At 70.6% G+C, this 57,671-nt stretch carries 48 protein-coding genes (2 of these 48 cut by a window edge); 33 read left to right on the top strand and 15 right to left on the bottom strand.

What is annotated here, in order from left to right:
- Positions 1–530, top strand: the 3' end of a protein-coding gene (mnmA, locus tag OG828_RS16220; protein WP_328356498.1) for a tRNA 2-thiouridine(34) synthase MnmA. Its footprint begins 601 nt before the window's first position; only the last 530 of its 1,131 coding nucleotides appear in the window; the start codon falls outside the window, past its left edge; it ends in the stop codon at positions 528–530.
- Between the two features lie 55 nt (positions 531–585).
- Here mnmA and OG828_RS16215 read toward each other — a convergent pair whose 3' ends face one another.
- Both OG828_RS16215 and OG828_RS16210 read right to left on the bottom strand, forming a co-directional pair.
- On the bottom strand, positions 586–1,365 hold the full coding sequence (locus OG828_RS16215) for an alpha/beta fold hydrolase (protein WP_328501542.1): 780 nt from the start codon (positions 1,363–1,365) through the stop codon (positions 586–588).
- 51 nt (positions 1,366–1,416) lie between these two features.
- A complete protein-coding gene (locus OG828_RS16210; protein WP_328438433.1) occupies positions 1,417–1,740 on the bottom strand; it encodes a DUF427 domain-containing protein in 324 nt (107 codons plus the stop codon).
- A 51-nt stretch (positions 1,741–1,791) separates the two neighbouring features.
- Between OG828_RS16210 and OG828_RS16205 the strand changes: the two genes are divergently transcribed.
- From OG828_RS16205 to gatB, 9 genes are all read left to right on the top strand, one after another.
- A complete protein-coding gene (locus tag OG828_RS16205; protein WP_328501541.1) occupies positions 1,792–2,331 on the top strand; it encodes a TIGR00730 family Rossman fold protein in 540 nt (179 codons plus the stop codon).
- Between the two features lie 7 nt (positions 2,332–2,338).
- The gene (locus OG828_RS16200) at positions 2,339–3,037 is read left to right on the top strand and encodes an SDR family oxidoreductase (protein ID WP_328501540.1); all 699 of its coding nucleotides are present in this window, start codon (positions 2,339–2,341) and stop codon (positions 3,035–3,037) included.
- 31 nt (positions 3,038–3,068) lie between these two features.
- Positions 3,069–4,076 (top strand): methionine synthase, encoded by a 1,008-nt coding sequence (locus OG828_RS16195; protein ID WP_328356483.1) that lies wholly within the window; start codon positions 3,069–3,071, stop codon positions 4,074–4,076.
- Positions 4,077–4,091: 15 nt separating this feature from the next.
- Complete coding sequence (gene ligA / locus OG828_RS16190; RefSeq protein WP_328501539.1) at positions 4,092–6,284, top strand: NAD-dependent DNA ligase LigA; 2,193 nt, start codon at positions 4,092–4,094, stop codon at positions 6,282–6,284.
- A gap of 269 nt (positions 6,285–6,553) precedes the next feature.
- Positions 6,554–8,797, top strand: a complete 2,244-nt coding sequence (locus tag OG828_RS16185; protein ID WP_328501538.1) for a putative bifunctional diguanylate cyclase/phosphodiesterase — start codon at positions 6,554–6,556, stop codon at positions 8,795–8,797.
- 171 nt (positions 8,798–8,968) lie between these two features.
- Positions 8,969–9,265, top strand: a complete 297-nt coding sequence (gene gatC / locus OG828_RS16180) for an Asp-tRNA(Asn)/Glu-tRNA(Gln) amidotransferase subunit GatC (protein ID WP_007384860.1) — start codon at positions 8,969–8,971, stop codon at positions 9,263–9,265.
- Positions 9,266–9,272: 7 nt separating this feature from the next.
- Positions 9,273–10,772, top strand: coding sequence for an Asp-tRNA(Asn)/Glu-tRNA(Gln) amidotransferase subunit GatA (gatA, locus tag OG828_RS16175; RefSeq protein ID WP_328438427.1), 1,500 nt, complete (start codon positions 9,273–9,275; stop codon positions 10,770–10,772).
- A complete protein-coding gene (locus OG828_RS16170; protein WP_210577297.1) occupies positions 10,769–11,008 on the top strand; it encodes a hypothetical protein in 240 nt (79 codons plus the stop codon). The genes gatA and OG828_RS16170 overlap by 4 nt, the downstream gene beginning before the upstream one ends.
- A gap of 15 nt (positions 11,009–11,023) precedes the next feature.
- On the top strand, positions 11,024–12,538 hold the full coding sequence (gatB, locus tag OG828_RS16165; RefSeq protein WP_328356471.1) for an Asp-tRNA(Asn)/Glu-tRNA(Gln) amidotransferase subunit GatB: 1,515 nt from the start codon (positions 11,024–11,026) through the stop codon (positions 12,536–12,538).
- 46 nt (positions 12,539–12,584) lie between these two features.
- On the opposite strand, the gene OG828_RS16160 is transcribed toward gatB, so the two are convergent.
- Together OG828_RS16160 and OG828_RS16155 are read right to left on the bottom strand one after the other, a co-directional pair.
- The gene (locus OG828_RS16160) at positions 12,585–14,279 is read right to left on the bottom strand and encodes an IS1182 family transposase (protein ID WP_328501537.1); all 1,695 of its coding nucleotides are present in this window, start codon (positions 14,277–14,279) and stop codon (positions 12,585–12,587) included.
- Between the two features lie 135 nt (positions 14,280–14,414).
- Complete coding sequence (locus OG828_RS16155; RefSeq protein ID WP_328501536.1) at positions 14,415–15,227, bottom strand: SAM-dependent methyltransferase; 813 nt, start codon at positions 15,225–15,227, stop codon at positions 14,415–14,417.
- Positions 15,228–15,418: 191 nt separating this feature from the next.
- On the opposite strand from OG828_RS16155, the gene OG828_RS16150 reads away from it, so the two are divergent.
- From OG828_RS16150 to OG828_RS16120, 7 genes are all read left to right on the top strand, one after another.
- The gene (locus tag OG828_RS16150; RefSeq protein WP_210577300.1) at positions 15,419–15,706 is read left to right on the top strand and encodes a hypothetical protein; all 288 of its coding nucleotides are present in this window, start codon (positions 15,419–15,421) and stop codon (positions 15,704–15,706) included.
- 195 nt (positions 15,707–15,901) lie between these two features.
- Positions 15,902–18,136, top strand: coding sequence for an MMPL family transporter (locus tag OG828_RS16145; protein WP_328501535.1), 2,235 nt, complete (start codon positions 15,902–15,904; stop codon positions 18,134–18,136).
- Positions 18,114–18,686, top strand: a complete 573-nt coding sequence (locus OG828_RS16140) for a GNAT family N-acetyltransferase (protein WP_328356460.1) — start codon at positions 18,114–18,116, stop codon at positions 18,684–18,686. Before OG828_RS16145 ends, OG828_RS16140 begins: the two co-directional genes overlap by 23 nt.
- 35 nt (positions 18,687–18,721) lie before the next feature.
- Positions 18,722–19,315, top strand: coding sequence for a hypothetical protein (locus tag OG828_RS16135; RefSeq protein WP_328501534.1), 594 nt, complete (start codon positions 18,722–18,724; stop codon positions 19,313–19,315).
- Between the two features lie 197 nt (positions 19,316–19,512).
- Positions 19,513–19,698, top strand: coding sequence for a hypothetical protein (locus tag OG828_RS16130; protein ID WP_328501533.1), 186 nt, complete (start codon positions 19,513–19,515; stop codon positions 19,696–19,698).
- A 131-nt stretch (positions 19,699–19,829) separates the two neighbouring features.
- Entirely contained in the window at positions 19,830–22,892 is a 3,063-nt protein-coding gene (locus tag OG828_RS16125; RefSeq protein WP_328504879.1) for a helix-turn-helix transcriptional regulator, read from the top strand.
- Positions 22,893–22,990: 98 nt separating this feature from the next.
- Entirely contained in the window at positions 22,991–23,188 is a 198-nt protein-coding gene (locus OG828_RS16120) for a DUF6191 domain-containing protein (RefSeq protein WP_328501532.1), read from the top strand.
- Positions 23,189–23,197: 9 nt separating this feature from the next.
- On the opposite strand, the gene OG828_RS16115 is transcribed toward OG828_RS16120, so the two are convergent.
- Both OG828_RS16115 and OG828_RS16110 read right to left on the bottom strand, forming a co-directional pair.
- Positions 23,198–24,406: a PQQ-dependent sugar dehydrogenase gene (locus OG828_RS16115; protein ID WP_328501531.1), complete on the bottom strand. Its 1,209-nt coding sequence runs from the start codon at positions 24,404–24,406 to the stop codon at positions 23,198–23,200.
- A 140-nt stretch (positions 24,407–24,546) separates the two neighbouring features.
- Positions 24,547–25,545, bottom strand: coding sequence for an aldo/keto reductase (locus OG828_RS16110; RefSeq protein ID WP_328438418.1), 999 nt, complete (start codon positions 25,543–25,545; stop codon positions 24,547–24,549).
- 251 nt (positions 25,546–25,796) lie between these two features.
- Between OG828_RS16110 and OG828_RS16105 the strand changes: the two genes are divergently transcribed.
- From OG828_RS16105 to serA, 6 genes are all read left to right on the top strand, one after another.
- Positions 25,797–26,795, top strand: coding sequence for a 2-hydroxyacid dehydrogenase (locus OG828_RS16105; RefSeq protein WP_328501530.1), 999 nt, complete (start codon positions 25,797–25,799; stop codon positions 26,793–26,795).
- A 384-nt stretch (positions 26,796–27,179) separates the two neighbouring features.
- Entirely contained in the window at positions 27,180–30,197 is a 3,018-nt protein-coding gene (locus tag OG828_RS16100) for a putative bifunctional diguanylate cyclase/phosphodiesterase (protein ID WP_328501529.1), read from the top strand.
- A gap of 336 nt (positions 30,198–30,533) precedes the next feature.
- Positions 30,534–32,390, top strand: coding sequence for an acetolactate synthase large subunit (locus OG828_RS16095; protein WP_328501528.1), 1,857 nt, complete (start codon positions 30,534–30,536; stop codon positions 32,388–32,390).
- 22 nt (positions 32,391–32,412) lie between these two features.
- Positions 32,413–32,937, top strand: coding sequence for an acetolactate synthase small subunit (gene ilvN, locus OG828_RS16090; RefSeq protein WP_062708926.1), 525 nt, complete (start codon positions 32,413–32,415; stop codon positions 32,935–32,937).
- A 118-nt stretch (positions 32,938–33,055) separates the two neighbouring features.
- Complete coding sequence (gene ilvC / locus OG828_RS16085; protein ID WP_328356431.1) at positions 33,056–34,057, top strand: ketol-acid reductoisomerase; 1,002 nt, start codon at positions 33,056–33,058, stop codon at positions 34,055–34,057.
- A gap of 290 nt (positions 34,058–34,347) precedes the next feature.
- Positions 34,348–35,937 carry a phosphoglycerate dehydrogenase gene (gene serA, locus OG828_RS16080; protein WP_328501527.1) on the top strand — a complete coding sequence of 530 codons (1,590 nt, stop codon included), beginning with the start codon at positions 34,348–34,350 and terminating at the stop codon, positions 35,935–35,937.
- 8 nt (positions 35,938–35,945) lie between these two features.
- Here serA and OG828_RS16075 read toward each other — a convergent pair whose 3' ends face one another.
- A complete protein-coding gene (locus OG828_RS16075; protein WP_328438414.1) occupies positions 35,946–37,475 on the bottom strand; it encodes an MFS transporter in 1,530 nt (509 codons plus the stop codon).
- Positions 37,476–37,558: 83 nt separating this feature from the next.
- On the opposite strand from OG828_RS16075, the gene OG828_RS16070 reads away from it, so the two are divergent.
- Complete coding sequence (locus OG828_RS16070) at positions 37,559–38,143, top strand: TetR/AcrR family transcriptional regulator (RefSeq protein ID WP_328356422.1); 585 nt, start codon at positions 37,559–37,561, stop codon at positions 38,141–38,143.
- Here the strand turns inward: OG828_RS16070 and OG828_RS16065 are convergent.
- The 5 genes from OG828_RS16065 to OG828_RS16045 all read right to left on the bottom strand — a co-directional run bounded on the left by OG828_RS16065 (position 38,097) and on the right by OG828_RS16045 (position 44,454).
- Positions 38,097–38,834: a dipeptide/oligopeptide/nickel ABC transporter ATP-binding protein gene (locus OG828_RS16065; RefSeq protein WP_328501526.1), complete on the bottom strand. Its 738-nt coding sequence runs from the start codon at positions 38,832–38,834 to the stop codon at positions 38,097–38,099. The genes OG828_RS16070 and OG828_RS16065 overlap by 47 nt on opposite strands.
- Positions 38,791–39,750, bottom strand: a complete 960-nt coding sequence (locus tag OG828_RS16060; protein ID WP_328501525.1) for an ABC transporter ATP-binding protein — start codon at positions 39,748–39,750, stop codon at positions 38,791–38,793. The genes OG828_RS16065 and OG828_RS16060 overlap by 44 nt, the downstream gene beginning before the upstream one ends.
- Entirely contained in the window at positions 39,719–41,503 is a 1,785-nt protein-coding gene (locus OG828_RS16055) for an ABC transporter permease subunit (protein ID WP_443062505.1), read from the bottom strand. Before OG828_RS16055 ends, OG828_RS16060 begins: the two co-directional genes overlap by 32 nt.
- 172 nt (positions 41,504–41,675) lie before the next feature.
- The gene (locus OG828_RS16050) at positions 41,676–43,163 is read right to left on the bottom strand and encodes an ABC transporter substrate-binding protein (protein WP_328501523.1); all 1,488 of its coding nucleotides are present in this window, start codon (positions 43,161–43,163) and stop codon (positions 41,676–41,678) included.
- 88 nt (positions 43,164–43,251) lie between these two features.
- Positions 43,252–44,454, bottom strand: a complete 1,203-nt coding sequence (locus OG828_RS16045) for a PucR family transcriptional regulator (RefSeq protein WP_328501522.1) — start codon at positions 44,452–44,454, stop codon at positions 43,252–43,254.
- Between the two features lie 106 nt (positions 44,455–44,560).
- Between OG828_RS16045 and OG828_RS16040 the strand changes: the two genes are divergently transcribed.
- The 3 genes from OG828_RS16040 (at position 44,561) to OG828_RS16030 (ending at position 48,156) form a co-directional block, all read left to right on the top strand.
- Entirely contained in the window at positions 44,561–45,487 is a 927-nt protein-coding gene (locus OG828_RS16040) for a proline dehydrogenase family protein (protein WP_328501521.1), read from the top strand.
- Between the two features lie 122 nt (positions 45,488–45,609).
- Entirely contained in the window at positions 45,610–47,241 is a 1,632-nt protein-coding gene (pruA, locus tag OG828_RS16035; RefSeq protein WP_328356401.1) for an L-glutamate gamma-semialdehyde dehydrogenase, read from the top strand.
- An 87-nt stretch (positions 47,242–47,328) separates the two neighbouring features.
- On the top strand, positions 47,329–48,156 hold the full coding sequence (locus OG828_RS16030) for an alpha/beta fold hydrolase (RefSeq protein WP_328501520.1): 828 nt from the start codon (positions 47,329–47,331) through the stop codon (positions 48,154–48,156).
- Position 48,157: 1 nt separating this feature from the next.
- On the opposite strand, the gene OG828_RS16025 is transcribed toward OG828_RS16030, so the two are convergent.
- The gene (locus OG828_RS16025) at positions 48,158–48,364 is read right to left on the bottom strand and encodes a DUF5988 family protein (protein WP_328356395.1); all 207 of its coding nucleotides are present in this window, start codon (positions 48,362–48,364) and stop codon (positions 48,158–48,160) included.
- A gap of 287 nt (positions 48,365–48,651) precedes the next feature.
- Between OG828_RS16025 and OG828_RS16020 the strand changes: the two genes are divergently transcribed.
- Positions 48,652–48,783: a hypothetical protein gene (locus tag OG828_RS16020; RefSeq protein WP_301984497.1), complete on the top strand. Its 132-nt coding sequence runs from the start codon at positions 48,652–48,654 to the stop codon at positions 48,781–48,783.
- 71 nt (positions 48,784–48,854) lie between these two features.
- On the opposite strand, the gene OG828_RS16015 is transcribed toward OG828_RS16020, so the two are convergent.
- Positions 48,855–50,423, bottom strand: coding sequence for a purple acid phosphatase family protein (locus OG828_RS16015; protein WP_328501519.1), 1,569 nt, complete (start codon positions 50,421–50,423; stop codon positions 48,855–48,857).
- A gap of 142 nt (positions 50,424–50,565) precedes the next feature.
- Here OG828_RS16015 and OG828_RS16010 point away from each other — a divergent pair, with 142 nt between their 5' ends.
- Together OG828_RS16010 and OG828_RS16005 are read left to right on the top strand one after the other, a co-directional pair.
- A complete protein-coding gene (locus OG828_RS16010; protein ID WP_328356387.1) occupies positions 50,566–51,609 on the top strand; it encodes a 3-isopropylmalate dehydrogenase in 1,044 nt (347 codons plus the stop codon).
- A 239-nt stretch (positions 51,610–51,848) separates the two neighbouring features.
- Entirely contained in the window at positions 51,849–52,937 is a 1,089-nt protein-coding gene (locus OG828_RS16005; protein ID WP_328356384.1) for a branched-chain amino acid aminotransferase, read from the top strand.
- Between the two features lie 62 nt (positions 52,938–52,999).
- Here the strand turns inward: OG828_RS16005 and OG828_RS16000 are convergent, their stop codons facing one another.
- Entirely contained in the window at positions 53,000–54,133 is a 1,134-nt protein-coding gene (locus OG828_RS16000) for a serine hydrolase domain-containing protein (protein ID WP_328501518.1), read from the bottom strand.
- 122 nt (positions 54,134–54,255) lie between these two features.
- On the opposite strand from OG828_RS16000, the gene OG828_RS15995 reads away from it, so the two are divergent.
- The 3 genes from OG828_RS15995 to OG828_RS15985 form a co-directional block, all read left to right on the top strand.
- Entirely contained in the window at positions 54,256–54,816 is a 561-nt protein-coding gene (locus OG828_RS15995; RefSeq protein WP_328501517.1) for a hypothetical protein, read from the top strand.
- A gap of 324 nt (positions 54,817–55,140) precedes the next feature.
- Positions 55,141–56,745 (top strand): citramalate synthase, encoded by a 1,605-nt coding sequence (gene cimA / locus OG828_RS15990; protein ID WP_328501516.1) that lies wholly within the window; start codon positions 55,141–55,143, stop codon positions 56,743–56,745.
- 92 nt (positions 56,746–56,837) lie between these two features.
- Positions 56,838–57,671, top strand: partial view of an AAA family ATPase gene (locus OG828_RS15985; RefSeq protein ID WP_328438402.1) — the 5' portion only. It continues 654 nt past the right edge of the window; the window shows 834 of its 1,488 coding nt (coding positions 1–834); the start codon lies at positions 56,838–56,840; its stop codon lies off the right edge, out of view.

The raw sequence follows: 57,671 nt of genomic DNA, 5'->3' as shown, positions 1-57,671 counted from the left end.
CCAAGAAGCCCGACTCGCACGACATCTGCTTCATCGCCGACGGCGACACCCAGGGCTTCCTGGCCGACCGGCTGGGCAAGGCGGAGGGCGACATCGTCGACGAGTCCGGCGCCAAGCTCGGCACGCACGAGGGCGCGTACGGCTTCACCATCGGCCAGCGCAAGGGCCTGCGGATCGGCCACCCGGCACCCGACGGCAAGCCGCGCTACGTCCTCGACATCTCCCCGGTGGACAACACGGTGACTGTGGGCCCCGCCTCCGCCCTCGACGTCACCGCACTGACCGCGATCAAGCCCCGCTGGTGCGGCGCGGCCCCCTCGGGCCCCGGCACCTACACGGCCCAGCTCCGCGCCCACGGCGGCGAGACCGAGGTGACCGCCGAACTGATCGACGGCTCCCTGGAGGTGTCGTTCACCGCCCCGGTCCGCGGAGTCGCCCCCGGCCAGGCGATCGTCCTGTACGACGGCACACGCGTGGTGGGCTCGGCGACGATCGCGTCGACGACGCGGGCGAGGGCCGTACCGGCGTGACCCGCGCGGGACGTACCGCGTAACCGCCCTCCACGCGCGCGTGCCGCGTGCCCGCCTACTGTGCGTAGAACTCGGCGAGCACCGGCGCCAGAACCTGCGGATCCACCAGGTGCGTCTGCCCCTCCAGGCTCCGGTAGGTCCCGTCGGGCACTGCCTCCGCGACCGCCTGCGTCGCCTCGCGCAGCCACGCGGGGCTCTCGCCGCCCGCGACGGCCAGGACGGGGACGGTGATCGCGGCCAGCCGGTGCCGGGGGACGAGTCCGTCGCCCATGACGGCGTTGTCGTACGCCAGGCTCGGTGCGATCGACTCCATGCCGGCCCACATGGGGGACTGGCGGGCGCCCTGGATCATCTCCTCGGCCAGCCCGGTCAGCCTCAGGAACAGCTCGACGGCGTCCCCGCGCCTGCCCTCCGCCAGTGCCCGCGTCAGCCCTTCGGTGTACTCGGCGCGTTCCTGCGCTCCGCCCTCGTACACCGCGAACGGCGTCTCGTAGACCGCGACCTTGCTGACCGGCAGCCCGCTCGCCGCGGCCTGGAGGGCCAGCGCGCCACCCGACGAGATGCCGTACAGCGCCGCCTGACCGCCGACCGTCTCGATGAGCGCCGCGAGGTCCTCGACCTCCCGCTCCACGGCGTACGGCGGCGTGTCACCGCTCTCGCCGCGCCCCCGGCGGTCGTAGATGACGGCCGTGAAGCCGTCGGCGAGCTGGCCGGCCAGCGGTGCCACCGTGTGGCCGGTGGACATCGCGCCGCTCACCAGGACGACCGCCGGGCCCCGGCCCGTGCGTTCGTATGCGATCGGGGTGCCGTCGCGCGAAAGCGTCTTCTTGTCCATGCCGGGAAGACTGCCACCCGGCGGTGCACTAGTCAGTCACGACACCGCTCCTCACACCACTTCGACGTCGTAGAAGCAGAGATGGTCCTTGATCTGGGCGACGTCCGGCTTGGGGTCGGGGTACGACCAGACGAGGTCGGCCGCGTCGGGCAGCGACCAGTAGGAGGCGGTTCCCTTGAAGGGGCAGTAGGTGTGGGTCTCCGAGGGGGTCAGGAGGTCGAGGCGTACGTCCTCGGCGGGGAGGTAGTAGCGCTCGGGACAGCCGGTCTCGCGCAGGATCAACGGGCGGTCGGACTCCGCCAGTACCTGGTCGCCGCTGACCACCCGCACGCGCTGGGTGCCCTGTTCGATCGTGATCGTGTGTCCATCAGCCATACCCGGACAGCACCCGCGGGGCGCCGGTTCTTCCCGCGTACGGTGATTCCCATGCGAATCTGCGTCTTTCTCTCCGCCGCCGACCTGTCCGACCGTTACACGCGCCCCGCGCGGGAGTTCGCGAGGCTCATCGGCAAGGGCGGCCACACGCTGGTGTGGGGAGGGTCCAATGTCGGCCTCATGAAGGTGGTTGCCGACGGCGTGCAGGAAGCGGGCGGGCGGCTCGTCGGGGTCTCGGTCGAGTTCCTGTCCGCCAAGGTCCGTCCGGGTGTCGACGAGATGGTGATCGCGAAAGACCTCGCCGAGCGCAAGAAGCTGCTGCTGGAGAAGGCCGACGCCGTGGTGATCATGGTGGGTGGCACGGGGACGCTCGACGAGGCCACGGAGATCCTCGAGCTGAAGAAGCACGGCCACACCGACAAGCCGGTGGTGCTGCTCAACACCGCGGGCTTCTACGACGGGCTGAAGGAACAGTTCCGGCGCATGGAGGACGAGGGGTTCCTGCCCTGTCCGCTGACCGACCTGGTGTTCTTCGCGGAGGAGCCGGTCGGGGCGATGGCCTACCTGGAAGAGAGCCGGGGCGTGGCCTGATGCGACCATGGCGCACATGGCTACACATGTGATCACCGGGGCGGGCAGCGGCATCGGTTCGGCGGTCGCCCGCCGCCTCCACGCGCGCGGGGACGAACTCGTCCTGCACGCGCGCGACGCGGGCCGCGCGAAGGAACTGGCCGCTCAGTTCCCGGGCGCCAGGACACTGGTGGGCGACCTGGCCGACCCGGACAGGCTGAGCTGGGCCTTCTCGCACCAGACGCTGCCCGAGCGGGTGGACTCCCTGCTGCACATCGCGGGCGTCGTCGACCTCGGCCCGGTCGGAGACCTGACCCCCAAGTCCTGGCGCCACCAGCTCAACGTCAACCTCATCGCCCCCGCCGAGCTGACCCGCCACTTCCTGCCCCAACTCCGCGCCAGCCGCGGCCATGTGGTGTTCGTCAACTCGGGCGCGGGCCTCAGGGCGAGCGCCGACTGGTCCGCGTACGCCGCGTCCAAGCACGGCCTGAAGGCCCTCGCGGACGCGTTGCGCAACGAGGAGCACGACAACGGCGTCCGCGTCACCTCCGTCTACCCCGGCCGCACGGCGAGCCCCATGCAGGCCAAGGTCCACCAGCAGGAGGGCAAGGAGTACGACGCCGCCCAGTGGATCGACCCCGAATCGGTGGCGACGACGATCCTGATGGCCCTGGACCTTCCGAGGGACGCGGAGGTCAACGACCTGACGGTGCGGCCGGGGCGCTGACCTCCGCCGGGCGGTTCCGTAGTCTTCCGGCGTGAGTGAAAACAGCCAGTTCACCTTCGCCCCCGCCACCGGCATCGGTTCCATGCCCGGCGGCGATGCCCGCGAGGCCGTCAAGACCGTCACCGGGAGCCTCGAAGACTTCCCGTTCCTGCCGGAGCTGCCCGCGCGCGGACCCGGCGCCGACATGATCGGCCGGACCGCCGGGCTGCTCGTCGAGATGTACGCGCGCGTGGAGCCCAGCGGCTGGCGGATCGGGGACCGGCCGGGGCGGGACACCAAGCGGGCCCGGTCCTGGCTCGGCCAGGACCTCGACGCCCTGGAGGAGTTCACGCAGGGGTACGAAGGGCAGCTGAAGGTGCAGGCCGTCGGCCCCTGGACGCTGGCCGCCGCGCTGGAGCTGAAGAACGGCGAGTCCGTCCTGTCCGACGCGGGTGCCTGCCGCGACCTCACCGGTTCGCTCGCCGAGGGGCTGCGGGAGCATCTCGCGGAGGTCCGGCGGCGCGTACCCGGCGCCCGGCTCGTCCTCCAGCTCGACGAACCCTCCCTCACCGCCGTCCTGCGTGGCCAGGTGAAGACCGCCAGCGGATACCGCACCCACCGGGCCGTCGACCGGCAGGTCGTCGAGGGCATGCTCCGCGAGGTCGCCGGGGTTCACGCGGGCGGGCCGGTCGTGGTGCACTCGTGCGCACCGGACGTCCCGTTCGCCCTGCTGCGCCGGGCGGGCATGACCGCGATCTCCTTCGACTTCTCCCTCCTCACCGAGCGTGATGACGACGTGATCGGTGAAGCGGTGGAAGGGGGCACCCGGCTCTTCGCCGGTGTCGTCCCGGGCACGGACGGCCCATTGTCAGACCCTGCCGGTAGCGTCATGGGTGTCAGGACGCTCTGGCGCAGGCTGGGGCTGTCTCCCGCGCTTCTCGCGGAGGCGGTCACGGTCACGCCGTCGTGCGGACTCGCGGGGGCTTCCCCCGACTACGCACGCAAGGCCCTCGCCCACTGCGTCCAGGCGGCGAGATCCCTCGCGGACAACCCAGAGTAACGGGAGGACAATACGGTGGCCGGCGACAAGCAAGCGGAGACGGCGGTGCCCGCCGAGGCACGGGAGCAGCACGCGCAACTCGCTGAGCAGATCGAGGAGCACCGCTTCCGGTACTACGTGAAGGACGCTCCCGTCATCAGCGACGCGGAGTTCGACCAGCTGCTGCGCACCCTGGAGGCGCTGGAGGAGGAGCATCCCGAGCTGCGCACACCGGACTCGCCGACCCAGAAGGTCGCCGTCGAGTACGAGACCGACCTCGCCGAGGTCGAGCACCGCCAGCGCATGCTCTCCCTCGACAACGTCTTCGACGACGAGGGCCTCGCGGCCTGGGCCGACCGCGTCGCCAAGGACGTCGGCACAACCGACTACCACCTGCTGTGCGAGCTCAAGGTCGACGGCCTCGCGGTGAACCTGACCTATGAGGACGGCCGGCTCACCCGCGCCGCCACCCGCGGCACCGGACGGATCGGCGAGGACATCACGCCGAACGTCATGACGATCGCGGAGATCCCGCACCGGCTGAAGGGCGACCGCGTTCCCCGGCTCGTCGAGATCCGCGGCGAGGTCTATTTCCCGATGGAGGCCTTCCAGGACCTCAACGCACGCCGCGTGGCCGCCGGTGAGAAGCCGTACGCCAACCCCCGCAACTCCGCCTCGGGTTCGCTGCGCCAGAAGGACCCCAAGGTCACGGCCACCCTGCCGCTCCACATGGTGGTCCACGGCATCGGCGCCCTGGAGGGCTTCGAGGGCCTGACCCGCCTCTCTCAGGCGTACGACCTGCTGAAGAGCTGGGGCCTGCCCACCTCCACGCACAACAAGGTGGTCGACGGCCTGGACGGCGTAAGGGAGTTCATCGCCCACTACGGCGAGAACCGCCACTCCGTGGCGCACGAGATCGACGGCGTGGTCGTCAAGCTCGACGAGATCCCGCTCCAGGGCCGGCTCGGCTCCACCTCCCGCGCGCCGCGCTGGGCGATCGCGTACAAGTACGCGCCGGAAGAGGTCAACACCAAGCTCATCAACATCCGCGTGGGCGTGGGCCGTACGGGCCGGATCACGCCGTACGCCCAGGTCGAACCGGTGACGGTGGCAGGCTCGGAGGTCGAGTTCGCCACCCTGCACAACCAGGACGTCGTCAAGGCCAAGGGCGTCCTCATCGGTGACACGGTGGTGCTGCGCAAGGCCGGTGACGTCATCCCGGAGATCCTCGGACCGGTCGCCGACCTGCGGGACGGCAGCGAGCGCGAGTTCGAGATGCCGGCCGAGTGCCCCGAGTGCGGTACGGCACTGCGGCCGATGAAGGAGGGCGACGTCGACCTGCGCTGCCCGAACGCCCGCACCTGCCCCGCCCAGCTGCGTGAGCGCCTGTTCTACCTCGCCGGCCGCAAGGCGCTGGACATCGAGCACTTCGGCTACGTAGCCGCCGCCGCGCTCACCAAGCCGCTGGAGCCCGCGGAGCCACCGCTCGCCGACGAGGGCGACCTGTTCGACCTCACCATCGAGCAGCTGCTGCCCATCAAGGCGTACGTCCTCGACCAGGACAGCGGCCTGCCCAAGCGCGATCCGAAGACCGGCGAGGAGAAGATCGCCACGGTCTTCGCCAACCAGCAGGGCGAGCCGAAGAAGAACGCGACCGCGATGCTGGAGAACATCGCCGCGGCCAAGCAGCGCCCGCTCGCCCGTATCCTCACCGGCCTGTCGATCCGTCATGTCGGCCCGGTCGCCGCCGAGGCGCTGTCCCGCAACTTCCGCTCGATCGACCGCATCGAGCAGGCCACGGAGGAGGAGCTGGCGAACACCGACGGCGTCGGCTCGATCATCGCCGCCTCGCTCAAGGAATGGTTCGCCGAGGAGTGGCACCAAGAGATCATCCGTAAGTGGAGGGCGGCAGGTGTCCGTATGGAGGAAGAGGGCGCCGGTGAGGACGAGGGCCCGCGTCCGCTGGAAGGACTCACCCTCGTCGTCACCGGAACGCTCGAACACTTCACACGGGACGGAGCCAAGGAAGCGCTTCAGGTCCGGGGAGCCAAAGTGACCGGTTCTGTTTCGAAGAAGACGTCTTTCGTCGTTGTGGGTGACAATCCTGGTTCGAAGTACGACAAGGCGATGCAGCTGAAGGTGCCGGTTCTGAACGAGGACGGATTCAACGTCCTGCTGGAACAAGGCCCGGACGCAGCCGCCGAAGTCGCCCTCCCGGCAGAGGAGTAGCGGTTGAAGGCCACCCGATCGGCGCATACCAGATGCATACGGGTGGCCGGGGCGCAATCGGGCAACCGTCGACGACCGCTGCCCGTGGAAGCCTTCTGCGGCCTACTGTTGAGGGGTGCGCCTGCCGTGCCCAGCTGCGGTTGGGGCATCCCCTTGCTCAGAGAGGGCCTTGACGGGCGAGGGGAAGGGTTTTCTGACGCGGCGCCGCTGAGGGATGTCCGGCACCGGGCCGCGTGGCGTGGGCACCGCCGGCTGTGAGAGGGACGGGAATGGAACCGACCGAGAGCGCCGCCCCATACTCGCGGCTGCGCCTGCGCCGGGTCACCGACGCATGGCAGGCGAGCCCATGGGGCGGGCGGTCCGGGGAGCGTCCGGGCACGGGGGAGCGCACCGCCGGGCAGCGTCCCGCGGCCGACGCGCAGAACACCGCACAGCTCACCGCCGACCGGTCGCACAGCGCACTGCCGGGCACCGACGCGGAACGGCACACCTCCTGGCCCGCACTGCCCGCCGCGGTCATGGCGGCGGCCGGATTCGTCCTGGGCGGCGGCTTCTTCCGCGCGTTCACCCTGGACCACGCCCTCTTCCCGTCCGGCGCCGTCGGCTGGTCGCTCGCCGTGCTGACCGGCATCATCGTCGGCCACCTGGTCGCCCTCGGCCGCGCCCGCTGGTGGGGCGGCACCGGCTCCGGCGCCGCCCTCACCCTCGCCGTCCTGATGCTGTACGGCTGGGTGCCCGCCGGAATGGTCAGCCTCACCGTCGTCGTCCTGGTCGGCGTGGCCCGCCGCAACCGCTGGCGGCAGGGCCTGCTGCACGGCGCGGTGGACATCCTCGGCATCGGCGCCGGCGCCCTGGTCCTGGCCGCGTTCGGCCGGGTGCCGTCCGTCGAGGCCCCCTGGAACCCCGACACCTGGACCTTCTACACCGCCCCCGAAGTCATCCTCGTCGCGGTCGCCTACCTCGCGGTCACCCGCACCCTGCTCTGGTATCTGCACGCCCCGCGCACCGGCGGCCTGCCCACGGTCGCCCGCACCGCCCTGGTCAGACAGGGCCTGGTCACGGTCGCGCTGCTCGGCATCGCACCGCTGGTGTGTGTCGTGGCCGTGGCCAAGCCGGTGCTGCTGCCGCTGTTCTCGATCCCGCTCATCGCCCTGGACTTCACCCTGTGGATAGCCCGGGCCCGCGCCGAGGAGCAGCTGCGCGACCCGCTCACCGGGCTGCCCAACCGGCAGTGGCTGCTCGAGCGCATCTGGACCGCGCTGGACGACGCCGAGCGCATCGGCGCACGGTCCGCTCTGATGCTGATTGACCTCGACCGCTTCCGGTCGGTCAATGACACGCTCGGTCATCTCGCCGGTGACCGGCTGCTGCTGCAGATAGCCGACCGGCTGCGGGTGGCGCTGCCGCGCGGGGCGGAGGCCGCGCGGCTGGGCGGGGACGAGTTCGCCGTCTTACTGCCGGTCGCCGACTCCACCACGTCCGCGACCCGGATGGCCCGGGCCCTGGTCGCCGCGCTCAGCTCACCGCTCGACCTCGACGGCCTCACCCTCGTCCTGGAGGCCAGCGCCGGAGTCGCCGTCTTCCCCGACCACGCCCTCGACGCGGAGGGTCTGCTGCGCCGGGCGGACGTGGCGATGTACCAGGCGAAGCGGGACCGTACGGGTGTGGAGGTCTACGAGTCCAAGCGGGACTCCAACACCCCGGACCGCCTCGGCCTGCTGGGCGATCTGCGGCGCGCGCTCGACGCGCACGAGGTGGAGCTGCACTACCAGCCCAAGGTCCGCTTCGACGGACAGGTCGCCGGTCTCGAGGCGCTGGTCCGCTGGGTGCACCCGGAGCGCGGGAGGGTGCCGCCGGACGAGTTCATAGCGATCGCCGAGTCGTCCGGGCTGATGCCGCATCTGACGGAGTACGTGCTCGACACGGCGCTCGCGCAGGTCGCGCGGTGGCGGGCACAGGGGCTGTATGTGCCGGTCGCGGTGAACGTGTCCCCGCGCGACGTGCACACCCCCGGGTTCGCGGGTTCGGTGGCCGCGCGGCTCGCCCGGCACGGAGTTCCCGCGGGGGCGCTCCAGCTCGAGATAACGGAACACGTGCTGCTGGAGGATCCGCAGCGGGCCGCCGACACGCTTGCCGGGCTGACCGGGCACGGCGTGAAGATGTCGCTGGACGACTTCGGCACCGGGTACTCGTCGCTGGTGCATCTGCGGCGGCTGCCGGTGAGCGAGCTGAAGATCGACCGTTCCTTCGTCGCGCGGCTGGCCGTCGATGCCGAGGACGCGGAGATCGTGCGGTGCACGGTGGATCTCGCCCATTCCCTCGGCCTTCTCGTGGTCGCCGAGGGCGTCGAGGACGACGAGACGTGGGAGCGGTTGCGGGATCTGCGCTGTGACGCGGTTCAGGGGTGGTTGGTCGCGGCCGCGATGCCGGCGGAGGAGACGACGGCGTGGCTGCGGGCGCGGGGATCTCGGGGGTGGCAGCGGCCACGCGCGGCGTTGCCTGCGGCCGACTAGCGCGTCATCGCCGAGTGCGTCTTCGCCGTTGGCGGCCGCGGGTTCGTCGTGGCTGGTCGCGCAGTTCCCCGCGCCCCTGTCGGGGCGCTGTTGTAACCGTTTCACGGTCATGGGCCCCCTCCCCATAGGATTGGCCCCAAACCACACGCACTCACCCCAGAGGATCGCTGCATGCCTGGCATCACGCGCGAGGAGGTCGCCCACCTCGCACGGCTGGCGCGTCTGGAGCTGAAGCCCGAAGAGCTCGAGCACTTCGCGGGACAGCTGGACGACATCATCGGCGCGGTCGCACGCGTCAGTGAGGTCGCCGACCAAGACGTACCGCCGACCTCGCACCCGCTCCCGCTGACGAACGTCATGCGGGCGGACGAGGTCCGTCCGTCGCTCACCCCCGAGCAGGCGCTCTCCGGCGCCCCGGCCCAGGAGCAGCAGCGTTTCAAGGTGCCGCAGATCCTGGGGGAGGACTAAGACCACCATGACGGACAACAGCATCATCAAGCTCACCGCCGCCGAGACCGCCGCGAAGATCGCCTCCGGCGAGCTCACCGCGGTGCAGGTCACCGAGGCCCACCTGGCCCGTATCGAGGCCGTCGACGAGAAGGTGCACGCCTTCCTGCACGTCGACCGCGAGGGCGCGCTGGCCCAGGCCCGCGCCGTCGACGAGAAGCGGGCGAAGGGCGAGAAGCTCGGTCCCCTCGCCGGCGTCCCCCTCGCGCTGAAGGACATCTTCACCACCCAGGGCATCCCGACGACCGTCGGCTCGAAGATCCTCGAGGGCTGGATCCCGCCGTACGACGCGACGCTCACCAAGCGGCTGAAGGCCGCCGACGTCGTCATCCTCGGCAAGACCAACATGGACGAGTTCGCCATGGGGTCCTCCACCGAGAACAGCGCCTACGGGCCCACCGGCAACCCCTGGGACCTCACCAGGATCCCCGGCGGATCGGGTGGTGGCTCTTCCGCCGCGCTGGCCGCGCACATGGCCCCCCTCGCCATCGGCACCGACACCGGCGGCTCCATCCGCCAGCCGGCCTCCGTCACCGGCACCGTCGGTGTGAAGCCGACGTACGGGGCCGTCTCGCGGTACGGCATGGTCGCGTTCTCGTCCTCCCTCGACCAGGGCGGGCCCTGCGCCCGCACGGTCCTGGACGCCGCGCTGCTGCACGAGGTCATCGCCGGGCACGACCCGATGGACTCCACGTCGATCGACGCACCCGTCCCGCCGGTCGTCGAGGCCGCCCGCAACGGCAGCGTCGAGGGCATGCGCGTCGGCGTCGTCAAGCAGTTCCGCGGCGAGGGCTACCAGACCGGGGTCATCCAGCGCTTCGACGAGTCCGTGGCACTGCTCAAGGAACTCGGCGCCGAGATCGTCGAGCTGGACTGCCCGTCCTTCGACCTGGCGCTCTCCGCGTACTACCTGATCGCGCCCTCCGAGTGCTCCTCCAACCTCGCCCGTTTCGACGGCCTGCGCTACGGCCTGCGCACCGGCGACGACGGCACGCACTCCGCTGAGGAGGTCACCTCCCTCACCCGTGAGGCGGGCTTCGGTCCCGAGGTGAAGCGCCGGATCATGCTCGGCACGTACGCGCTGTCGAGCGGCTACTACGACGCGTACTACGGCAGCGCCCAGAAGGTCCGTACGCTCATCACGCGCGACTTCGAGAAGGCCTTCGAGCAGGTCGACGTGATCGTCTCGCCGACGACGCCGACCACCGCCTTCCCGATCGGCGAGCGTGCCGACGACCCGATGGCGATGTACCTCGCGGACCTGTGCACCATCCCGACCAACCTGGCGGGCAACGCGGCCATGTCGCTGCCCTGCGGTCTCGCGCCGGAGGACAACCTCCCGGTCGGCCTGCAGATCATCGCCCCGGCGCTGAAGGACGACCGCCTGTACAAGGTGGGGGCAGCCGTCGAGGCCGCCTTCGTGGAAAAGTGGGGGCACCCGCTTCTGGAGGAGGCACCGTCGCTGTGAGCAAGCTGTCCAAGGCCAAGGACTTCAAGAAGTCCAAGTCCGGTACGTACCTGTCGATCGCCACCACCGCGTTCGGCGCGTTCGGCGTCGCCAAGCGGCTCAAGAAGGCCCGCGCCGAGAAGGACACGCTGGTCCTGATCGACGCCACCGTCTCCGCGGTCGCGGTCGTCACCGGCCTCGCCATCCTGTACCGCGAACTGAAGCGGCTGGGCGACGACGACGTCCTGCTGGGCTGAGAGGGAAGTTTCACCGTGACCACCACGACCGACCTGGTGTCGTACGAGGACGCGCTGGCGTCGTACGACCCCGTCATGGGCCTCGAGGTCCATGTCGAACTCGGCACCAGGACCAAGATGTTCTGCGGCTGTTCGACCACACTCGGCGCCGACCCGAACACCCAGACCTGCCCGGTCTGCCTCGGCATGCCCGGCGCGCTCCCGGCCGTCAACGCGACCGGCGTCGAGTCCGCGATCAAGATCGGTCTCGCGCTGAACTGCGAGATCGCCGAGTGGTGCCGCTTCGCCCGGAAGAACTACTTCTATCCGGACATGCCGAAGAACTTCCAGACCTCCCAGTACGACGAGCCGATCGCCTTCAACGGCTATCTCGACGTACAGCTGGAGGACGGCGAGACCTTCCGCGTGGAGATCGAGCGCGCCCACATGGAGGAGGACACCGGCAAGTCGCTGCATGTCGGCGGCGCGACGGGCCGTATCCACGGCGCCTCGCACTCGCTCCTCGACTACAACCGCGCCGGCATCCCGCTCATCGAGATCGTCACCAAGCCGATCGAGGGTGCGGGCGAGCGCGCTCCCGAGGTGGCGAAGGCGTACGTCCGTGAGCTGCGCGAGCTCATCAAGGCGCTCGGTGTGTCGGAAGCCCGCATGGAGATGGGGCAGATGCGCTGCGACGTGAACCTGTCGCTGCGCCCGAACGGCACCGAGAAGTTCGGCACGCGCAGCGAGACGAAGAACGTCAACTCGCTGCGTTCCGTGGAGCGCGCGGCCCGCTACGAGATCCAGCGGCACGCGGCCGTCCTCAGCGGCGGCGGGACGATCATCCAGGAGACCCGGCACTTCCACGAGGACACCGGGTCGACGACCTCGGGCCGCGTGAAGGAAGAGGCCGAGGACTACCGGTACTTCCCGGAGCCCGACCTGGTGCCGGTCGCCCCGACCCGCGAGTGGGTCGAGGAGATCCGCGCCCGGCTGCCCGAACTGCCGCTGGTGCGCCGCAACCGGCTCCGCGAGGAGTGGGGCATCTCGGCCACCGAGATGCAGGCGATCCTCAACGCCGGTGCGCTGGAAGCGATCGTCGCCACGATCGACGCCGGTGCGGACGCCGCCTCCGCCCGCAAGTGGTGGATGGGCGAACTGGCCCGCAGCGCCAACGAGTCCGGCACCTCGCTGGACGAGCTGGCCATCACGCCGGTGCAGGTCGCGCGGGTTGCCGAGCTGGTCTCGAAGGGCGACCTGAACGACAAGCTGGCCCGCCAGGTCATCGAGGGCGTCCTCGCGGGCGAAGGCACCCCGGACGAGGTCGTCGACAAGCGCGGTCTGAAGGTGGTCTCCGACGAGGGCGCGCTCGGTCAGGCCGTCGACGACGCCATCGCCGGCAACCCCGGCATCGCGGACAAGATCCGCGGCGGCAAGGTGGCCGCGGCCGGCGCCCTGGTCGGCGCGGTCATGAAGGCGACCCGGGGGCAGGCGGACGCGGCTCGCGTCAAGGAGCTGATCCTGGAGAAGCTGGGCGTCAGCGAGGGCTGAGCCCACACGCGTAGTACGGCCCCGGAGGCAAGTCCGACGCTGTTGGTTAATTCGGGGCCGGGCACTTCGCCCCGCTGGCCGCTTCTTGGTCGGCGGGGCGAAGTGCTGCGAAGTGGCTGATGCGAGTGGGGGCTCGTGGTGTGTCGATGAGGTGGGCGTCGATGCGGGCGAGGTTGATCGCGGCGCCAGTGAGCTGGTGCTGGAGGCTGGTTTTGGCCAGGCCTCGGTAGCGGGACCTGCGCAGGCCGCAGCGTAGGACGGCCTGGGACATGGTGCCCTCGACACCGGCGCGGATCTGGTAGCGCTCCTTCCAGGCGTCGGTCTGCTGTTCCGCCCTGGCCGCATGCAGCGCGTGGTGTTCGTCCTGGCGGCGTAGCCGCAGTTCACGGGGTCGTTTGGCGTTGGTGGTGTTGATGCACGCCTGTCGCATGGTGCAGGGGCGGCAGTCGCTCGCCGAGAAGACCACCCGGAGTACCGGCTGGCCGCGCTGGGAGAGCCGTTCGCTCCAGGTGGTGCTGGTGTGGCCGCCAGGGCAGGCGGCCTGCTGCTTGTTCCAGTCGATGGTGAAGGCGTCTTGGGCGAAGCCGTCTTCGGCGCTGGTCTGGGCGCTGTTGTCGGCTTGGATGGGTCCGTGCAGGGCGATGCCGTGGTCGCGTCGGGCGCTGACCAGGGCGGGGGCGGTGGGATAGCCGGCGTCCACCCAGTGTTCGGCGGGCAGGCAGTCACGTGCGGCAAGCTGGGTGTGGATCGTCTCGGCCATCGACCGGTCCTGGACGGTGGCCACGGTCGTGGTGACGTTCGTGATCAGGTTCGGGGCGTCCGGCTCGCAGGTCTCGGTGAAGTGGACCTTGTAGCCGTCCCACATGATGTCGCGTTTGACGCTGCCACGTGCGTCGGTGTCATACGGGGTGACCAGGCGCGTCGCGTTCGGCGGGCGGTCTTTTGGGTCCCTGCGCCGCACCTCGCCCTCCACCAGGTGAAAGTGCTGGATCCACATCTGCCGCAGGACCTCCACCTTGTTCAGGTCGCGCAGGCCATCGGGAGAACGGGGGTCGAAGACAGCTGCCAGCAAGCGCATCCCGTCCCGGCCGATCCGCTCGGCCACCTCGGCCCGCTTCGCGCGGGAGGCGGGAAACCGGGTGTCATCGATCCGGGTGGCGTAGTGCTGGAACCAGTCCGGCTCGGCAATGTCGGCCAGCCAGTCCGGGGCGTTGTGGGCGACCGCGTTGAGTGCCGCACGCAGGGTCTCGGCCACCATCTCCAGCCAGTTCAGCTCCCGTGCGGCGGACAGCACGTGGGTGGAGTCGGTGCGGGCCCGGCCCGAGCTTTTGAGCAGTCCTCGTTCCCTGGCCGCGGCCAGGACACCGTCCATCACCCGCCGCCCGCCGTCCGTGCCGGTCAGGCGGTCTCTGAACTCCGACAGCACCGAGAAGTCGAATCCCGGGTCGTCGAGCTCCAGCCCGAGCGCGTACTTGAAGTCGATCCTGGCGCGGACCGCTTCCGCCGCCTGCCGGTCGGTCAGCCCCTCAACGAACTGCAACACCAGCACCAGCGCCAGCCGCCCCGGCGACCACGCATGCCTGCCCCGGGACGGGAAGAGATCAGCGAACTGCTCATCGGTGAACAACACGCCCAGTTCATCCCGCAGCCGGGTCGCCAGACTGCCCTTCGGGAACGCCGCCCGCGCTACCCGCACCGTCTCCCCGGGGATCTCCCCATCCCCGGCCGAACGCATCGACATCAACACCCACCCCATACGACAACGTCGGTCTTCAAGACCACAACCGAGTCTTGAAGACCGACGTCACGCAGGCCCCAAATTAACCAACAGCGTCGGCAAGTCCTCCGGGGCCGTTGCCTTACCTGTAGCGGTTACCTACGTGCGGCGCCCTACGAGCCGTACGAAGCCCAGCGCGCGGCCCTCGTCCACCCGCACCGTCTCGCCGACCCGGCGGGCCATCGTGCGATGGAACTCCTCAGGGCTCTCCTCGGCGACCACGTCGCACCACAACAGCCAGTCCCGCCAGCCGTCGTCCAGCCAGTCGGACGTCTCCACCTCGACGGCGCCAGAGCGTGTCCAGTGCCGTCGCCACCAGTCGGCGGTGTGGAAGCACCAGAAGTCGGGCTCCCAGTAGGGCTTGAGATGTGCCGGAGGCTCCGTGCCCGCCGGCTCCTGGCGCAGTGCGGGCACGACGACACCGATCCGCCCGCCGGGCTTCAACAGCCGTGCCAGGGTGGGCAGATACAGATCATTCGTGCCGAAGTACTGATACGCGTCGATGCTCACGATCGCGTCGAAGCTGCCCTCGGCGAACGGCAGGTCGTGCGCCTCGACGCGCATGGGCAGCACACGGTCGGCGAAACCGGCCTCGGCGATCCGCCGGGCGTTGTCGTCGGGGTCGATCCACAGGTCGGCGGCGGTGACCTGGGTGTCGTACTCCCTGGCCAGGAAGACCGAGGTCATGGCCCGGCCGCAGCCGAGATCGAGGACACGGGCGCCGGGGCGCAGGGTGTCCAGGCCGAGGGCGGGGGCCAGCCACTCCAGCAGCCACAGCGCGTTCGGGCCCATCTGGTTCTCGATGACCCAGCGGGCGTCGTAGCTGTTGCTGCGCGGGTAGCGGGCGTGGGTCAGCCGCTGGGTGAGGTCCTCATCCGAGGGCCGCATCGTCGGCGGGGTGATGTCTGGCATCGGTGAACGGGCTCCTTGAGTCCTGGGAAGCGGAGAGGGATACGGAGGAGCTCGGTCGGACGCTCAAACAACGCACCTGCTTGGGCCGGCGGCGAGGTGCCGCGAGAAGGACGGAGGACCTTCGGAAGCTAACAGCCGCATCCAGCGCCCCGCATCCGGTTTCTCAGCGGTAGGCGCTACGCTCGCCCGCCATGAACGGAAGCGGTGAATCCGAGACCCCCGAGGACTCCCTGCGGGAGGTGCGACGGGCCCGCTGGACGGCGGCCGGGACCGGGGTGCTGCTCGCCCTCGCCGGTCTGGCCGCATCGGCGCTCCGGGCCGGCGGCTCCGCGCCGACGGTCGTTCCGGCGGCGTACGCCTTCGGCGCGCTGGTGTGCGCGCTCGCGTCGGTCCTGGGGTCCCGGGGACGTACCCGCAGGGCGTTGTGGCTGCTGATCATCGGGGCGATGGTGATGGCGCTGGGCGACCAGTTCGACTGAGGTGACAGAGTGACCGTTACTGTCCTGTGATCTGTCTCCCACTCCTGTGAATAAGCCCACGAACGCGATGAACGATCACTTCCGCCTGCAAGAGTGGTCCTCGCATTGCTCATACGTTCTTTGCGGGCCGTTCACGTCCTGAGCGACTGTTCCCGGTCAAAGATCCACAAATCCCCACCCCCGGGAGCACGTTTCGTGGCAGCCCTCGCACGCTGGTGTGTCCGACGCCGCCTGGTCGCGGTTCTGCTGTGGCTCCTCGCTTTCGGCGGGGTGACCGCGGGCGCCGCCGTCGCAGGCGCCGCGTACTCGAACGACTACGAGGCCCCGGGCACCGAGTCCGGGCGCGCCACCCAGCTGCTGCGGGAGGGCTTCCCCGCACTCGGCGGCGACAGCGACACCGTTGTCTGGCACACCGCGTCCGGCACCGTCCGCGCCGCCGACGTCGAACAGACCATGACCCGCACCCTGAACGAGATCGCGGAACTGCCCGGCGTGGCCACCGTGATCAGCCCGTACTCCGGCCAGGGCGCGGCGCAGATCAGCGGCAACGGACGTACGGCCTACGCGACCGTCACCTTCGACGACCCGGCCGAGTCGATCGACAGGTCCGAGGCGCAGGCCGTCGTCGACACCGCCGAGTCGGCGCGGACCGACGGGCTTCAGGTGGAGCTGGGCGGCAGTGCCATCGCGCTGACCGAGTCGTCCGGCGGGCACCTCGCGGAGATCGTCGGGGTGGCGGTCGCCGCGGTCGTGCTGTTCCTCGCCTTCGGCTCGCTCGCCGCCTCGCTGCTGCCCATCGCCACCGCGCTGGTGAGCGTCGGCACGGCGTACGCGGGGATCGTGCTGCTCGGGCATGTCATGACCGTGGCCGACTTCGCGCCCATGCTCGGCATGCTGATCGGCCTTGGCGTCGGCATCGACTACGCGCTGTTCATCGTGACCCGGCACCGCCGCGGTCTGAAACGCGGGCTGTCCGTCACCGAGTCGGTCACCAGCGCCGTCGCGACGACCGGGCGTGCGGTGGTCTTCGCGGGCGCCACGGTGTGCATCGCCCTGCTGGGCATGCTGATCCTGCGGCTGAACTTCCTCAACGGCGTCGCGATCGCCGCCTCGCTGACCGTGGTCCTCACGGTCGCCGCCGCCGTGACCCTGCTGCCCGCGTTGCTGTCCTTCATCGGCATGCGGGCGCTCAGCCGCCGTGAGCGCCGCAGGCTCGCCGAGCACGGTCCCGAGCCCGAGCTGCCGACCGGGTTCGCGGCCCGCTGGTCGGCCTTCGTGGAACGGCACCCCAAGAAGCTCGGCGCGGTCGCCCTCGCCGTGATCACGCTGCTCGCCCTGCCCACGCTCGGGCTGCGCCTGGGCACCTCCGACCAGGGCAACAATCCCGAGACGACGACCACCAGGCAGGCGTACGACCTGCTCGCGGACGGTTTCGGGCCCGGCGTCAACGGGCCGCTCACCCTCGTCACCGCCGTCGACGGAGCCGAGGACAAGCTCGCCCTCGACAACCTCGACGCCACCCTCCACGCCACCGAGGGCGTCGCGGCCGTCACGCCGGTGACCTACAGCTCCGGCGGCCACACCGCGTATCTGACCGTCGTCCCGCAGTCCTCGCCGCAGTCGCAGACGACCAGCGCTCTCGTCGACCGGCTGCGCACCGAGGTGCTGCCGCGTGCCGAGACGGGCACCTCGCTGGATGTGCACGTCGGCGGAGTGACGGCGGCCTACGACGACTTCGCCGAGGTCATCGTCGGCAAGCTGCCGCTGTTCGTGGGCGTCGTCGTCGGCCTCGGCTGTCTGCTGCTCCTGCTCGCCTTCCGGTCCGTCGGCATCCCGCTGAAGGCCGCCGCGATGAACGTGGCCGCCGTCGCCGCCGCGTTCGGTGTCGTCGTCGCGATCTTCCAGTGGGGGTGGGGGAGCGAGCTGCTGGGGCTGGGGCGGGCGGGACCGATCGAGCCGTTCCTGCCGGTCATCATGGTGTCGGTGCTGTTCGGCCTCTCCATGGACTACCAGGTCTTCCTGGTCAGCCGGATGTACGAGGAGTGGCTGGAGACCGGCGACAACCGGCGGGCCGTCCGCATCGGCCTCGCCGAGACCAGCCGGGTGATCAACTCCGCCGCCGTCATCATGATCTCGGTCTTCCTCGCCTTCGTGCTCAGCGGCGACCGCGTGATCGCCATGTTCGGCATCGCGCTGGCCGCCGCCGTCGCCCTCGACGCCTTCGTCCTGCGTACGTTGCTGGTGCCGGCCCTCATGCACCTGCTCGGCGGCGCCAACTGGTGGCTGCCGCGCCCGCTGGAGAAGTACCTCCCGCGCATCAGCATCGAGCCGCCCGAGTCCCGCGCCGCCCATGAGAGGCTCGCCGGCGTCGACGTCGTGGAGCAGCTGGAGAAGGAGCGGGATCAGGATGTACGCGATATCCCTGGGTGACGACGCTGAAATGCGGCCCCTGGAGCCCTGGCACGCCGAGGAGTTCCTGGCCCACCTGGAGCGCGGGCGGGAGTTCATCAACCAGTACGTCCCCTTCGGCTCCAAGGCCACGGACGTGCCGTCCGCACGGCAGACCCTCCAGCGGTACGCCGACATGCGGGCCGCCGACACCGGTTCCCTGCACGGCATCTGGCTGGACGGCAAGCTCGTGGGCGGGGTGCTCTTCCTGAACTTCGACGCCGAGCACGGCAACGGCGAGGTCGGCTGCTGGCTGGAGCCCGCCGGCACGGGCCGCGGGCTCGTCACGCGCGCGATGCGGGTCCTCATCGACTTCGCCGTCGAGCAGCGCGGCATCCACCGCATCGAATGGGTGGCCGCCGCGGGCAACACGGCCAGCCTGAACGTGGCCCGGCGGCTCGGAATGACCCGCGACGGCACACGGCGGGAGGCGCACCCCTATGGTGGCGTAAGGCACGACCTGGAGGTGTGGTCGATCCTCGCCCCCGAATGGCGTGAAGCACGCGCGCGTGCCGCTGACAGCGATCATTAAGAGACTTCTCAGACAGGATCCGTACGGTGCGCAGCATGGGAACCAAGACAGACGACGAAACCGGTGTCGAGACGGGCACCGAGGCCACGACCGACGAGGAGAAGGTGGACGTCACCAAGGCCGACGAAGAGACCGGGACCGAGGCCGAGGGCACGGCCGAGCCGTCCGACATCGAGTCCGCCGAGGACGATGACGATGACGAGCTTCCCGTGGCCCAGGTGAAGGAGTCGTCCGGAGTGGGTCAGGGCGCCGGCGCCATCGTCGCCGCCGCGCTCGGCCTGGTCTCGCTGACCGGCAGCTGGGTCGGCACGGTGGCCTCGGCGCGCGTGGAGATCAACGGCCAGCTGGAGATGCAGGCCTCGCAGAGCGCGAGCGTCGCCACGCAGCTCCAGTCGGTCTACGGCGACGCCTGGGAGGCCACCGCGCTGTGGGCCGGGACCTTCGCGCTCGTCGCCCTGCTCGTCGGCGTCGCGGTCCTCGCCCGTCCGGCGTTCGGCGTCCCGGGCAAGCCGCAGCCGGTCTGGATCAAGTCGGTTTCCTGGGCGGGCGTCTCGCTCGGCGTCATCGGCCTGCTCCTCGCGGTCCTCAAGTACACCGGCGTCTGGCTCGGAGTGCCGTCCGCCGGCTGAACCACCGCAGGTCCTGAGGGGTCTTAGGGCATCCGTAAGCACCTTACGGAGTTCCTGGGGCCCCTCACGCACGTCTAAGGCCCCGCCCACCGCCGAAGATGCGGAACTCTCCCGATGTGGCGGACCCCCCTGGCAGACGAAGGTAGAGGCATCGCAGAGAGCGAGACCCGAAACCGACGCTCACCAGGGGAGACACCATGTACGAGTACGAGATGCAGCAGCTCCGCTCCGCCGAGCTCATCCGCGAGGCAGAGCAGGAGCGGCTGGCCCGCGAGGCCGTCCGCGCTCGCCGCGCCGCCCGCCGCGAAGCGGCACGGCGCACCGCCGAGCCGGACAGCCATACGCACCGCCCGCGCCGGCACCGGTTCGCCCGGGTCGCATGAGCGCGGGGGAGGGCGGGGGTGGAGGGGCCGTACCGACCATCGGTACGGCCCTCGCTCGCACTCCGGCCCAGACCGCTGACCCGACGAGCACCCCGGAGAAAACCGGTCCCGCGTTGTCGGACCCCCGTGCGATGCTCGGGGCTGTGGAGACCAGGTCCGTAAGTCCCGTCTTCGTCGGCCGTGGTGACGAGCTGGACATGCTGAACGACGCGCTCGCCGGCGCCGCAGCCGGCGAGCCGCAGGCGTTACTGATCGGCGGTGAGGCCGGGGTCGGCAAGACGCGGCTCGTCGAGGAGTTCGCCACCGCGGCGTGCCGGCAGGGCGCGGTCGTCGCGCTGGGCGGCTGTGTCGAGATCGGCGCCGACGGACTGCCCTTCGCCTCCTTCTCCGCCGCCCTGCGCGCCCTGCGCCGCGCCCTGCCCGACGAGCTGGCCACGGCCGCCGCGGGACAGGAGGAGGAACTGGCCCGGCTGCTGCCCGAGATGGGCGAGACATCCAGCGCGCGGGCCACGGGCCGGGACGACGAAGAGGCCATGGCCCGCCTCTTCGAACTCACCGCACGGCTGCTGGAGCGCGTCGCCGCCGACCACACCGTCGTCGTCGCGCTGGAGGACCTGCACTGGGCCGACGCCTCCACCCGCCACCTCCTCGCCTACCTGTTCCGCACGCTGCGCACCGGCCGCCTCGTCGTCCTCGCCACCTACCGCTCCGACGACATCCACCGCCGCCATCCACTGCGCCCCCTGCTCGCCGAACTCGACCGGTTGCGCACGGTCCGCCGTATCGAACTCGGCCGCTTCAGCCGCGAGGAAGTGAGCCGCCAGATCGCCGGCATCCTCGCCGCCGAGCCCGATCCCGCCCAGGTCGACGAGATCTTCCAGCGCTCCGACGGCAACGCCTTCTTCGTGGAGGAACTCGCCGTCTCCGCCGCCGAGGGCTCGCGCACCGGGCTCACGGACTCCCTGCGCGATCTGCTCCTCGTCCGGGTCGAGGGCCTGCCCGAGAGCGCCCAGCGGGTCGCCCGGATCGTCGCCGAGGGCGGCTCCGCCGTGGAGTACCGGCTGCTCGCCGCCATCGCCGGGCTCGCCGAGGACGACCTGATCGAGGCCTTGCGGGCCGCCGTGAACGCCAACATCCTCAGCGCCGCCCCCGACAGGGACGGCTACCGCTTCCGTCACTCCCTGGTCCGCGAGGCCGTCGGCGACGATCTGCTGCCCGGCGAGCGCTCCCGGCTCAACCGCCGCTACGCCGAAGCCCTGGAGGCCGACCCCACGCTGGTCCCCGCCGACGAGCGGGTCATGCGCCTGGCCAGCTACTGGTACCACGCCCATGACGCCGCCAAGGCCCTGCCAGCCGTCCTCGCCGCCTCCGTCACCGCCCGCCGCCGGCACGCCTACTCCGAGCAACTGCGGCTGCTGGAACGGGCGATGGAGCTGTGGGACACCGCCCCCGAGGAGATCCGGGCCACACTGCGCCCCGTCGACTACACCGAGGTCCATCCCCCCTGCGGCTGCGACCCCGCCACCACCCCGCTGCGCTCCCTCGACCTGATGGCCGAGGCCGCCGTCGCCGGGCGGCTGTGCGGGGAGCGGGAACGCGCCCTGAAGATCACCAAGCGGGCGATCCGGGTGCTGGAGGACGAGGGAGACTCCCTGCGCGCCGCCTGGTTCTGGAACCAGCGGGCCCGGCTGATCCAGGCCCTCGGCCGCGGCGACGGATGGCAGGAACTCGCCACCGCCCAGAGCCTCGTACGCGGCCTGCCGCCCTCCGAAGTGCATGCCGAGGTCCTCTCCTCGGTCGCCAACTGGTCGATGCTGCACAACCCGGGCCCCGACGCGCTCACCGCCGCCGAACGCGCCGTGGAGTACGCCCGCATGGTCGGCGCCCGCGACATCGAGATGAACGCACGGCTGACCCTCGGCGGGCTCATGGTCGACTCCGGTGACATCGAGCCCGGCCTCGCCCAGGTGTACCGGGTCAAGGAGCAGGTGGCCACGCTCGGCGACGTATCCGTGATGGGCCGCGCCTTTGTGAACCTGCCCTCCCACCTGGAAGGCATCGGCCGCTCGCAGGAGGCCGTCGCCGTGCTCCAGGAGGGCGTCGATTTCGCCCGGGGACTGGGCCTGCCGGACACCGAGGCCTGGGTATGGGGCAACCTCGCCGACTCCCTCCACTCTCTGGGCCGGTGGACCGAGGCTGCCGAAGCCGCCGACGCCTCCGAGCGCGTCGGCCAGAGCGCCAAGCCCCGCGCCTTCCGCGCCAAGACCCATGCCCTGCTCGCACTCGCCCGCGGTGACCTGGCCGAGGCCGGCCGTCAACTGTCCGCGGCCCGCGGCCACTTCGGCACCCACGACAAGGTGCCCCAGCACGAGCTGCCGCTGGCCCGCCTCGCGGTCGGCATCGCCGTCGCCGAGGGCCGCCTCCTCGACGCCCGCGCCGAACTCCGGCACGTCCTGGACACCGGCTTCCCACCCGGCACCCAGCGCTACGCCTGGCCCGTGCTCCTCATCGCCGCCACCGCGGAGGCCGACGCACGCGGCCTGCACACCGTCGATGCGGGCCGGTCCGAGATCCTCGACCGCATCCGCACCGCCGCCAAGTCCCTGGCCGCGAACGTCCCCGTCTGGCAGGCGTACGAACGCTGGGTCCGCACCGAACTGCTGCGGGCCGAGGCGCGCTGCACCCCGGACGACTGGGCCGAGGTCGTCGCCGCCTTCGAATGCCTCGACCGGCCCTACGATCTCGCCCGCGTCCGGTATCGCCTCGCCGAGGCCCTGCTGCCGTCCGGCGGCGAGGACGAACGTGACCGGGCCGCCGAGCTGCTGCGTCTCGCCCATGCCGTCGCCGACCACCTCGGCGCCCGCCCACTGGCCGACGCGGCCGCCCTGCTCGCCCAGCGCGCCCGCCTCCCTCTGACCCACACCCCCAAACAATCGCTCACCCCTGCCGACCCCGCCGACGCCCTCGGCCTCACCGGCCGGGAACGCGACGTCCTGCGCCTGGTCTCCGCCGGCCGCACCAACCGCCAGATCGCCGAGGAACTCTTCATCTCCCCGAAGACCGCCAGCGTCCACGTCTCCAACATCCTGTCCAAACTCGGCGTCTCGGGCAGGGGAGAGGCGGCGGCGGTGGCGCATCGGCTGGGGTTGTTCGCCCCCGACTCCACCCCGGCTCCGGCTCCCGCGGCGAGGTGAGGCGCACCGTGCCCGGTTCACGGCGACGGGAAGCCGCTCTCGCGCCCCACCCCGGCATCCGGTGCCGCGTACGCTGTAGGGGACCGGCAGGAGGCGCCGTGTTCAACATGTTCGAGGAGCTCTTTGCTCCGGGCCGCAAGCACACCCGTGACGAGCAGAACCGGCTGGAGCTGACCCGGGAGGATGTCGGGGACGGGGACCCCGGGCGCGGGCCGATAGATCTGGCGTCCGGGAAGGTCGTCGTACGGCAGCCGACGGCGGATGAGGACGATACGGAGTCCGCCGCCGGGGAGTGAGAGGCGGTCCTACCGCACCTGCACCTCCAGGATCCGGTCGTCGCCGCCTGACGGGGAGCCGCGCCCGTCGGTCTCGCTGGTCACCAGCCACAGCTTGTCGCCGCCCGCTGAGACCACCGTGCGCAGTCGGCCGTACTCGCCTTCGAGGAAGGCCTGGGGGTCGGCCGAGGCCTCCGTGCCCTTCAGGGGGATGCGCCAGAGGCGTTCGCCCTTCAGGCCCGCCATCCAGACGGAGCCCTCGGCGTAGGCGATGCCGCTGGGGGAGGCGTCGTCCGTGCCCCACTGGGCTATGGGGTTGTGGTAGGCGGAGTTGTCGGACTTGCCCTCGGCCTCCGGCCAGCCGTAGTTGTCGCCCGGCTTGATCGCGTTCAGCTCGTCCCAGGTGTCCTGGCCGAACTCCGCGGCGAACAGGCGCTGTTTGGAGTCCCAGGCGAGACCCTGCACATTGCGGTGGCCGTAGGAGTAGACGGGCGAGTTCGAGAACGGGTTGCCCGGCGCCGGATCGCCCTCCGGTGTCAGGCGGAGGATCTTGCCGCCGAGGGATTCCTTGTCCTGGGACAGGCCTTCCTCACCGCTCTCGCCCGTGCCCGCGTACAGCATCTTGTCCGGGCCGAAGGCGATCCGGCCGCCGTTGTGGATGAAGCCCTTGGGGATGCCCCGGAAGATCGTGTCGGGCGCGCCGAGCTGCTCGCCGGACGGCTGCCCCTCCTCGTACAGCATGCGGACGATGCGGTTGTCCGAGGCCGAGGTGAAGTACGCGTAGACCATGTGGTCCGAGGCGTAGTCCGGGGAGAGCGCGAGGCCCATGAGGCCGCCCTCTCCCGCCGGGGACACCCCGGGCACCTCGCCCAGCTCGGTCTTCTTGCCCGTCTCCGTGTCGACCCGGGTGATCGTGGCCTCGTCGCGTGAGGAGACCAGCAGGTCGCCGTCGGGGAGCGGGGCCAGGCCCCAGGGGCTGTTCAGGTCCTCGGTGACCGTGCGCACGACCTTCACCGAGCCCTTCGCGGGCGGGGTCGCCTCGGCGGCCTGTCCCGAGGGCGAGGACTGCGGGCTCGTACCACCAGCTGATGCGCTCTCCTCGCCGGCCGACGATCCCGAGCCTCCGTCGTCGGAGGAGCAGCCGGCCGTCAGCAGGAGTGTGGCGGCGGCCAATACGGCCGCCACAGCTCGACGTTGCACGATCATGGTCCCTTCGACGCGGCGAGTTCTACTTGTCATACACCGCTCGCGCCCCACAGGTTCCCGATCAACCAATCCCGAATCACCGCCCGGCCGACCAAGCTCGGGACATCGGCACCAGCACATCCCGAAACGTGCGCAACCCGACGTCAGCACCCGACGTCCGCAACCCCGCCGTTTCAGTCCCAGGACCCCTGTGCCCCCGGCAGCTCCGCCACCTCCGCCAGGTCCCGCACCGTGAGCCCCACCCCGGCCGCCGCCGCGTTCTCCGCCACCCAGCGTTCCTGCTTGGCGCCCGGCACCGCGACCACGTGCCGTCCCTGGGCCAGCACCCACGCCAGGGAAACCTGGGCGGGCGTGATGTCCTCGCCGTGGCGAAGTGCCACGCGGCGCAGACCGGCCACGATCGGCTGGTTCGCGGCCATCATCTCGGCCGTGAAGCGGGGGTGACGGGCCCGGACGTCGTCCGGTTCGAAGCCCTCGCCGGGTGTCAGCGTGCCGGTCAGGAAGCCGTTGCCGAGCGGCATCGCCGCCAGGAAACCGACGCCGCGCGCCTCGCACCACGGCAGCAGCGTCTCCAGCGCCTCCGGCGACCACACCGACAGCTCCGCCTGCACCGCGCTCACCGGGAAGACCTGCTGCACCCGCTGCAGCTGCCGGACCGTCGCGTCGTGCAGCCGGGCCCCCGGCCGCCGCCCGGAGCGCGCGCCCACCGCGCACAGCCCCAACGCCCGTACCTTTCCGGCCTGGACCAGCTCCGCCATCGCGCCCCAGGTCTCCTCGACCGGAACCTCCGGGTCCGCTCGGTGCAGCTGGTAGAGGTCGATGTAGTCGGTCTGCAGTCGCCGCAGCGACGCGTCGCACGCCCGCTTCACATAGCCCGGCCGCCCGTTGGCCACCACGTGCTGCTCGCCGACCAGCAGGCCGACCTTCGTCGACACGAAGGCGTCCTCGCGGCGCTCCTTCAGCACCCGCCCCAGCAGCAGCTCATTGGTGAACGGGCCGTACATGTCGGCCGTGTCGAGCAGGTTCGAGCCCAGATCGAGCGCCCGGTGCACGGCCCTGAGCGACTCGTCGCCCCGCTGCCGCGAGCCGCTGTACGCCCAGCTCATCGGCATGCACCCGAGTCCGACGGCCCCCACCACGAGCGCCGCCGCACCGATCGTCCTGCGCTCCACCTGCCCGTAACCCTCCCTCTCCCGAGCCCCCAACCTAACCTCTGCGCCCTCGCACCCCTGACCTAGGGCCTGTCCGGCGGATCCTGCCGGAGACGCGGGGCCTGGCACGCACATCTGCCGCGTTGTCGTCAGTCGCCATGGCTCCCTCCTCCGCCTTGGAGCTGCACGTCCCAGGCCCCGCTCACCCGCGCTGACCAGGAAGCGCCGCTTTCCTCCGACCTGATCCGCCGGACAGGCCCTAGCCTCCTGGCATGACTGCTGACGTATGGCTGCCCATCCCGCCGGAAGAGATCGAAGGGCTCCCGGAAGGGCCGAACTACCGCTTCTGGAACGGTGGTGAGGACTTCCCCGCGGACCCTGCCGACTGCGTCTACTACGTGGTGCCCTATATGAAGGCGCCCGCGATCGGGCAGCGTCCGTTGCCCGAGATGGCGTCCGTCCAGGTCGTGCAGACCCTGTCCGCCGGTATCGATCATGTGGAGTCGGGGCTGAGGCATCTGCGACCCGGCGTACGGCTGTGCAACGCGCGCGGGGTGCATGAGGCGAGCACCGCCGAGCTCACGCTCACCCTGATCCTCGCCTCACTGCGCGGTGTCCCCGACTTCGTGCGGGCGCAGGAACGGGGCGAGTGGCTCGGCGGGTTCCGGCCGGCGCTGGCCGACAAGAACGTGCTCATCGTGGGATACGGCTCGATCGGCGCCGCCATCGAGGACCGGCTCGCGCCTTTTGAACTCGCGCGGGTGGCGCGCGTCGCGCGCTCTGAGCGCACCACGGCGCGCGGCCTGGTGCACCCGCTCACCGAACTGCCCGCCCTGCTGCCCGAGGCGGACGTCGTCATCCTGTCCACGCCCCTGACCGAAAACACCCGCCACCTGGTCAACTCCGACTTCCTGGCCCGGATGAAGGACGGCGCGCTCCTCGTCAACGTCGCCCGCGGCGCGGTCGTCGACACCAAGGCCCTGCTCGCCGAAGTGGAGAGCCGCCGCATCACCGCCGCCCTCGACGTCACCGACCCCGAACCGCTGCCCCGCGAACACCCCCTGTGGCGCGCGCCCGGCGTGCTCATCAGCCCCCACGTCGGCGGGCCCACATCCGCCTTCCTGCCGCGCGCCAAGCGGCTTCTCACGGACCAGTTGAGCCGTTTCGTGAACCACGAGCCGCTGCGGAACGTGATCCTTACGACAGGCGCGACCGGCATACGGCCGACGGATGCCGCGAGCACACAGGAGCCGGACGAAACGGGCATGTAATCCGCTTCGAGTACCCTCCGCAGTCCTTCGAAAGCGGTACGTGCCCACATCGCCGCTGGTCGTCACGGAGCGTAGAGAGACTATGTCCCTGAGTGACGAGACTGGTGTATCGTCCCGACAGGGGATGCGCCGCGCACCGTTCGGCGCCGGGGATGGACATTTCAGACTGTGAGGGGGGCGACGGGCGATGCACGGCCTATGGACGAACGATCCGACGCGGCGAGGCCGCCGGCGGCGGCCCTGGGGCACCGCCGCGCGCAGACGCGGCCATCACCTCAATCACCACAGCCATCACCACCGCAGGCACAGCAGCCGCAGGAGGCATGCGCACCCGGTGCACCGGGACCCCCGGGACCCCGGAGCGGCGCGGACCGGGAGGGCCCGGTGACGTCGCCGCTGCCCACCACGACCACCCTCGACGGAGCGCTGCGCGCGCGGCGCCCGGCGCGGGCGCTGCTGGCCCGGCCACCGTCCTCCGGCGGCGGGTCTCGCCCCGTCCTCCAACTGTCACTGGCCCTGGTGTGCGCGGGATACGCCGTCGGTTCCGCGCTCGGCTGGGGCTCGCACCAAGTCGCACTGATCATGGGTGACTTCGGTCTGAGCGCCGCGGCGGCCGCCGCGGCCGTGTCCTGTTTTCTCTACGCCCGAAGCCGGCGCATCCGGTTTCGGCCCGCCTGGCTGCTGTTCGCACTCTCCTCGGCGATGGCAGCCCTCGGCAACCTGGTCTGGGGGTGGTACGAGGTGGTCCTCGGACAGCCCGTGCCCAGCCCCAGCTACGCCGACCTGTTCTTCCTCTGCTTCGCACCGCCCGCCATCGTGGGCCTGCTGGTCCTCGCCAAACGGCCGGTGACGAAGGCGGGCTGGGTCTGCCTCGGCCTCGACGCCTGGCTGATCGGCGGCTCGCTGCTGACGCTGTCGTGGAGCCTCGCGCTCGCCCAGGCGGCGAAGGTCGACTCCCATGGGGGGGCAAGCGTGGCGCACACCGCGCTGTCGCTGGCCTACCCGCTGCTGGACATCGCCCTGGTCAGCATGGTGCTCGCGCTGCACTTCCGGCGCTCCTCGGGCAACCGCACCGCCGTGAACACCGCGATCGGCGCGCTCGCCCTGACCGTGATGTGCGACGCCCTGTTCACCTCACCGCTGCTGCACCACACCTACCGTTCCGGCCAGTTGCTGGACGCGGGGTGGTTCGCCGGCTCGCTGCTCCTGGCGTACGCCCCCTGGTCCGCACCGCGGCACGGGCAACCGGAGGACGAGGGGCACACGCGCGTGGTGCACGAGCACCTGCCCGGACAGCGTGGCGGCGGCCACCACCACACACCCCCGCAGGGAGGTGATCACAGCCGGTATCCGGCCACCCGGCCCATCGCCGGTTCGCTGGCCGCCCTCACGCCGTATCTCGCCGCCGCGGTCTGCACCCTGGGGATCCTCTACAACGTCCTCAACGGCCGCAGCGTCGACCGCGTGGTGCTCCTCACCGGCGGCACGGTCGTGCTCGCCCTCGTGGTGCGCCAGGGCATCATGCTGCTCGACAACATCACCCTCACCCAGGAACTGGCGCAGAAGGAGAACCACTTCCGTTCCCTGGTGCAGGGCTCCAGCGACGTCATCATGATCGCCGCACCCAACGGCATCCTCCGGTACGTCTCCCCGGCCGCCGCCGGGGTCTACGGCCGCCCCGCCGAGGACCTCGTGGGTACGGAACTGGCCGATCTCATCCACCCGGAGGATCTGGGCTGCGTGGTGCACGAGGTGCGCCGCTTCCTTGCCGCCAGCCCGCTCGAAGAACCCACGACGCGCATCGAGTGCCGCTTCAAGGCCGGCGACGGCGGCTGGCTCAATGTCGAGTCCACCGTCAACCGCCACCACGGCGGACTGATCTTCAACAGCCGGGACGTGACCGAAAGAGTGCGCCTGCAGGCGCAGCTCCAGCACAACGCCGAACACGACCCGCTCACCGACCTGCCCAACCGAGCTCTGTTCACCCACCGCGTCCAGCAGGCCCTGTCCGGCCGACGCGCCTCCGACCGGGGCGCCGCACTCGCCGGTACGGCCGTCCTCTTCATCGACCTCGACGGCTTCAAGGCGGTCAACGACACGATCGGGCACCAGGCCGGGGACGAGCTGCTCGTCCAGGCCGCCCGCAGACTCCAGGACGGCGTCCGCCAGGGCGACACCGCGGCCCGCCTGGGCGGCGACGAGTTCGCGGCCCTGATCGTCGGGGACGGCACCCGTGACCGCGCCTCCCGCGAACGTCACATACTGGAGCTCGCCGACCGCCTCAGGGCCACGCTCTCGCAGCCGTATCTCATCGACGGCAACGATGTCCGGGTCAACGCCTCCATCGGCGTCGCCTTCGCCGAGGCGGGCCTGGGCGCGGGCGAGATCCAGCGCAACGCCGACCTCGCCATGTACCGCGCCAAGGCGGCCGGCAAGGGCCGCGTGGAGCTGTACGCACCGCAGATGCAGCAGGACGTCGTAAGGAAGGCGGAGCTGGCCACGCGCCTGCGGGCCGCGCTGCACGACGGCGAGTTCGCGCTGCTGCACCAACCCGTCGTCTGTCTGGAGAACGGCCGGATCACATCGGTCGCCGCCCAGGCGCGCTGGCGCTCCTCGCAGGGGGTGCTGTTCACCCCGGCCGAGTTCCTGCGGGTGGCCGAGGACAGCGACAAGACGCAGGAGCTGGGCCGCTGGGTGCTCGAGGAGGCCGTCGAGCAGGCCGCCGAGCGGGCCACGACGGGGTCGGCCGTCCCGGTGACCGTACGGGTGAGTGCCCGGCGGCTGCTGGACCGCTCGATGCCGCTCGGCTCGATCGAGGCGCTGCTCACCCGGCACGGGCTGCCGTCCGGGGCGCTGGTGATCGAGCTGGCGGACACCGATGGGCGGGTGTCCCTGGACGAGCTGGAGCGACGCCTGGGGGTGTTGCACCGGCTGGGTGTCCGGATCGCCCTCGACGGCTTCGGCAGCGGATACGGGGCGATCACCGCGCTCAGGCGGCTCCCCGTCGACGTACTGAAACTCGACCGCTCCCTGGTCGAGGGCGTCGTCGAGTCGGCTCGGCTGCACAAGATCACCAGTGGGCTGCTGCGGATCGCCGGTGATCTGGGGCTGCAGTCCGTGGCCGACGGCGTGGACCTTCCGGAGCAGGTCGTGGCCCTGCGCGCGATGGGCTGCACCCATGGGCAGGGCATGGCGTTCTCCGGTCCGCTGGACGAGTACCGGCTGCGCCGAGCACTGGCTTCCGGCCACTACCCGGTCCCGCACGGCCCGGCCGAGCCCGCGTTCGCGGGTGGCGTGAGAGAACCGCAGGGGCGCGTCGGTGTCGAGGGTGCGACCGCGCGCAGGCCCGAAGGGTTGAGCACGGTCGCGGCCTCGACACCGACTGTGGCGCCCCGGAGGTGAACGAACAATGGAAAGGGGCTCGGGGGTGTACACCGGTGGTGGTGTGCCCGCTGTTCTCGGAGGCGGCAGTGCCCTTCGTTCACATAATGAGACTCCCGTCCCACCACCTTGACATGCGGTGCGTGCCGGGGGGAGGGTCAGTGCCATGCGCACCCGAATTCTCGTACTTGGACAGCGCGTCGGCTGAAGCTGAGCCCCAGACCGCTCAGCGACCCCTCCCGGCGCGCTCCCCTCGCTTGCCTTATGGCACGAGGGGTTTTTTGTTGCACAGGCACCTGTCGTACAGCAGCCGCACACCGCACGAACTTCGCAAAAACCCTCAGCATCGAGAAGAGAATGCCGATGACCGAGCAGGCCACCGGGGCCCATCATCCGCAGCCGCGGCCCCGTTCCGGAGGACACCAGTCCGCCCCCGAGCAGGTGACGGGTGCGCAGTCCCTCATCCGCTCTCTCGAGGAGGTCGGCGCCGACACGGTATTCGGCATTCCCGGCGGCGCGATCCTCCCGGCGTACGACCCGCTCATGGACTCCACCAAGGTCCGCCATGTCCTGGTCCGCCACGAGCAGGGCGCCGGCCACGCCGCCACCGGTTATGCGCAGGCCACCGGCAAGGTCGGTGTCTGCATGGCGACCTCCGGCCCCGGCGCCACCAACCTGGTCACGCCGATCGCCGACGCCCACATGGACTCCGTGCCGATGGTCGCGATCACCGGGCAGGTCGCCTCCAAGGCGATCGGCACGGACGCCTTCCAGGAGGCGGACATCGTCGGCATCACCATGCCGATCACCAAGCACAACTTCCTGGTCACCAAGGCCGAGGACATCCCCCGGGTGATCGCGCAGGCGTTCCACATCGCCGCCACCGGCCGACCGGGACCGGTGCTGGTCGACATCGCCAAGGACGCCCTCCAGGCGAAGACCACCTTCTCCTGGCCGCCCACCATGGACCTGCCCGGCTACCGGCCCGTCACCAAGCCGCACGCCAAGCAGATCCGCGAGGCCGCCAAGCTGATCACCTCCGCCAAGCGGCCCGTCCTCTACGTCGGCGGCGGCGTCCTCAAGGCGCAGGCCACCGCCGAGCTGAAGGTCCTCGCTGAACTCACCGGAGCGCCCGTCACCACCACCCTGATGGCGCTCGGCGCATTCCCCGACAGTCACGAGCTGCACGTGGGAATGCCGGGCATGCACGGTGCGGTCACCGCCGTCACCGCGCTGCAGAAGGCCGACCTGATCGTCGCCCTCGGAGCCCGCTTCGATGACCGCGTCACCGGCAAGCTCGACAGCTTCGCCCCGTACGCCAAGATCGTCCACGCCGACATCGACCCGGCCGAGATCGGCAAGAACCGCGCCGCCGACGTGCCGATCGTCGGTGACGCCCGCGAGGTCATCGCCGATCTGGTGCAGGCCGTGCAGAGGGAGCACAGCGAGGGCAACACCGGCGACTACAGCGCCTGGTGGAAGGACCTGAACCGCTGGCGCGAGACCTACCCGCTGGGCTACGAGCAGCCCGACAACGGCTCGCTCTCCCCGCAGCAGGTCATCCAGCGCATCGGCCAGCTCGCGCCGCAGGACACGATCTTCGCCGCGGGCGTGGGCCAGCACCAGATGTGGGCCGCGCACTACATCGAGTACGAGCAGCCCGCGACCTGGCTCAACTCCGGCGGCGCCGGGACGATGGGCTACGCGGTCCCGGCCGCGATGGGCGCCAAGGCCGGAGCCCCGGACCGCACGGTCTGGGCGATCGACGGCGACGGCTGCTTCCAGATGACCAATCAGGAACTCACCACCTGCGCCCTGAACAACATCCCGATCAAGGTCGCCATCATCAACAACGGCGCCCTCGGGATGGTCCGCCAGTGGCAGACCCTCTTCTACAACCAGCGCTACTCCAACACCGTGCTGCACAGCGGCCCCGAGGCCGACGGCAAGCAGCCCAGCGCCGGCACCCGTGTCCCCGACTTCGTGAAGCTGTCCGAGGCCATGGGCTGCTACGCGATCCGCTGCGAGGACCCGGCCGACCTCGACAAGGTCATCGAGGAGGCGAACTCGATCAACGACCGCCCGGTCGTCGTCGACTTCATCGTCCACGAGGACGCGATGGTGTGGCCGATGGTCGCCGCCGGCACCTCCAACGACGAGATCATGGCCGCCCGGGACGTCCGCCCCGACTTCGGCGACAACGAAGACGACTGAGCGAGAGAGACGTAAAAAGACCATGTCCAAGCACACGCTCTCCGTCCTGGTGGAGAACACGCCGGGCATCCTCGCCCGGATCGCCGCCCTGTTCTCCCGCCGCGGCTTCAACATCGACTCGCTCGCCGTCGGCGTCACCGAACACCCCGACATCTCCCGCATCACCATCGTGGTGGGCGTCGAGGACCTGCCGCTCGAGCAGGTGACCAAGCAGCTCAACAAGCTCGTCAACGTGCTGAAGATCGTTGAACTGGAACCCGGTTCGGCCGTTCAGCGCGAACTCGTTCTGGTGAAGGTGCGCGCCGACAACGAAACGCGCTCCCAGATCGTCGAGATCGTCCAGCTGTTCCGCGCCAAGACCGTCGACGTCTCTCCGGAGGCCGTCACCATCGAGGCCACCGGCAGTGGCGAGAAGCTGTCCGCCATGCTCAAGATGCTGGAGCCGTACGGCATCAAGGAGCTGGTCCAGTCCGGCACGATCGCGATCGGCCGCGGTGCGCGCTCGATCACGGACCGGTCGCTGCGCGCCCTGGACCGCTCGGCATAACGACGGACACGGGCGGCCGGGGGACACCGGCCGCCCGTATACCGAGACCCGCGAACTTCCCTTCAGCCCGCCGTCATACGGTGGGACGCGACACCTGCACACAAGGAGAGAACCCAAAGTGGCCGAGCTGTTCTACGACGCCGACGCCGACCTGTCCATCATCCAGGGCCGCAAGGTCGCGGTCATCGGTTACGGCAGCCAGGGCCACGCCCACGCGCTGTCGCTCCGTGACTCGGGTGTCGACGTCCGGGTCGGTCTGCACGAGGGCTCCAAGTCCAAGGCGAAGGCCGAGGAGCAGGGGCTGCGTGTGGTGACCCCGGCCGAGGCCGCCACCGAGGCCGACGTGATCATGATCCTGGTCCCGGACCCGATCCAGGCCCAGGTCTACGAGGAGTCCATCAAGGACAACCTCAACGACGGCGACGCCCTGTTCTTCGGCCACGGCCTGAACATCCGCTTCGACTTCATCAAGCCGCCGGCCGGCATCGACGTCTGCATGGTCGCCCCCAAGGGCCCGGGCCACCTGGTGCGTCGCCAGTACGAGGAGGGCCGCGGCGTTCCGTGTATCGCCGCCGTCGAGCAGGACGCGACCGGCAACGCCTTCGCGCTGGCCCTGTCGTACGCCAAGGGCATCGGCGGCACCCGCGCCGGCGTCATCAAGACGACCTTCACCGAGGAGACCGAGACCGACCTGTTCGGTGAGCAGGCCGTTCTCTGCGGTGGTACGGCCGCGCTGGTCAAGGCCGGTTTCGAGACGCTGACCGAGGCGGGCTACCAGCCGGAGATCGCGTACTTCGAGTGCCTGCACGAGCTGAAGCTGATCGTGGACCTCATGTACGAGGGCGGCCTGGAGAAGATGCGCTGGTCCGTCTCCGAGACCGCCGAGTGGGGCGACTACGTCACCGGCCCGCGGATCATCACGGACGCCACCAAGGCCGAGATGAAGAAGGTCCTCGCGGAGATCCAGGACGGCACCTTCGCGCGTGAGTGGATGGCCGAGTACCACGGCGGTCTGAAGAAGTACAACGAGTACAAGCAGCAGGACGCCGAGTCCCTGCTGGAGACCACCGGCAAGGAGCTGCGCAAGCTCATGTCGTGGGTCAACGACGAAGACGCGTGACGTGCGCTCCGCGACGGTGCCGCCGGTTTCGGGCGCCGTCGCGGGGCTCCGCCCCGGACCCCGCTCCTCAAACTCCCCCAGAGGGGGGACCCCCAAGGGGCTGATTTTGTGGCCACCCACGTCCGGGTGATCCTTCCCCAGAGCCGTAAGACGACCTCCGCCGCAGCACTACACTGCCGTACTACATACGCGTCAGGCCCACAGCGTCGTGCGTCTCCACGCGGCCAAGCACCCCTCCACCGCATGCGGCCGTCGGGACGGCCGTCCGCATTGGACATGTGAGGACTCACGTGAGCTCGAACCCCGTCGTACTCATTGCTGAAGAGCTGTCGCCCGCCACCGTCGACGCGTTGGGGCCGGACTTCGAAATCCGGCATTGCAACGGAGCAGACCGAGCCGAACTGCTCCCCGCCATCGCCGACGTCGACGCGATCCTGATCCGCTCGGCCACGAAGGTGGACGCCGAGGCGATCACCGCCGCGAGCAAACTGAAGGTCGTCGCACGAGCCGGCGTCGGCCTGGACAATGTCGACGTCTCCGCCGCCACCAAGGCCGGCGTGATGGTCGTCAACGCCCCCACCTCGAACATCGTGACCGCCGCCGAGCTGGCCTGCGGTCTGCTCCTCGCCACCGCCCGCAACATCCCGCAGGCGAACGCCGCGCTGAAGAACGGCGAGTGGAAGCGCAGCAAGTACACCGGCGTCGAGCTGGCCGAGAAGACCCTCGGTGTGGTCGGGCTCGGCCGCATCGGCGCGCTCGTCGCCCAGCGCATGTCGGCGTTCGGGATGAAGGTCGTCGCCTACGACCCCTACGTGCAGCCCGCGCGGGCCGCGCAGATGGGCGTCAAGGTGCTGTCGCTGGACGAGTTGCTCGCGGTCTCCGACTTCATCACCGTCCACCTGCCCAAGACGCCCGAGACCCTCGGTCTGATCGGCGACGAGGCGCTGCGCAAGGTCAAGCCGAGCGTGCGCATCGTCAACGCCGCGCGCGGCGGGATCGTCGACGAGGAGGCGCTGTACTCCGCCCTCAAGGAGGGCCGGGTCGCCGGCGCCGGTCTCGACGTGTACGCGAAGGAGCCCTGCACGGACTCGCCGCTGTTCGAGTTCGACCAGGTCGTCTCCACCCCGCACCTCGGTGCCTCCACCGACGAGGCGCAGGAGAAGGCCGGTATCGCCGTCGCCCGCTCGGTGCGCCTCGCGCTCGCCGGTGAGCTGGTCCCGGACGCGGTGAACGTCCAGGGCGGCGTCATCGCCGAGGACGTCAAGCCGGGCCTGCCGCTCGCCGAGCGCCTCGGCCGGATCTTCACGGCGCTCGCCGGTGAGGTCGCCGTCCGCCTCGACGTCGAGGTGTACGGCGAGATCACCCAGCACGATGTGAAGGTGCTGGAGCTGTCCGCCCTCAAGGGTGTCTTCGAGGACGTCGTCGACGAGACCGTGTCGTACGTCAACGCCCCGCTGTTCGCCCAGGAGCGTGGCGTCGAGGTGCGGCTGACCACCAGCTCGGAGTCGCCCGACCACCGCAACGTCGTCACCGTGCGCGGCACGCTCGGCAGCGGCGAGGAGGTCTCGGTCTCCGGCACGCTGGCCGGCCCCAAGCACCTGCAGAAGATCGTCGCGGTCGGTGACTACGACGTCGACCTGGCGCTCGCCGACCACATGGTCGTCCTGAAGTACGAGGACCGTCCCGGCGTCGTCGGCACCGTGGGCCGCATCTTCGGTGAGTCCGGGATCAACATCGCCGGTATGCAGGTGTCGCGGGCGATCGCCGGCGGCGAGGCGCTGGCCGTCCTGACGGTCGACGACACGGTGCCCTCCGGGGTGCTGGCCGAGGTCGAGGCGGAGATCGGCGCGACGTCCGCTCGCGCGGTGAACCTGGCCTGAGGTCGTCCTCAAACGCCGGACGAGCTGAGATTCTTCGGCTCGTCCGGCGTTGTGCTGTCCTGGCGTGTCCGGCGCAGCGCCAGGGGAGTCAGGCACGCGGCCCCGGCCAGCAGTACCGTTCCCGCGATCGCCGCCCCCTGCATGCCGTGGGTGAACGCTTCGCGGGCCGTGGTGGCCAGGCCCGGGAACCGGTCGGCGACCGCCAGCGCACCGCCCAGCGTCTCGCGGGCCGCGTCCGGCGCCGAGGCCGGGATCTCGTGGCGGTAGACGGCCGCACCGATGGACCCGAGCAGGGCCATGCCGAGGGCGCCGCCGAACTCCGCGCCGGTCTCCATGAGTGAGGAGGCGGCGCCCGCCCGTTCCACCGGGGCCGCGGTCAGCGCGAGGTCCGCGATCTGGACCGTGACGAGGGTGATCCCGGAGGCGAGGACTCCGCACGCGGTCAGGAGCAGCCACATGGAGTCCGTTCCGGTCAGGGCCAGCAGGCCGTAGCCGCCCGCGCCGATCAGGAAGCCGGCGGTGACGACGTGCACGCGGCTCAGGCCCCTGTGCACCAGCTGGGTCGACAGGGGTGCCGCGAGGCCGATCGGCACCGAGGGGAGCAGGGCCCACAGGGCCGCTTCCAGGGCGCTCTTGTCGAGGACCGACTGGATGTACTGGGTGGTGAAGTACGCCGAGCCCATCATCGCGAACATGGTGATCAGGTAGAGCGTGAGGGCCGGTGCGAAGCCGGGGCGGCGGAACAGGTCCGGGGAGATCATCGGCGCGGCGGTCGTGCGCTGGCGGTGGACGAAGAGCGCGGCGAAGAGCAGGCCGACGGTGATCGACACGACGTAGCGGACGTTCCAGCCCTCCGAGGGGATCTCCTTGAGGCCGTAGACCACGGGGAGCACCGCGGCCATGGACAGCGGGATGCTGGGCCAGTCGAAGCGGCCGGGCTCGGGGTTCTTCGCCTCGGGGAGCAGGAGCGGGCCGAGGAGCAGCAGCAGGGCCATCGCGGGCAGGTTGACCAGGAAGACCGAGCCCCACCAGAAGAACTCGACCAGCACGCCGCTCAGCACCGAGCCGAGCGCGATGCCGGCCGTCATCACGCCGGACCACAGGGCGATCGCCTTCGTCCGCTGCGCCGGGTCGGTGAACATCGTGCGGACCAGCGCCATCGTGGACGGCATCAGGGTCGCGCCGCCGATGCCGAGGACCGCGCGGGCCACGATCAGCATCTCGGCGCTGTCGGCGTACGCCGCGGCCAGTGAGGCGGCCCCGAAGGCGGCCGCGCCGATCAGGAGCAGCTTGCGACGGCCGATGCGGTCGCCGAGCGAGCCCATCGTCATCAGCAGGCCGGCCAGGACGAAGCCGTAGATGTCGAAGATCCACAGTTGCTGGGTGCCGGTCGGCTCCAGGTCCGCGCTGATCGCCGGGATGGCGAAGTAGAGGACCGAGACGTCCATCGACACCAGCAGCAGCGGCAGCATCAGCACGCCGAGGGCGGTCCATTCGCGGCGGCCGGCACGGGAGTTGGTCGTCGGGTTCGTTGCCATGGCAGGAATGTACGCGCGTCTTAAACGTTTGTCTATGACGCTTGTATAGGACGGCTGTATGGATCCCGAGTAGGGTGGGCGTCATGGGACACCGTGAGGATCTGCTCGAAGGCGCCAAGCGCTGCCTGCTGGCGAAGGGATTCGTGCGCACGACCGCGCGCGACATCGTCAAGGAGTCGGGGACGAACCTGGCGTCGATCGGCTATCACTACGGCTCGAAGGACGCGTTGCTGGCGGAGGCCTACCTCGCGCTGGTCGGGGAGCTCTCCGACGCCTTCGACGGCGACGGGTCCGTCGAGAGCGCGACCGCGCCCGGCTCCGTCGAGCGCTTCCAGGAGGTGTGGTCGAACATCATCGGCACCATGCGGGGGCCCGGTTCGATGTGGCGGCTCAGCATGGAGATCGTGGCCATGGGGGATCAACTGCCCGCCGTGCGCGACCATCTGGCGGCGCAGCAGCGGGACGCCGAGCGCGCTCTCGTGGCGCTGTTCATGGGGGTGCCGGAGGACGAGATCCCCGACAAGACCCTGGACACGCTCGGACGGTTCTACACAACGCTGATGACCGGCCTCATCGCACAGTGGACCTTCGACCCCGAACGCGCGCCCGACGCCGACGCGCTCACTGAGGGACTGCGTCAAGCGATGGAAGCCGCCACTCGGACGTGATGCTCCCGTCCCGCATCTCCACCACCCGGTCCGCGAAATGCCGTACGACCGCCCGGTCATGGCAGATGAACAGATAGCCGAGGCCGAGGTCGTCCTGGAGGTCGGCGAGCAGGTTCAGCACGCCGGCGCGGACGGACGGGTCCAGGGCCGACACCGGCTCGTCGAGGACCAGCAGGCGCGGGTCGGAGGCCAACGCGCGGGCGATTCCGGCGCGTTGGCACTGGCCGCCGGAGAGTTCGTGCGGGCGGCGGTCGCCGTACGAGGCGTCGAGGCCGACCCGGTCGAGGAGTTCGGCAACCCGGGCGGGGCCATCGGTGGGGGTCCAGCGGCCGTGGATCTTCAGGGGTTCGGCGATCGCGTCGCGGATGCGGTGGCGGGGGCTCAGGGAGCCGTACGGGTCCTGGAAGACCGGCTGCATGCGGGGGCGCAGCGGGCGCAGTTCGCGGTCCGTGAGGCTCGTCAACTCCCGTCCCTCGAAGCGCACTTCACCGCCGTCCGGGCGGCGCAGCTGGAGCACGGCCAGCGCGGTGGACGACTTGCCGCAGCCGGAAGGGCCGTTCAGGGCCAGGGTCTCGCCCGCCTCCAGCGCGAAGGACAGATGGTCCACGGCCGTGACCGTGCCGTAGCGGACGACCAGGTCGCGGACGTCAAGAAGAGGCACGGTGCGTCTCCTGGAGCAGGTCGGGGACATCGGCCCAGCGGTGGCAGGCGATCAGCCGCTCCTCCACCTGCTGGGGCTCCGGTTCCGTCTCGTGACACGCGTCCGCCGCGAGCGAGCAGCGCGGCGCGAAGGCACAGCCGGGCGGGAGGGCACCCGGAGTGGGCGGGGTGCCCGGGAGGGCGGGAAGACGGCGGCGCCTGGGTCCGCCGTCCGGGAGCGAGGCCAGCAGGCCCGCCGTGTACGGCGCCCGGGGACGCGTCAACACCTCGTCCGCCGGGCCGAGTTCAGTGACGCGCCCGGCGTACATCACCAGCACACGGTCGGCGTGCTCCCGTACGACGTCCATGTCGTGCGTGACCAGCACCAGCGCCGCTCCGACCGCCTCACGCTGCTCGCCGAGCACCCGCAGCACCTGGTCCCGGTGCTCCTCGTCGAGCGCGGTGGTCGGCTCGTCGGCGACGACGATGTCCGGTTCGTTGACCGTGGCCATCGCGATGACCGCGCGCTGACGCATACCGCCGGAGTACTCGTGCGGATACGCCCGCGCCTTGCGTACGGCATCCGGGATCCCCACCCGGTCGAGCGCCGCCACCGCCCGCGCCCGTGCCTCCTGGCGGGAGACGCGGGCCACCGACCGTACCGCTGCGGCGAGTTGGTCACCCACCGGGTGCACGGGGGAGAGGGCGGAGAGGGCGTCCTGCGGGACGAGCGCGATACGGCGCCCGCGCTCAGCCGTGAGGTCCGGCAGGATCGTGCCGCTCGTCGTCGCCTCAGCCGGCAGCATGCCCAGCAGCGCCCGCGCCGTCAGCGACTTGCCCGCGCCCGACTCACCCACCACGGCGAGCACTTCACGCGGGCGCACCTCGAAGGACACCCCGCGCACGGCCTCCACCCCGTCGAAGGCGATCCGCAGATCACGCACCGACAACAGCACGTCCGACTCCATCGGAGGCCTCCTTCCCGACAGGCGCCACACCGGTCACCCGCTTCACACGGGTGACCTGCCTTCCTTGCGCATACGAAGCTCCCGACACCGCGAGCCCCGCCAGCACGGCCAGCGCCACGGCGGGCGCGAGGGCGGCCCACGGCGCCCGTTCCACATAGGCGCGCGACTCGTCGAGCAGCAGACCCCACTCGGGTGCCGGTGGCTGCGCGCCCAGGCCCAGGAAGCCCAGCGAGGCCAGGGCGAGGGCCATGCCGGGCAGCCGCAGCAGGGCGTGCCGGGCGACCGGCGCGGCCACGGACGGCAGCACATGCCGGGTCAGGATCCACCACGGCGTCGCCCCGATGGCCCGCTGGGCGGTGAGGAACGCCGACGCGCGCACCTCCTGCACCAGCGCCGCCGCATGGGCGGCCAACGGCGGCCAGGAGATCAGCGCGACCGCGAAGGCCGCCCCGCCGGTACCGGGCCCGGCGGCAGCCGCGACCAGGATCCCGGCGATCACCGGCGGCAGCGCGTTCGCGATGTCCGACGCGCCCGCCGCGACGCCCGGCAGGAAGCCGAGGGCCAGCGCGAGCAGCAGGCTGGCCAGGCATACGGCGGCCGCCGTGCCGACGGTGGGAGCGGCGCCGTGCCCGAGCCGGGCCAGGACGTCACGGCCGAGGCCGTCGGTGCCGAGCGGGTGCGCCCAGGAGGGCGAGGCGAGGCGCGCGGCGGTGTTCACGGCGTACGGGTCGCGCAGGAGGCCCCAGCCGATGGCCACGGCCAGGACCGTGAACAGCGCCAACGGGATGGCCGGGTGGGTACGGACCGGCCGGACCGGCGGCAGGGACAGCTCGGCGTCACGCAGCGCGGGCCCCAGCAGCCGACGCCGCAGCAGAGCCGCGACGGCACCCGTCACCAGCCCCAGCGCGAGCAGCGCCAGCACCGCCCCCTGGAGCAGCGGCAGATCCTGCGACTTGGCGGCCCCGAGCGCCGTACGCCCGATGCCCGGCACCGCGAACACCGTCTCCACCGCGACCGCACCCCCGGTCAGACCGACGGCGGCCATCCCGAACTGCGGTACCAGCGGCGGCAGTACACGCCGCAGCGCCGCCGCCGAGACGCGCGCCCTGCTCACCCCGGCGCCCCGCCACAGCTCCACCCACCGCTCGTCCAGCACGGCGGGCAGCGCGTCCGCGACCAGCCGGCCGAGGACACCGCCCGCCGGGACGCCGAGCGCGAGCGCGGGCAGGACCATGTACTGAGGCCCCTGCCAGCCCGAGGTCGGCAGCCACCCCAGCCACACCCCGCAGACCAGCAACGCCACGGTGGCCAGCAGGAATTCGGGCACGGCGGCCAGCATGGCGGCCCCCGCCCCGGCCGACCCCCGCCCCCGTACCAGCACCGGCGCGACCAGCACGCAGGCCAGCACCACCGCGAAACCGAAGGCCGCGCCCATCAGCCCCAGCGACACCTGGAGCCCGGCCGTCACCGACGGCAGCACCTCGGTACCGGACACCCACGACAGTCCCAGGTCCCCGCGCACCAGATCGGACGCCCAACTCCCCAGCAGCGAAAGGGGACCGGCATCCAGCCCGAGATCCCGTCGTACGGCGTCCAGCGCCTCCTTCGTCGGCTCCTGCTCGGCGGAACGGGCCCGCAGGACCGTCAGCGCGGGGTCCCTGCCGGAGAGCCAAGGGAGCAGGCCTACGGCGGTGATGACGGCGACGAGAGAGAGTGCGCGCGTCAGCCCTGCCGCGCTGACCGTCCACTCGATCGGGTGATCGTCGTTCAGAGTGTTGCGAGAGCCAGACACGCGCTGGATCCTTGACGTTGATGTGACCGGGCTGGTTCCAACCCGGCTGGTGTTGATCGCGTAAGACTCGATCGCTCGTTGGGCGGCCGAGCGGCGTGAGCCAGGAATCCCGCGGTTTCGGCCGGGGGAGGGTTCAATTGACGTACGTGTCCGCCGTGACGAGTTCACGCTCGCGGGGGTCGTGGGCGGCGTCCACGACCTCGGCGGCGTCGCCCTGGATGACCCGCTCATGCAGCATCGGGACGGCGGCGTCGGCGGCCAGCACGGCGGCCTCGGCCGCGATCACGGCCTTGCGGCGCGCGTCGCCCACCGCGGTCTCGCCCGCGCTGTTCAGCGCCTTGTCCACGGAGTCGTCCGCGAGCTGGGAGATGTTGAAGGAGCCGTCGGAGGCGAAGTCGCTGTAGAGGTACGCGACCGGGTCGCCGGAGTCCAGGACGGTGGCGCGGGACAGGATGAACGCGTCGAACTCGCCCGCCAGCGCGTCGGATTCGATGTTGGCGTACTCCCGGACGTCCAGCTTCACCTTGAAGCCGGCCTTCTGGAGCTGCTGTTGCAGGGTGGCGGCGACCTCGGGCAGTTCGGCGCGGTCGGTGAAGGTGCCGATGGTGATGGTCTGGCCGTTCGCCTTCTTCGCCGCCGCCCGCTTCACCTCGGTGCGCAGGCCGGCGGCCCACGGCAGCGCGGGCCCGAGCAGCCCTTCGGCGACATCGGCGCGGTCCTCGTACACGCCCTTCACGATCGACTCGGCGTCGATGGCCTCGCGGGCGGCGGCCCGCAGGGAGGCGTCCTTGAAGTCGCCCTTCTCGGTGTTGAGGTACAGCGTGTTGGTCCGCGGCATCGGGACTTCGGTGATCAACTCCTCGTCCAGCAAGGCCGCTTGCGACACCGGTACGGCCTCGACGATGTCGGCCTCACCGCTGCGCAGGGCGGCGGCGCGGGCGGTGCCGTCCGGCACGAACTTCACGTCGATGCCGGGGGCCTTGGCCTTCTTGCCCCAGTAGTCGTCGTAGCGGTCGAGCGAGGCGGACGAGGTGCCGTTGACCTTCGTCAGCTCGAAGGGGCCGGTGCCCGCGCCGAGAGGGTCGACCGTCTTTCCGGCGTACGCCTTCGCGGCGAGGATCGACAGCTGGGGCGAGCTGAGCCGCTGCGGGACGAGGGGGTCCTCGTCGGCGGTGGTGACCGTGACGGTGTCGGAGTCCTGTGCCTTCACGGTCAGCTCGACGCCGTCGAGGATGCGGGGCTTGGGGGAGGCGGTGGCCGCGGTGGTGAGTGACCGCACGACAGCCTCGGCGTCGAGTTCGGTTCCGTCGTGGAAGGTGACGCCGTCGCGTATGTCGAAGGTCCAGGTCCGTCCGGACTGCTTCCACTCGGTGGCCAGCGCGGGCTGGGCGTCGCCCTCCGCGTCCAGCTTCACCAGGGTCTCGGCGGTGGACCAGCGCGACAGCTTGAAGGCGTCGTCGGAGAGCGGGGAGAGACCTGAGCGCGGCGGCAGCATATGGGCGACGCGGATGCGCTTGCCGTCGTCCCCGGCGGAGGACCCCGAGCCCGAGAAGCATCCGGTGAGCAGCACGGAGGCGGCGGAGACCGCGGTGAGGGACAGCAAGCGGGCAGGGACGCGCACGGGGACACTCCGAGTAAAGGGGTGGTCAAAGGTTGAGCGTGCGACGACCGTAGCATGATGACAATCGTTTTCAGAAGACTGTCCGGATCTACAGCCTTGCCCCTTTCAGCGCCATGTGCAGCAGCAGCCGGTCCTCGCCGTCGTCCAGGTCCAGGCCCGTCAGCTTCTCGACGCGGGACAGCCGGTAGTAGAGCGTCTGCCGGTGGATGCCCAGTTCGGCGGCGGTACGGGCGGCCTGGCCGGCGCAGTCGAGGTAGACCTCGGCGGTGCGGGCGAGGTCGCGGTGGGCGGGGGCGAGGAGAGGGGCGACGGCCGGGTCGTGGGTGGCGTCCGGGGGCAGCGAAGTCAGCAGCCGGTACGGGCCGATGCGGTGCCATTCGGCCACCGGACCGAACCGGGGTTCCGCGAGGGCGGCGCGCGCGGCTGCGGAGGCCTCCTGCCAGGCGATGCCCAACTCGGCGAGTCCGGTGCGCGGTTCGCCGACCCCGGCCGCGTTCGCGCCCTCCTTGAGCAGCCGCGTCGCTGCTGCGAGCGCCGGGGTCCGGGCGTCCGGTGACCGCAGCCGGACCAGCACGGCGAGGCTCTGGCCGGCGGTGCCCCACGGGACCGTGCACAACGCCGTCGCGTGCGGGACCGTACGGGCCGACGGGGCGTCGTCCGGGTCGGGCGACGGCCAGGGCGCGACGCACACGACGGCGTGCAGGCCTTCGCCGCGCGGGCCGAGGGCCGTACGCAGCGCCGCCACCGCCATGTCCCGCTGCCAGCCGCGCTCGGCGGTCAGCACTTCCCGCAGCTCCCGGGTGAGATCCGCGCCCGCCTGCGCCTCGTCGGCGAGCAGCGCGCCGATCCGCCCGGTCACGTCCATCGCGGCGGTGAGCTGCTGCTCGGTGGGGCCCGGCTCGCCTTCGAGCAGCCAGACGTACCCGAGGACGACGCCCCGATGGCGTACGGGGAGACAGATCCGTCCCCGGTGGACCCCCGCCTCCGGAGTGGGCGGGATACGGACCGGGGCGGTCGCGCGCGTGATGCCGAACCCCTCGAACCACGCCCGGACCGCCGCCGTCGAACGCCGGGTCAGGATCGAGCGGGCACGCACCGGGTCCAGGGCGGACGCGTCCAGCTCGTCCTCGCTGTCGTACGCGCCGAAGGCGATCAGCTCGAAGTCACGGTTCTCCAGCGTCGCGGGGACGCCGAGCAACTCGGAGATCTCGTCGACCAGCTCCTGGTAGTCATCCTTGTAGTCGGCCGTCACTCGGGCATTCTCCCGCAGAATCACCGGGCCTTCATACATTTGTCTGAGATCTGCGGCACGGATGCGTGACAGCTGTCGATGGCCGACGATCGGAGGGATCCTTAGGTTTCACGGTGGTTCTATCTGCTGTTTGTGGAGGTGCCCCGTGCTGGGTCCCGTGATTCTTGCCGCGTCGCGCAGCGACCGGATGCGACGCCTGATCTCGGCGGCCCCGGTGACCAAGCAGGTCGTCGACCGCTTCATCCCCGGCGAGACGGTCGACGAGGTCGTGCCGATCATCCAGGACCTGACGTCCAAGGGCCTGGAGCTGACCATGGACGTCGTCGGCGAGGACATCACCAACCCCGAGCAGGCCGAGGCGGCCCGCGACGCCTACCTGGAGCTGATCGACCGGCTCAAGGATCTCGAGCTGGGCACCCGTGCCGAGATGTCCGTCAAGCTGTCGATGTTCGGCCAGGCGCTGGACGGCGGTCACGAACTGGCGCTCGCCAACGTCCGTCCCGTCGTCGAGGCCGCCGCCGCGATCGGCACCACGGTCACCCTGGACGCGGAGGACCACACCACCCTCGACTCGATGTTCGCCATCCACGACGAGCTGCGGAAGGAGTTCCCGCAGACCGGCTGCGTCATCCAGGCCTACCTCTTCCGCACCGAGGCCGACGCCCGCCGCCTCGCCGCGAACGGCAGCCGCGTACGGCTCGTGAAGGGCGCGTACAAGGAGCCCGCCGACGTCGCCTACCAGCAGAAACACGAGACCGACAAGGCGTACGTCCGCATCCTCAAGGTTCTGATGGAGGGCGCCGGGTACCCGATGATCGGGTCCCACGATCCGCGCCTGATCTCCATCGCCCAGGAACTGGCCCGGCGTGCCGGCCGCAAACTCGACGAGTACGAGTTCCAGATGCTGTACGGCATCAGGAGCGACGAGCACCTACGCCTCGCCGCCCAGGGCCACCGCATGCGCGTCTACACCGCCTACGGCACGGACTGGTACGGCTACTTCATGCGGCGTCTTGCCGAGAAGCCCGCCAATCTCGTGTTCTTCGTGCGGAGCGTGATCACACGTGGCTGATTCAGCTTGGCTGTGCTGCGGCTTCTGCCGGGGGTCCGGGGGTTGTCCCCCGGGCTGGCACAGCGCCCGCTCGACCCTGACCAAGGGCTGACCCACCCGCTCAGTAAGGAGTTACGGAACCCATGGACGCTGTGACCCAGGTCCCCACCCCCGTCAACGAGCCGGTGCACGGCTATGCCCCCGGCTCGCCCGAGCGTGCCCGGCTGGAGGCCAGGCTCAAGGAGCTGGCCGAGAATCCGGTCGACCTGCCCTGCACCATCGGCGGCGAGAAGCGGATGGGCGGCGGTGAGCCCTTCCAGGTCGTCCAGCCGCACAACCACAAAGCCGTGCTCGGCACCTTCCGCAACGCCACCCGGCAGGACGCCCAGGACGCCATCGACGCGGCCCTCGCCGCCGCGCCCGCCTGGCGGGCGATGTCCTTCGACGACCGTGCCGCGATCATCCTGCGCGCGGCCGAGCTGCTGTCCGGACCGTGGCGCGAGACGCTGGCCGCCTCCACCATGCTCGGCCAGTCGAAGACCGCCCAGCAGGCGGAGATCGACACGCCCTGTGAGCTGATCGACTTCTGGCGCTTCAATGTCGCCTACGCCCGCGAACTGCTCGCCGAGCAGCCGGTCGCCAACTCCCCGGGCGTCTGGAACCGCCTCGACCACCGCCCGCTGGAAGGCTTCGTCTACGCGATCACGCCGTTCAACTTCACGGCGATCGCGGGCAACCTGCCGACCGCGCCCGCCCTGATGGGCAACGTCGTCGTCTGGAAGCCGTCCCCGACGCAGACGCACGCCGCCGTGCTGCTGATGCAGTTGCTGGAGGAGGCCGGTCTGCCCAAGGGCGTCATCAACCTCGTCACCGGCGACGGCATCGAGGTCTCCAAGGTCGCCCTCGAGCACCGCGACCTCGCCGGCATCCACTTCACCGGCTCGACCAAGACCTTCCAGTACCTGTGGAAGACGGTCGGCGCCAACATCGAGAAGTACCGCTCCTACCCGCGCATCGTCGGCGAGACCGGCGGCAAGGACTTCGTGGTCGCCCACCCGAGCGCCGACCCCGCGATCCTGAAGACCGCCCTCACCCGCGGCTCCTTCGAGTACCAGGGCCAGAAGTGCTCGGCGACCTCCCGGGCGTACATCCCGGCGTCGATCTGGAACTCCGGTTTCCGTGACGCGTTCGCGGCCGAGGTCGACGGCATCGCCATGGGCGACGTCACCGACCTGTCGAACTTCATCGGCGCGGTCATCGACGAGCGCGCGTTCGCCAAGAACAAGGCCGCGATCGACCGGGCGAAGGAGGACCCGACCTGCACGATTGTCGCGGGCGGCTCCTACGACGACTCGGTCGGCTACTTCGTCCGCCCGACGGTCGTCGAGTGCACGGACCCCGCCAACGAGGTCTTCACCACCGAGTACTTCGGCCCGTTCCTCGCGGTGCACGTCTACGAGGACGACCGGTACGAGGAGATGCTGACCCAGATGGAGTCGGTCACCGACTACGCGCTGACCGGCTCGGTCATCGCGGGCGACCGCGCGGCGGCGGCGTACACGATGGACAAGCTGCGCTACGCGGCCGGCAACTTCTACATCAACGACAAGTCGACCGGCGCCGTCGTCGGCCAGCAGCCCTTCGGCGGCGGCCGCGCCTCCGGCACCAACGACAAGGCCGGCGCCCCGCAGAACCTGATGCGCTGGACCCTGACCCGCGCCATCAAGGAGACGCTGGTCCCGCCGACCGACTACACCTACCCGCACATGGGCTGACGGCCCCGGCGAAACTCCGCCCCCGTTCCGGATCCCCCCTCCGGAGCGGGGGCGGTTTCCCTGAAAGGGCGGGCACACTGGACACCCATGGAGACCGTCACGACGGACGACGGCGTACGCCTGTGGGCGAGCCGGTCGGGCCGAGGCGAGCCGCTGGTGCTGTGCCACGGCGGGCCCGGCCTGTGGGACATGTTCGAGGACGTGGCCGCCCTGCTCGCCGACACGGCCACGGTCGTGCGCTGGGACCAGCGCGGCTGCGGGCGCTCGGAGCGGTGCGCGGGCCCCTGGACGACCGAGCGTTTCGTGGCGGACCTGGACGCCGTACGACGGCACTACGGCCTCGACCGGATGGCGCTGCTCGGCCATTCCTGGGGCGCGCAGCTGGCGTTGAGCTATGCGCTGGAGCGTCCGGAGCGGGTCGACGCGCTCATCTACGTCAGCGGTACGGGCATCGTGCCGGAGTCGGACTGGCACGGCCCCTACAAGGAGAACTTCCTCGCGCGGCTCGGTGAGGATCCCGAACGGCTGTCCCGTTGGCAGGACTTGCCGAAGGACGACCGGGAGCGTGCGGTGCTCCAGTGGTCCGTCGAGTTCGAGGACCGTGGGCGGGCGCTGGAGCATGCCGGGCGGATGGCCGACCCCTGGTTCGGCGTCAACACCGAGTGCGAAACGGCCCTGAACGCCGAGAGCCGGCGCACCTGGGGCGCCCCTCAGCTGTACGACGACTGCCGCGCCCTGGACCTGCCCGTCCTCATCGTCGACGGCGCCCAGGACATTCGCCCGCGCTCAGCCGTCGACTCCCTGGAGCGGGCCCTGACGGACGTCCGCCGGGTGACCCTGCCGGAGGCCGGGCATCTGCCGTGGGTGGAGGACCCGAAGGGCTTCCGGGAGGCGGTCGTGCCGGCGCTGCGGTGAGCTACTCGGCGATCTCCGTCCGCTCCCACCACTCGTACACGGGCAGCCGGCCCTCCGTCGTCTCCTCGTGCCGCTCGGTCGCCCGGAAGTGCTCGTACCCACCGCGCAACTTGATCTTCACGTCTGTCCCCGGGGCCGGGGCCGGGACGATCCGCTCGGGCAGATCGTCGGGGCCGCCCGCGAGCAGTGCCTTGGCCGTGTCACTCATGAGGTCACGGGTTCCCGCTGCAGTGGGACGAAGTCGCACGCCGCGAGAAGGATCAGTCGTGTGACGTAATCCGCTGTCTCAGATAGTAGGAAGTCCGAGTAATTGTGGAGACAGACGCTCCGTCCTCCCTTAACTTTGTAGGAGCCGAACGTCTCGCTCGATCAAGCGAATGGCGGACGTGAGCCGGGCCCCGTGCAGGCAACCCCTGCGGCCACCGCTCCCCGCCCCACCCGGCGTCTCGTAACCCCTGCCCGAACTCCAGGATCATTCGAAGGAGTCGATTTCTCATGGCCGAGACGACCGCCCGCCGTCGAGTCCGTCACCTCTCCCGCACGAGCGAGTCCGACCGCAAGAACGCGGCCGCCGCCCTCCAGCGCGCCCTCGACCGCAGGGACAACGGCGGCGCGACCGGCCACTGAGAGCCGGAGCCTGCCGCACAGAGAAACCCCCATACCGGGAGCCGCGCCCGTACGGGGTGCGGTGCGGAGCCTTACGCTCCGCGCCGCACCTCGAAATGGTCGATGCGTTCGCCGCTCTGCGCCAGCGCCGACACCTTCAGCCGGGGCGTCGCACCGCTCTCCGCCTCCACCGAGAGGAAGGAGAAGCCCCGGTAGCGCACCCGTGACCACTCCACGGTCTCCGTCTTGGCGAGCCGTGACCTGGTCCACTGGAAGGTCGTCACCGACTCGCGCTCGCGGACGTGGCCCTCGTAGCTCTCGTCCGCGCCGACCGGGAAGCCGTACAGATCCTTGCCGCCGCCGCCCGCGGTGACGTACACGATCCCGTCCCGCGTCGGATCGGTCGACTCGCCGATCGGTACCGGCTTGCCGACCTCGCCGTTCTTGATGGCGTCCGTCCGCTCGTAGACATGGTTGTGTCCGTTGATCACCAGGTCCACCTCGTGCCGCGCGAACAGCGGCAGCCACTCGGCGCGTACGCCGCCGTCGGAGGCGTGGGTCGACGTGGAGTACGCGCAGTGGTGGAAGAAGACGACGATGAAGTCGATGGCCGGGGACGACCGCAGCTCACGCAGCTTCTCGTCCAGCCACTTGGTCTGCAGGCCGTCCGTGTAGCCGAGGTTGGCCGGGATCTCGTACGACACGTCGTTCGCGTCCAGCGCGACCACACCGACGTTTCCGTAGGTGAACGCGTACACGCCCGGGGCGGTGCGCGGGTCGAAGCCGTTTTCCGGGAGGGAGAAGCGGGCCGACTGGCCGCCGTAGCCGTCCGGCGAGTACCAGGCCTCCATGTCGTGGTTGCCGGTGGTCACCATCCACGGCACCGATCTGGCCACCGTCTCCGTCTGCTTGAGGAACAGGTCCCACTGTCCGGGGTCGTAGGAGTCGGACTCCTTGCCCCGGCCGTTGACGTTCGCGTAGCAGATGTCGCCGGCGTGCAGATGGAAGGCGGGGTCCTGGCGGAGCAGTACATGGTCGTTGGCTGCCGCGTCCTTGCCCACGCCCTGGTCGCCGAACGCGGTGAAGACGAAGGTCTTGGGGGTCGCCGGCGCCGTACGGAAGGAGCTGATCGTCGAGCGGCGGTCCGGGGCGGCCGGGTCGAAGCCGTCATGGCCGACGCCGTAGTAGTAGGTGGTGCCGGGGCGCAGGCCGTCCAGGGCCGCGTGCACGTAGTACTGCTCGAACGCCGGGCGCACGCCCTGGAGTTCAGGGGTGTGCAGATCGCGCACCTCGGCCTCGATCTTCCGGCTCAGCTCCTCGGGCCGGGTGCCGATCCGGACGTACGGCTTCTTGACCGCGGCCGGGACCTGCCAGGAGATCCGCATCTGCGTCTTCGGGTCGGCGCCGAAGGCGAGATGGCGGCCGAAGGGGGTGACGACCGAGCCGGGGACCTTGGCGGTGGGGGAGTTCGTGGCGGAGGGGGACGGCTTGGTCGTCGTCGTTCCCGATTCCGAGCATCCGGTGAGCAGTCCGCCCGCCACCGCGCCCGCCGTCACCAGCGTGCGGCGGCGGGTCAGTCTGGTGCGCAGGTACTCGTGCTGCTCGGCCATACTCATCCGGCGCGCGAGCTGCGGCGGAATACCGAAGTCGGGAAGGTCCATGGCTGTGAACTTCCCAGCGAAGCCCAACACCCGCCACACGTACGGGTGAACGCAGGTCGACGCCGTGGTGTTGCCGCCGGGCTGGCTGTCCGTATCTCGGACGCCTTGTGTCATCCCATGGGACGAGAGGTAGGGTGCCGATATGTCTCGCAGCCTCAATCTCGCAGTGATCCCCGGTGACGGCATCGGCCAGGAGGTCGTGGCCGAGGGCCTGAAGGTCCTCTCCGCCGTCCTCCCGCAGGATGTGAAGCTGGAGACCAAGGAGTACGACTTCGGCGCCAAGCGCTATCACGCCACCGGTGAGACCCTCACCGACGCGGACGTGGACGCCCTGAAGAAGCACGACGCCATCCTGCTCGGCGCCATCGGCGACCCGTCGGTCCCGTCCGGCGTGCTGGAGCGCGGCTTCCTGCTGAAGCTCCGCTTCCTCTTCGACCACCACGTCAACCTGCGGCCGTCGAAGCTGCTTCCGGGTGTGGACACGCCGTTGAAGGGTGAGCCGTCCATCGACTTCGTCGTCGTCCGCGAGGGCACCGAAGGCCCGTACACCGGCAACGGCGGCACCATCCGCAAGGGCACCGAGCACGAGGTCGCCACCGAGGTCTCCGTGAACACGGCCTTCGGTGTCGAGCGCGTGGTGCGCGACGCGTTCGCCCGCGCCCAGGCCCGTCCCCGCAAGAAGCTCGCGCTGATCCACAAGAACAACGTGCTGACTTTCGCGGGTCACCTGTGGACGAACATCTTCAACAAGGTGGCCGAGGAGTTCCCCGAGGTCACCACCGAGTACATGCACGTCGACGCGGCGACCATCTACCTGGTCACCCAGCCCGAGCGGTTCGACGTCATCGTCACCGACAACCTCTTCGGCGACATCATCACCGACCTCGCCGCGGCCGTCTCCGGCGGCATCGGCGTCGCCGCGAGCGGGAACATCAACCCGTCCGGCGAGTTCCCCTCGATGTTCGAGCCGGTCCACGGTTCCGCGCCCGACATCGCAGGCCAGGGCAAGGCCGACCCCACCGCCACGGTCCTGTCCGTCGCCCTGCTCCTGCGCCACCTCGGCTACGAGGCCGAGGCCGCCCGTATCGACGAGGCGGTCTCCGTCGACCTGGCCGAGCGCACCGGCCAGCCCGCCCGCAGCACCGCCGAGATCGGCGACGCGCTCGCGGTACGAGTAGCCGGCTGACCCGCCGCGCTACAACAAGCCGCCGGGTCTCTCAAGTACCCGGCGGCTTTTCCTATGTCCCCGCCGGGTGTCACCATCATCCCCTGGGTCGCATTCACGCCGATTTCTTCCACGGCCCGCGCTTGCGATAATCGAACGCGGAGCCGCGGTATGAGGGAATGCTCGGACGTCCTAGCACTGGCCACTGGCAGTACTGGCGTGAGCGCGGCCCGTCACACACAACCGGTGAAGGACAACTCATGACGACGCCCACGATCGAGCTCAAGCCCTCGGCCTCGCCACTCTCCGACGCGGAGCGTGCGGCGATCCTGGCCAACCCCGGGTTCGGCCGCCACTTCACCGACCACATGGTGGTCATCAAGTGGACAGCGGGCCGCGGCTGGCACGACGGCCAGCTCGTCCCGTACGCGCCGCTCTCCCTCGACCCGGCCACCATGGTCCTGCACTACGCGCAGGAGATCTTCGAGGGACTGAAGGCCTACCGCCAGCCCGACGGCTCCGTGGCCATGTTCCGCCCGGACAAGAACGCCAAGCGCTTCCAGGCGTCCGCCCGCCGCCTCGGCATGCCCGAGCTGCCGGTCGAGACGTTCATCGAGGCGTGCGGCGCGCTGGTGAAGCAGGACGAGGCCTGGGTTCCGGCGCACGGCGGCGAGGAGTCCCTGTATCTGCGGCCGTTCATGATCGCCTCCGAGGTCGGGCTGGGCGTGAAGCCGGCCGGCGAGTACCTCTTCCTGGTCATCGCTTCTCCCGCGGGCGCCTACTTCCCCGGCGGCGTGAAGCCGGTCTCCATCTGGCTCTCCGAGGACCGCGTCCGCGCCGTCCCCGGCGGCATGGGCGACGCCAAGACCGGCGGCAACTACGCGGCCTCCCTCCTCGCCCAGGCGGAAGCCGCAGCCAAGGGCTGCGACCAGGTCTGCTACCTCGACGCCGTCGAGCACAAGTGGATCGAGGAACTCGGCGGCATGAACCTGTACTTCGTGTACGGCGACCGGATCGTCACGCCCGCCCTGACCGGTTCCATCCTCGAGGGCGTCACCCGCGACTCCCTGCTCGCCGTCGCCCGTGACCTCGGCTACTCCTCCGAGGAGGGCCGCGTCTCCATCGACCAGTGGCAGCGCGACGCCGAGAACGGCACCCTCACCGAGGTCTTCGCCTGCGGCACCGCCGCCGTCATCACCCCCGTCGGCACCGTCAAGCGCGAGGGCGCCGAGTGGCAGCAGTCGGGCGGCGAGCCGGGCGAGGTCACGCTGAAGCTCCGTCAGGCGCTGCTGGACATCCAGCGGGGTGTCACGGAGGACAAGCACGGCTGGATGCATCCGCTGAGCTGAGCGCCCACCCGCGGACGCAGACCCGCCCTGGACGCTCCTGTCCGGGGCGGGTCCTCGCGTTCTCAGGAACTCCCGTCCCGCACCCGGTCGAGGATGCCCTGGGTCAGCTCTCCTGCCCGGTCGTCGAGGTTCCACTTCCCGTCCCGGTAGGCGTGGTTGCTCACCCAGAAGACGAGGACGCCGTCGCGCAGGGAGCGGCCGAGCAGCGCCAGTGACCAGTCGTTGCCGCCGTCGTGCCAGGCCAGCGGGCCGTCGGGGGTGTCGCTGATGGTCCAGCCGTAGCCGTACGAGTCGTCCGAGTCCGGCTCCGGCACGCGTGGCTCGAACAGCTTGTTCCTGGCCCGCGCAGGCAGGATCTCGTCGCCCAGCAGAGCGCGGTGCCAGCGGAGCATGTCGCCCGCGGTGGAGAGCATGCCGCCGTTGCCGCGCAGGTTCCAGTACGGCCCATCGGCGGCCCAGGGGTGGTCGAAGGGCCTGCCCTGGCTCCGGCCCGCGCTGTCGTACTCCACGGCGACCAGCTGCCGTGGCCACCGGGGCAGGACGTACCCGGTCCGGGTCATGCCGGCCGGGGCGAACAGATGCCGGGCCAGGAACGGCTCGTAGCCCTCCCCGGACGCCTTCTCGACGATCGCGGCGAGCAGGCTGTACCCGGTGTTGGAATAGGAGAACTCCGCTCCCGGCGCCGACCGGAGCTTCGACGCCAGCGCCCCGCGCACCAGTTCGTCGCGGGAGAGCGGGTCGTAGTCGTCGCCGAGCCCCTCGACCAGGCCCGATGTGTGGGTGAGCAGGTGCTCGATCGTGATGGCGCGCTTGTCGTCCGGCACCGGCCCGAGGTACCGGCTGATGCGGTCGCTCACCCGGAGCCGGCCCATCGCCTCCAGTTTCACGATCGCGGCCGCCGTGAACTGCTTGGTGACCGACCCGACGTCGTACACCGTGCGGCAGCTCGCGGGGGTGCCGGCGGCGCGGTCCGACGTGCCGAACCCGGCGCAGTACGCGAGTTCGTCACCGTGTGCGGCGAGCACGGTGCCGCCGGCGCCCTTGGGCCAGGTGCGGTGGACGAAGTCGGCGACCGGGTCGACGTCGTGCGGCGGCCGTGACTCGGCCGGGGGAGCGCCGAGCAGCAGCAGCGCCAGTACGGCGGCGGCCGCACCGGCGAGGCGGCGGCGGGAGCGGGAGCGGTGAGACGGACCCATGTGACCTCCAACGGCGGGAATCCGCACCGAGGTTGACCGCCGCGTTCGCCGTTGCTCAAGCTGCCAGGGCGTTCGAGCTTGTGCGAGTCTGTGTACGTCCAGCTCACCAGGGGGGAATCACGATGACCACCGCACCGCCCACACCGCCCGACACCGACGCCGCCGCCTTCGTCGCCGCACTGCGCCGCCTCAAGGCCTGGTCGGGCCTGAGCTACCGCCGGCTGGAACGCCGTGCGGCGGACGCGGGCCACACCCTCCCGTACTCCACGGCGGCGACCATGCTGGGCCGCGAACGGCTGCCCCGCGCCGAACTCGTCGCCGCGTTCGTGTCGGCGTGCGGGCTGCGCGGGACGGAGGCCGAGGCGTGGGTCGACGCGCGCAGCCGCATCGCGTGCGGCTCGGTGGATGCGGGTGCCGCGGTGGACGCGGGTGGTTTCGTCGGGCTTGCTGCGGTGGACGCAGGGCGCCCCACTGAGCGCCCCCTGGTGGTGACGCCGCCGGCCCGGAGCGAACCGATGGAGGCCGTGCCGCTCCGGCGTCCGCGGCCACTGCGGTGGGCGCCGGTCGCCGCAGCCGTGCTCCTGACCGCCCTCCTCGGCGGGGCCCTGGCGAGCGGCGGTGTCACCGACGACGAGGAGATAGGACAGTCGCGGACCGCCTACGACGTCACCGAGGCGCACTGAGATTTGGCGCCCTGATCAACCGACTGTTCGCATCCTGAGACGGACGGTGAGCGCGGGGGAAAGCTGTGCCAGACTGCCCCCGTGCTCTCGTTCGCCACGATTATTGGCAGCAGGCGCGCCGGTCCGCAGTGACCGCCACGTACGACCAGGTACGGGCGGACACCGTCGTCCTCGACCCGCGCGCAGACCTCTCGCACCCGCGAGGGGTTTTTCGCTTTTCTGGCCCACCTACAGCCGGGAGCGCAGCGCGAGGGATCATTGGAGGACGGTGGAGCCGGTCATTCCGGTAACGACCGAGATCCCCTCATCAGGAGCCAACACACCATGACGGAAACCAGCGAGCTCGACGACTCGTTCCACGTCTTCGACACCACCCTGCGCGACGGCGCGCAGCGGGAGGGCATCAACCTCACCGTCGCGGACAAGCTGGCCATCGCGCGGCACCTGGACGACTTCGGCGTGGGCTTCATCGAGGGCGGCTGGCCCGGCGCCAACCCGCGGGACACGGAGTTCTTCGCACGGGCGCAGGCGGAGATCGCCTTCCAGCACGCCCAGCTGGTCGCCTTCGGCGCCACCCGGCGCGCGGGCGGCAAGGCGAGCGAGGACCACCAGGTCAGGGCGCTGCTGGAGTCCGGCGCCCCGGTGATCACGCTGGTCGCCAAGTCCCATGACCGGCACGTCGAACTCGCGCTGCGCACCACGCTCGACGAGAACCTGGAGATGGTCCGCGACACGGTCTCCTTCCTGAAGGAGCAGGGCCGCCGCGTCTTCGTCGACTGCGAGCACTTCTTCGACGGCTACCGCGCCAACCCCGAGTACGCCAAGGCCGTCGTCCGTACGGCGTCGGAGGCCGGCGCCGACGTCGTGATCCTCTGCGACACCAACGGCGGCATGCTCCCGGCGCAGGTCCAGGCGGTCGTCTCCACGGTCCTGGCCGACACGGGCGCCCGGCTCGGCATCCACGCCCAGGACGACACGGGATGCGCGGTCGCCAATACCCTCGCGGCGGTGGACGCGGGCGCCACGCATGTGCAGTGCACGGCGAACGGCTACGGCGAGCGCGTCGGCAACGCCAACCTCTTCCCCGTCGTCGCCGCCCTGGAGCTGAAGTACGGCAAGAAGGTCCTCCCCGACGGCCACCTGCGCGAGATGACCCGGATCTCGCACGCGATCGCCGAGGTCGTGAACCTCACCCCCTCCACCCACCAGCCCTACGTCGGCGTCTCCGCCTTCGCGCACAAGGCCGGACTGCACGCCTCCGCGATCAAGGTCGACCCCGACCTGTACCAGCACATCGACCCCGAGCAGGTCGGCAACACCATGCGCATGCTGGTCTCCGACATGGCGGGCCGCGCCTCCATCGAGCTCAAGGGCAAGGAACTCGGCGTCGACCTCGGCGACGACCGTGAGCTGGTCGGCCGGGTCGTCGAGCGGGTGAAGGAGCGCGAGCTCAAGGGCTACACGTACGAAGCGGCCGACGCGTCCTTCGAACTGCTGCTGCGTGCCGAGGTCGAGGGCAGGCCGCTGAAGTACTTCGAGGTCGAGTCCTGGCGCGCGATCGTCGAGGACCGCCCCGACGGCACCCACGCCAACGAGGCCACCGTCAAGCTCTTCGCCAAGGGCGAGCGCATCGTCGCCACCGCCGAGGGCAACGGCCCCGTCAACGCCCTGGACCGCGCCCTGCGCGTCGCCCTGGAGAAGATCTACCCGCAGCTCGCCAACCTCGAGCTCGTCGACTACAAGGTCCGCATCCTCGAAGGCAAGCACGGCACCCAGTCCACGACCCGCGTCCTCATCGCCACCTCCGACGGCGAGGGCGAGTGGTCGACAGTGGGCGTCGGCGAGAACGTCATCGCCGCGTCCTGGCAGGCGCTGGAGGACGCGTACGCGTATGGGCTGCTGCGGGCGGGGGTCGAGCCCGCCGAGTGAGTTGGGCGGTGACCATCCGGTCCTGGCGCTCGTTCAGGGAAACGTACTTCCCGGAAGTGCGGTTCCTCTAGCGTGAGACCCGGAGGTCACTCATGCCGCGTAAGCCCGTCGCTCTCGCCAAGCCGCCGGACATGTTCGCCCGCGACTGGGAGTGGAGCGAACTGACGGCGTTCGCCGCGGATGACGGCCCGGAAGCCACGATGGCCGTGGTGTCCGGGCGTCGCCGTCAGGGCAAGTCCTTCCTGCTCGACTCGTTGGCACGGGCAGCCGGCGGTTTCTACTTCTGCGCGTACGAGGCCACCGAAGCGGAGTCCCTGAGGCGCTTCGGCGAGGAACTCGCGCAGTACACCGGTGCCGTGGCGCCCATGCGGTTCGACCGGTGGGAGCACGCCGTCGACGCTCTCCTCGCGCTCGGCCGGGACCGCCCCGTGCCCGTGGTCCTCGACGAGTTCCCCTACCTCGCCCGCGCGACGCCGTCCCTGCCCTCCATCGTCCAAGTCGCCTACGGGCCGCGCCGCCCCGAACGCCTGCGGTCGCGGACCAGGCTGCTGCTGTGCGGCAGTTCGCTCTCCTTCATGGGCAAGCTGCTCAGCGGTACGTCGCCGCTGCGGGGCCGCGCGGGACTCGAACTCGTCGTCCAACCATTGGACTTCCGGCAGGCGGCAGCATTCTGGGGCATCACGGATCACCGCCTCGCGCTGCTCGTCCACAGCGTCGTCGGCGGTACGCCCGCCTACCGCAGGGAGTTCGTCCGCGACGACGTCCCGGACGGCCTCGCCGACTTCGACGCCTGGGTCTGCCGTACAGCGCTCTCCCCACGCTCACCTCTCTACCGCGAGGCCCGATACCTCCTCGCCGACGAGTCCGATCTCCGAGACCGGGCCCTGTACCACTCCGTCCTCGCCGCCCTGGCCACCGGAAACGCG

Source organism: Streptomyces sp. NBC_00457 (genome assembly GCF_036014015.1).
In the GTDB taxonomy this organism is placed as follows: domain Bacteria; phylum Actinomycetota; class Actinomycetes; order Streptomycetales; family Streptomycetaceae; genus Streptomyces.
This window is presented reverse-complemented; position numbering and strand designations above follow the sequence as displayed.

Bases quoted from the DNA above. Each gene is read 5' to 3' on its own strand.
- OG828_RS16215 (WP_328501542.1), bottom strand. From the start codon at position 1,365: ATGGACAAGAAGACGCTTTCGCGCGACGGCACCCCGATCGCATACGAA.
- OG828_RS16210 (WP_328438433.1), bottom strand. From the start codon at position 1,740: ATGGCTGATGGACACACGATCACGATCGAACAGGGCACCCAGCGCGTG.
- OG828_RS16205 (WP_328501541.1), top strand. From the start codon at position 1,792: ATGCGAATCTGCGTCTTTCTCTCCGCCGCCGACCTGTCCGACCGTTAC.
- OG828_RS16200 (WP_328501540.1), top strand. From the start codon at position 2,339: ATGGCGCACATGGCTACACATGTGATCACCGGGGCGGGCAGCGGCATC.
- OG828_RS16185 (WP_328501538.1), top strand. From the start codon at position 6,554: ATGGAACCGACCGAGAGCGCCGCCCCATACTCGCGGCTGCGCCTGCGC.
- gatC (WP_007384860.1), top strand. From the start codon at position 8,969: ATGCCTGGCATCACGCGCGAGGAGGTCGCCCACCTCGCACGGCTGGCG.
- gatA (WP_328438427.1), top strand. From the start codon at position 9,273: ATGACGGACAACAGCATCATCAAGCTCACCGCCGCCGAGACCGCCGCG.
- OG828_RS16160 (WP_328501537.1), bottom strand. From the start codon at position 14,279: ATGTCGATGCGTTCGGCCGGGGATGGGGAGATCCCCGGGGAGACGGTG.
- OG828_RS16155 (WP_328501536.1), bottom strand. From the start codon at position 15,227: ATGCCAGACATCACCCCGCCGACGATGCGGCCCTCGGATGAGGACCTC.
- OG828_RS16150 (WP_210577300.1), top strand. From the start codon at position 15,419: ATGAACGGAAGCGGTGAATCCGAGACCCCCGAGGACTCCCTGCGGGAG.
- OG828_RS16140 (WP_328356460.1), top strand. From the start codon at position 18,114: ATGTACGCGATATCCCTGGGTGACGACGCTGAAATGCGGCCCCTGGAG.
- OG828_RS16135 (WP_328501534.1), top strand. From the start codon at position 18,722: ATGGGAACCAAGACAGACGACGAAACCGGTGTCGAGACGGGCACCGAG.
- OG828_RS16130 (WP_328501533.1), top strand. From the start codon at position 19,513: ATGTACGAGTACGAGATGCAGCAGCTCCGCTCCGCCGAGCTCATCCGC.
- OG828_RS16125 (WP_328504879.1), top strand. From the start codon at position 19,830: ATGCTCGGGGCTGTGGAGACCAGGTCCGTAAGTCCCGTCTTCGTCGGC.
- OG828_RS16115 (WP_328501531.1), bottom strand. From the start codon at position 24,406: ATGACAAGTAGAACTCGCCGCGTCGAAGGGACCATGATCGTGCAACGT.
- OG828_RS16105 (WP_328501530.1), top strand. From the start codon at position 25,797: ATGACTGCTGACGTATGGCTGCCCATCCCGCCGGAAGAGATCGAAGGG.
- OG828_RS16095 (WP_328501528.1), top strand. From the start codon at position 30,534: ATGCCGATGACCGAGCAGGCCACCGGGGCCCATCATCCGCAGCCGCGG.
- ilvN (WP_062708926.1), top strand. From the start codon at position 32,413: ATGTCCAAGCACACGCTCTCCGTCCTGGTGGAGAACACGCCGGGCATC.
- OG828_RS16075 (WP_328438414.1), bottom strand. From the start codon at position 37,475: ATGGCAACGAACCCGACGACCAACTCCCGTGCCGGCCGCCGCGAATGG.
- OG828_RS16070 (WP_328356422.1), top strand. From the start codon at position 37,559: ATGGGACACCGTGAGGATCTGCTCGAAGGCGCCAAGCGCTGCCTGCTG.
- OG828_RS16065 (WP_328501526.1), bottom strand. From the start codon at position 38,834: ATGTCCCCGACCTGCTCCAGGAGACGCACCGTGCCTCTTCTTGACGTC.
- OG828_RS16060 (WP_328501525.1), bottom strand. From the start codon at position 39,750: ATGGAGTCGGACGTGCTGTTGTCGGTGCGTGATCTGCGGATCGCCTTC.
- OG828_RS16045 (WP_328501522.1), bottom strand. From the start codon at position 44,454: ATGTATGAAGGCCCGGTGATTCTGCGGGAGAATGCCCGAGTGACGGCC.
- pruA (WP_328356401.1), top strand. From the start codon at position 45,610: ATGGACGCTGTGACCCAGGTCCCCACCCCCGTCAACGAGCCGGTGCAC.
- OG828_RS16030 (WP_328501520.1), top strand. From the start codon at position 47,329: ATGGAGACCGTCACGACGGACGACGGCGTACGCCTGTGGGCGAGCCGG.
- OG828_RS16025 (WP_328356395.1), bottom strand. From the start codon at position 48,364: ATGAGTGACACGGCCAAGGCACTGCTCGCGGGCGGCCCCGACGATCTG.
- OG828_RS16020 (WP_301984497.1), top strand. From the start codon at position 48,652: ATGGCCGAGACGACCGCCCGCCGTCGAGTCCGTCACCTCTCCCGCACG.
- OG828_RS16015 (WP_328501519.1), bottom strand. From the start codon at position 50,423: ATGGACCTTCCCGACTTCGGTATTCCGCCGCAGCTCGCGCGCCGGATG.
- OG828_RS16010 (WP_328356387.1), top strand. From the start codon at position 50,566: ATGTCTCGCAGCCTCAATCTCGCAGTGATCCCCGGTGACGGCATCGGC.
- OG828_RS16005 (WP_328356384.1), top strand. From the start codon at position 51,849: ATGACGACGCCCACGATCGAGCTCAAGCCCTCGGCCTCGCCACTCTCC.
- OG828_RS16000 (WP_328501518.1), bottom strand. From the start codon at position 54,133: ATGGGTCCGTCTCACCGCTCCCGCTCCCGCCGCCGCCTCGCCGGTGCG.
- OG828_RS15995 (WP_328501517.1), top strand. From the start codon at position 54,256: ATGACCACCGCACCGCCCACACCGCCCGACACCGACGCCGCCGCCTTC.
- cimA (WP_328501516.1), top strand. From the start codon at position 55,141: ATGACGGAAACCAGCGAGCTCGACGACTCGTTCCACGTCTTCGACACC.